Source organism: Bradyrhizobium sp. 159 (genome assembly GCF_023073795.1).
GTDB lineage: Bacteria > Pseudomonadota > Alphaproteobacteria > Rhizobiales > Xanthobacteraceae > Bradyrhizobium.
The window spans coordinates 1-50,496 of record NZ_JADPKE010000075.1; the positions used below are offsets into that span (position 1 = coordinate 1).

Below are 50,496 nucleotides of genomic sequence, written 5' to 3' on the forward strand. Positions count from 1 at the left end.
CGCCAGAGAAACAACAGACTTGGACTGATGTCGTGTCGCCGCGCCAGCGCGGACACGCTTGCACCCGGCGCAAAACTCTCCGCGACAATCGCCGCCTTCGCATCGGTCGACCAGCGCCGACGCCGGCCCGTCCCGGTGATGATCTCGACACGCTGCAGCGTGTCGGCGCCGTTTTCAAGGATAGGCGTATGCCTATCCTTATCGCTATCCTTACGACTATCCTTCGACATTGTGACCTCGCGACAAACTATTCCGCGAGATCTTCCTAGCCGACCAGATCAGCCCTCAGCGCGTGGTCCCTGCATGACGCTCACGTTCTTTCAACAAGCTTTTCGCATTATGAGTGGGGGCTCGACGCGAAAGAACCAGTAAAGGCTTGCGCAAATTGCCGGTCGAGACCTGCACAATACCAGCCTTCTTAAGGCTTGGCGCGTGCCACGCGACTGGTGGCGCTCATCGCGCTCACGCGGTATTCTGGCCGGGCGCGCCTTCGCTGCTTTTCATGAGGCCCTCCTCAATGGCTGAATGGGAGGTAATGGGTCAGTTTTAATATGACGCAGCCCTTACGAGGGCATGGCGTCGATTGCGTTTCTATACGTTCTTGATCCCATCGGACTCTCGATAAATTCGGCCTCCGTCCAAAAGGCGGCGGCCTTTTCATCGATGGCATGCACCAGAATAGCGCGGATGCCGATCGTTTCTGATGCGTGTACGATTTGATGTAGCGCGTGCAGCAGGTCTTGGCCAAGACCTTTACCCTTATAGGTAAGGTCGCGAGCCAACCGTCCTATGATGGCGACTGGCACTGGATTTGGCAGGCCATGTCTTTTCATCGGAGGCTTTGGGATCGCTGCCCGTTCAACGCTGCCAGATGCTATGCAGTATAGCCAATGATTACAACCACGTATGTGCGAGCAGTTTTGCCCTCGCTTTCGAGAGAGCGGTTTTTTGAGCCAATCGTTCAGCGCTTCATTGCCACAGCCAAAACGGCTGAAGTCGTGCGTAGGCTTGAGAAGCGTGGGGGCTGTCATGCCCGCACGCTTCCCCGGATGTTGGATTACTTCTGCCAAAGCGGCTTACGCTTCATCAGTGCCTTCAGCTTGGTTCCGGCCGGAGGCGGATTATCAAGCGCATTCAAGAAGGCGGCGTGCTTCTCTGGAGCGAGAATAAACAATCTTTGAGCCAAAAGCACATCAATGGCATGTTGCCGCGCGCTATCCAGCATAAATTCGCTAAGCGTCTTACCGACTGCAACGGCGGCCGTATCGATCAGATGCTTCACCTGTGCGGTAGCGCGAATGTGGATATTGGTTTCGCTCCGGACGCGGCGCGACCTTACCCGCGCCCTAGGGCGCTCCAGTACTGCTGCTTCCATTGCGGTTACTCCTCACTGTCTCTCTGGAGCTCTTATATTGCCGCCGCAGGACAAACAAAATGCACGTCTAAACGGGCGTTAATCTCCGAGGGGGAGCAATGTCCTGCACTTTGCGATGGCATCTTCCAGAATGCCCTCGGGGGCCCGGCACGCGTAGTCCGACTTTCTTTCAAGCCAAGACATACTTTTGAGCTGATCGGCCACAACGCAGCCGCCGCGCTCCGTGCCGCCAGGAATTTCAAATTCCTCCGGGAAAAGCGACTCGAACGGATAGCCCTTTACCTTGCTAGTGATCGGGAAAAAAAGGCAAAGGCGGGAGAATTGATTATATTTGCGGGGCGACACCACTAACGCGGAGTGTCGTCCCGCCATTTCACGACCAGCCTGCGGATCGAAGTTGAGCCAGATAATATCGCCCACGTCTGGGCAATACGGCTCTTTAGGAGCCGAACTCTTCGCCGACTGCAGCAGTCGTGTTATATTCCTCATGCAAGTTCTCGGGAGTCATGCCGGCTAGAAGCCCGTCTAACGTGTAAACGGGAGTCTTGCGCGGTCCTACGACTAATCTGCCGTTTTGAACCGTGATTTCGGCTTCCCGACCCGCGAACGCATGGATTTCCTTTGCGTAGGCGCTCGGAATGCGGAGAGCCAAGCTATTGCCCCACATTGCAAACTGAACGACCATCGCTACCTCAAAACGAGATACCCGGCAGGTATCAACAACGAAGATACACCAATAAAGTTGCTGCGCAACTAGATGGTGTAGATACGTTGTATCGACAGGAGGATCAAGGTTCGATGTAAATAAGACTATAACGAATAATTCAACTATGGAACCGACGAATGAAGGCCCAAAAGGCGAGGAGCGCCACGCCGACACCGTACATCGGCAGGATTGCGACCGGTGAGGTCGCGGACACGCCCAGCAAGGCGCCGGGACGGGCTGCCGGCGGCCGCGGGAGGTCCTAAGCGCGGCTTAGTTGGCTGGAAGGCTCCGGCCGCCAAAATGAGTGCTGCCGACCCGAAAACCCTCTGCGCTTAAGCTATTCGAGCGCGCTGGCCGGGCCAGGGGAGATAGGTTCGAGCCAGTCCTCGGCTTTGGGGCGTCCGACATCGCCTCCTTGTCCTCTTTCCAGTTCCGGCCCGATACCATTCCTTGAGCCCTGCAGACCATGCTTGGCCAGATTTGCCTGGGCGGCGAAGCCAGCCGGCGTATGTCCCGTAGCCGGCGCATAGCGCTTCTGGGCAGCGCAGATATATCGGGAATTCCAAACCTCTATTGCCTCAAATCGGGCTTACAGGATGATCTGTTTTAGCAAATCAAATGCCACTCGCGATCTGTTTTTACACATCGAGCACCTCTTATTTCGGATCTATGATATCTATCTATATCAATATATCGATTTGGATATGCGAAGACATATATATATGACTTACTCTACTGACGAACTTCTGCATACGCTCCGAACGGCCCGGGAGGCCATCGGCTTGAGTCAACGCGATCTGAGTGCCGGATCAGAGTACCGCAGAGCCACATTTCCAACATCGAGAGCGGCGGCGCCGATCTGAGGCTCTCCAGCCTCGTCGAGCTCGCGCGCGCGCTCGACCATGAAGTGGTTCTGGTGCCGGGCAAGCTTTTGCGGGCGGTCGAGGCTATCGTCCGGAACGCTTCGTCTGCACTTTCCGATGACGCGCGCTTGCGCTCCAGCGTGCTGAACGGCGCGCAGGCAGCCGTAACCAGGCTAAATCGACCGCATCAAAATGCGACGGGCCTAGAAGGCCTGAACCAAGCCTTACGCGAGCTCGCAAATTGGCAACTCGGAAGCTCAGAACTTGAAGCGATCCGGCGCATCACCGACCGGTTGATGAAGTTGCCGACGGGTCCGAACGCGCTACCTATGGTCCAGAGCGCCTCAAAACAACTGAGAGAGTTGCGCAACCGCATCGCCCACGCGTTGCCGGAAGCGCCGCGCCCGGCTTACGCACTCGACGAGGAGGAGGACGATGCCTGATGTTTCCGTCCTCGAGGTTCTGCTGTATGGAGAGCAAATCGGAACCCTGACACTCGTCCAAGGCAGTCAAACCCTATGCACCAATGAAGTCGATGGACATCATTGCAGCCCTAAAAGCCGACGGTTAGACGCAGGTAGCCCAGAAAGGCAGCCAGGTTCAGCTCAAGCATCCGACCAAACCGCGCGTGACGGTCCCTCACCCCTAAGAAGGACATTCCGATTGGAACGGTCCGGAGCATCGAAAAGCAGTCCGAACTGAAGTTGAGATAAGCGGGCGTTTGGATAGCGCCCGCGAGAGCCACTGGGGCTCACTGGAGAGCATCATGCGATACTACATCCCTAATTCACAAGGACGCAGATAGCGACTACGGCGTCTCGTTTCCTGATCTCCTGGGGTCATCAGCGCAGGAAGTACTTTGGACGAAGCTCGCGAGATGGCGGCGGAAGCTTCGGCCCTTCATCTTCGAGGATTGGCTGAGGATGGTGAAGCCGTTCCAGAGCCCTCGTCTCTCGAACAGATCATGGCCAATGCAATGAACAAGGATGGCGTTGCGGTCTCCAGCCCGAGCCGAAGAGGTAAAGAGCGTCTGCGTGAACATCACCCTGCCCGCGGACGTTCTGAGCGAGTTCGACCGACACGCGGAGCAGCAAGGCTTCACGCGTTCTCGCTTCCTTGCTGAGGCAGCGAAGATGTAAATAGGCGCCGAACTTTGACCCGCGTCAAACAGTGCGCCGAATGACACCCAATCAACGGAGATGGTCTTCACGAAGCGATTGTCGGCCGTGCTGCCGCCCGACGCATACCGGAAATGGTCCCACGCGAAGATTCTGCCCCTCAAGCCATGCCAATCCATGCGGACCACGACCTGGGCTACCCGGGCACTTCCCGCCCAACTAGGCGGACATGAGCTAGCAGCGAGTGAATGACGATCAAGATCCACCTAGGCGTCAGATGAGGCGGAATTGCCTCGCCGCCAGGCGGCCGCCAATCGTCTCGGAAAGACTCGACGCTGACTCCGATCCCGCATTCGTAGATTCGCCAGTAATCAAAAGCACTGCTAATCAGCCCGTGTTTTCGACCCGCATCCCCTCCAAATAGGTCATCTCCTGGCCCGCTAAAGTAGACGAGCGGATCTGCGGCGCCCGCTCGGGCACGTGCAACGGCAGGAATGAGCTCCAGCCGTAATATGCATAGCGATGCATTTCGATCGAGACGCGTTCGTTCACCGCGCGTGGATTTGAGATTTCAACGAGGTCGCCCCCACTGCCAACAAGCGCATAACCAAGAGCCGAATAGTTAGCTCCTGCGTGCAAGATGGTGTCACGGTATTGCGCTTCCACCTTGTCTGCCAGCAGTCGGGTCTGGCGGTAAAATCTTGTGCCGTGTCATCCACGGCGATCCGTAAGAGCTTGGTCGCGCGCTCATCAGGCTTCGATTGCCGGGCAAGCGATTGTCGCAAGACATTGCCTAGAAGGTCGCTTCTGTGACGCTTCCTCCGAGCGATCGGTCGTGGCGGCGCAGCCGGCAACGGCAGTCTCTCATCGCCCAGCTGTCCCCTCGGCCTGTCCCTGGGGCTGTCCTTTCGCCACAGATTCATCGAGCTTCTCAGCGGCGTCAAGGACCTCCAGCCTCTCGAGGATCTTTCGTCCGTGTGCAGTGATGATCCAATATCCTTCCTCCCGCTCGATCAGCCAGTTGTCCAAAGATATCGAGGTTCGGGTCGCGGCTCGCGATGCGCTTCATGCGCGCCGGCCACTCGGGCCCACTGGTGTAAAAGATCGCCAAGTGCTGTTTGATGAGTTCAAGACTGGCTCGGCCGCCCAGTTGCCCGGCAAGTATCTTCAGGATGGACAGCTGAAAGCTCATGTGGGCACGCAATGATTCAACGAAAGCGAGACAATGCCAGCGTTACCAGAGGCACGTAGCGCACATCATCGGTTTTCAAACGGAAACCTTGCCGGCTAGGCCAGAGTACCGCATTTCATGTGCAGCTTTCGAGCGTTCATGTACCCTTGCAGCTCGGAATCGTGCTGCTTGTCGGAGCCGAGCTGCGCGTCGCCTCACGAGACTGCCGATCGGAGACCTGACTCTTCGTTCATAATATGTTCTCGTGGCCTCGGCGGTCGATCCGCAAGCTGGCGCATGGCATCGCCGACCGGCGCGAGATCGTCGTGGCGCGATGGAGCATGCCGCCATTGCACCAATCGCTACTGGACGCCACTCGGAAATAGAAGATCGCGAACGGCAAGACAGTCGATCCCGAGCAACTGCTTCGCATAGGCCCGGACGGTGGCACCACCAATTTAGCCTCAACAGCGCGCATTGGAGGCGCTGACTTGGTCAGGAGCACCGGTGGCTCATGCCGTTCGCGAGCTTCAAGCCAATACGATGCGATTGACGACAGGAACGTGCCGGTCTGATTCGCCCAGACAAGACCCGTGCCGTGCTCGCCTTCGCCGGGCCGTCATCGAGGCCGCGCAGCTCATCGATATGACTGCATATCGATATCTGTGATCCGTCGAGCAAGCGCGAACATTCAGAGCTCGTGATGATCATCCCGGCAGGTCTTCATAACCGGTGAAAATCGCCACTCACTGTGGTCGCATTGGCGCCCACTCGGGCTGAACGTGCGATGCCGATCGTCTTATTCGCGACATGCTGTCGATCCCCCGACAGGTCGGTTTGGGATGAATGCAAGCATCCAGCTGTCGCAGTTGGCACGAGCTTTGAAGGATTGGGATCTCATCGATCGCTCAGGAATGCAGGAATGGCTTACGGGATGATGAGCCCTCAGTTCATCGGGTTGATCAGGTCCAAGTTCGGTCCTCCAACCTTTGGCATCAACTCAGGAGCTCGCGCATGAATTCGCCTCCCTGATCGAGCTCGCTCGACTCCGATGCGCGCCGTCACCATTGCGCGAGTGGTAATCGGCCAATCAGTTTGAGACGGCATCTGCAAGCTCTCCTCTACTTATCCCATGCGACAATCGCTGGCCGCGCTGGTCGAAGCCCAGCGCGAACGTATCGTCGACTGACCCACGAGTTCACGTCAGCAGGTGGATGCTTTCGAGAAAGAGGCAGTGCTTCGCTCGCCGAGCCAAGCGGCGCCATGATGACATGGACAAAATAGCCGAGACAAAGCCGACATCGAAATTGCGCCCGGAAGTGACGAGACGGGCGGCCATGCATTGTCTCGCTGTCGAGCTCGGCGAAATCGCGAAACTCGCGTGGCCAATGGTGCTGACGCAGGTTGGGCAGATCGCGATGATGTCGACTGATCTTGCCTTGATCGGTCGGATCAGCGCCGAGGCGCTTGCTGCGGCCGCGCTGGCAGGCCGGTTCTATCTCATTAGCTTCGCCTTCGGCGCGGGGCTACTAAGTGCCATCGCGCCCATGGCGGCGCGGGCGTTTGGGGCAAATAATCTAGCCGCAGTACGGGGTGCGCTGCGCATGGGGTTATGGGCCGCCATGATCCTGTCTTTCCCAATTATTGCTGTGGCGCTGCGAGCAGAGCAAATACTGCTTGCGTTGGGCCAAGCCCCAGATGTTGCGCGGCTCGCCCAGCAATACCTCTTTGGATTAGGATTCGGCGCCGCGCCGGCACTTTCGTTCTTGGCCATCCGCAGTTTCATGGGCGCGGTCAATCGGCCACAGCCGGTCTTGTGGATTACGCTATCAGCGACTCCCCTGAATGCTTTGCTGGTCTATATGCTGGCCTACGGAAAGCTTGGACTGCCTCGGCTGGAGCTGCTGGGGGCAGGTCTTGCGACCACGCTGGTGAACTGCAGCATGTTTTTAGCCGGCTTGTGGTTCGCTGCACTGCGTCGTCCGTTCCGTCACTACCATGTACTTGCACATCTCTGGCGTTTCGATTGGCGCACAATGCGACAGCTCATCGCAATCGGAGTGCCGATATCAATGGCTTCATGGATCGAGTCGGGACTATTTTGGGCCACATCGATTCTGGCGGGCTTGATCAGCACCAGTGCGCTGGCCGCTCATCAGATCGCTGTACAGATCGCCGCGATCCTGTTCATGATTTATGTGGGCGTTGGCACGGCCGCAGCCGTGCGCGTTGGCTATGCGGCCGGCCGCAACGACATTGCAGGCGCCAAGCAGGCATATCTGGCAGCGATGCTGATCGGTATTGTCATAGCTGCATCGTTAACGCTCGCACTGATCGCTGCGCGCTTTGAGATCGTCGAGCTGTTTCTGGGCAGATCGGCCGGTTCGGCGGCAACGATTAGCCTTGCTGCAGAACTCCTCGTGGTCGGCGCAACGCTGTTTATCACTGACGCTGTCCAGTGCATTGCGGCGGGCGGCCTGCGCGGACTAAAGGACTCGCGAATGCCGCTTCTGTTTGCGATCATTGGTTGGTGGCTGATCGGCTTTTCCCTCAGCTATTGGCTCGGCTTGAAGGTCTGTCTTGGCGCCACTGGTATATGGATCGGCTTGTCGACCGGAACGACAATCTATGCGGCGCTTCTCGTCCTGCGATTCCGCAACTTGACAAGCCGCGCTCACTGATGCGGGCGTATCGCTGATGCCAAGCGGCGACGATATGCCGGGATACCTGCACTGGCCGATACGAGCGGGTCGAAACTCGAGATTGGCTGAAAATTGGACGTTGCCCCTGATGGCGCGACTGCAAGCGTAAAGAGACGCCTAGCATCGCGTTATTCGATCATTCCGTTCCAAAAAAGCGATACGCAAAGTGGTTAGCTCGTTCGGGAGCTAGTAGGACTCCTCAAGGCGTCCTTCGCAATTCGCGAGCTTTCCAACTTGTCACCCCCGACAGAATGGCTCAACGGGTCCTCCCTTCGAAAGCGTTGCTGTGACAGGTAGCCACATGCAAAACGCGCTGACGCGATGACTCTCAATCAGGGCATATCGACTTTCCACACGCCGGCCGTTGACTGCGAGCTCCGCAGCCGCGGAATTCCTGCCAAGCACCCGCGATATATCGCAATCGCCGGAATCAAGCTGCCACACAATCCGCGGCAGCAGCAGTCACAACGCCAGGCTCAACCGCAATGTCGACCAGATCAGGATCGGCTACTGCGCCGAGCGAGCTTGATTCGACGAAGCATTTGTTATTTTTGTTTGCGAGGCAAGGCTGCCCTTGGCTTGTTGGATGTCTCACCTGACGTCCTCGCTCAGAAGCCGCTAGCGATGCAGTCGCTGTCCAATCTCACCCGGTGCAGTCTACGACTGAGGAGAGCTGCTGGCGCCCGCACGCCACTGATCCCGGCACGGTGCCGGTCGGCACGCCGGCCAGGCGTTGGTCGGCATGACTGGCAGCTCCATACCGGCATCACCCTCGCGCAAGCGATCAGCGTCCATCCCGAAGACAATGGCGCTAGGCTGCGTCAGGTCAGCCAAGCCCCGGCCGATCCGCTACGTCCCAGCTAGACGAAAGCTTACGATCATGTTCAACCGACCGGACCGGTATCGGGTTCTCATCGTGCTATTTGATGGGCTTCGGCCGGATCTCATCAAACCATCGCTGACGCCGAATCTGGTCAGGCTTCAGCGCCGCGGTGCGGTGCTGGCCCGGCAGCGCACCGTTTATCCCAGCGAAACACGGATAGCGCTCACGAGCCTCATCACGGGCGCAACGCCGGATCGCCACGGCATTGTTGGCAATCAGTATCTCGACCGGCACTTTCCGGCACCGCGCTTGGTCGACACAAGTAATGCGCGTCTGATCGAGGACCTCGATGCCGCGAGCGACGGCCATCTACTCGGTGTGGCGTCACTTGGCGAGATCCTCGCGGCGAACGGCAGGACATTGTCAGTCCTGGCATCCAACTCGGCGGGGGCAACCCGTCTGCTGAACCATAAGGCCCGAAAGTTCGGCCAGGTGACGCTCTCCGGCCACTTCCCTTCTATCGCGACCTCGGCCGAGATGCTCAGACGGGTGGAGAGCCTGCTTGGGCTGACGCCTGCGACGCCACCCCCCGGCACCCCGGATCTTGCGTCTCAAGCCTTTCTGACTTCAGCGTTCCTCGACGTCATCTGGCCTCAAATTCGGCCCGACGTCGCAATCCTCTCGTTCGGCGAACCCGATAGTTCCTCCCACGATTGTGGAACCGGCGCGCCAAGAACTCTGGAAGCGATCAGCTTTGTCGATCGGCAGTTTGGCCGCGTGCTCGATTGGTGGGAAGCTGAAGGCGTGTGCCAGGGCGTGCACCTGATCGCAGCCTCCGATCACGGGCACGTGACGGTGCATGCGCGGGCCGATCTCTTGCAGACGCTCGAGGCTGCGGGGCTGCGCTGCGGCCCGGCACCGGCGGCTGGGATCGACGCCATCGTCATACCTGGGCAGGTCGGAGCAATTTACCTCGCCGAGCCCTCGCAGACCGTTATCCGCCGCGCCGTCGGGGCAATGATCGAAAGGCCCTGGTGCGGTCCGGTGTTCACCGCTGGCGGCGCGGTCGATGGCATTGCACCCGGCAGCTTCGCCCGTCATCTCGTGTTCGCCGACCATGCCCGATCGGCAGATATCCTGTTCTCGTTTCGATCCGATGGCGGCCTTGATCGTTTTGGTCTTATCGGTCGCAGTTGGAGTGCGGATGGGCTAGTCGGCTTCGGAGTGCACGGCGGGTTGCATGACAAGGAGATGTCGTCTGTCGGCATGTTGGCAGGACCGCTGGTCAAAGGCGGCTTCGTCTCGAAAGTCCCCTCAAGTATTTGCGATTTTGCGCCCACAGTGCTCGGTCTTCTGGGCATCTCGCGGCCAGCAACGATGACCGGCCGCGGCCTCACTGAGGTCTTCATCGACGAGGGAGGGGACGTGCCTCGGACGATCGAAAAGGTCTACGAGACCAGCAGCGGCGCATACCACCAGCACCTCCGTCATGTGCGGGTCGGTGAGGCAGTCTATCTTGATTCTGCTGACGTGGTGGGTCGTCCCAACAATCTCACATAAACTGAGCGTCGATCCGCAGGCCTCATCAGGGCGATAACACGCAGAAATCTTTCTTTTTGCTGCGTAAGCGCATCGGTCGAACGTGATCGGCAGCGATGCGCAAGCGTGGCGCGTAGGTCTCTCCATGTCACAGACGCGCAAGAAAGTAGCGTCGGGGAAGGGCAGTTGCAAGCGGAGAGCCACGACGGATCATGCGCTGACAGTGTACGCAAGAAGACGGGCAGGAGTGCCAGTCGCGGCCGCCGTCTAGCGTAGAAAAGCTGTATGCAGCAGCTTGGCTGCCTCGATCAAGCCGCCGGTGAAGTCATCGCTGCCTTGGGACGCGGCGGAACGACACCGGGCCGGTGGCCGCCAACGGTACGCCCGGCGCTCAGGGCGCCAAGCCAGCGCTATGCAGCAATCTTCCGCGAGCGATCCAAGTTGTGTCAGAGCGCCGCAGGGTATTTGCCCGCCCCGTTGGCCTTCCTCTATTTCAAATCGATAAAATCAGTGGTTGTATACGGTCATTTCAGCGACCGCGGTCGCTCTATCGCTTTTTGGAGTTATCGATGAATTACACAGGCCTGAGGTGGATCAAGGACGACAAGCAGCGCCAGAGGATTGTTGCGGGGCTCAGCAAACTGCGCACCGGGCTTAAGAAGAAGGTGCCTGCCAAGAGTGACGGTACGCTGCTGCTGGCAACCTGGAATATCCGCGAGTTCGGCGGGACCAAGTATGGCGGCCGAACGACCGACGCAATGTACTACATCGCGGAGTGCATAAGCCGCTTCGACTTGATCGCGGTGCAGGAGGTACGGGCCGACCTCAAGGCGCTCAAGGAAATTCTACGCCTGCTTGGCCGGCAGTGGGACGTCATCTTCACAGACGTCAGTTTCGCCGACGGCGGCAATTTCGAGCGGCTCGCTTTTGTCTACAACACGGCCAAGGTCAGCTTCACCGGACTTGCCGGCGAACTGGTTCTGCCGAGCAAGACCGCCACCGAGCGAATGAGCCAGGTCGCCCGTACCCCCTTCGTCTGCGGTTTCCAGGTGGGCTGGGCCAAGTTCAACCTATGTACGGTCCACATCTACTACGGTACCGCCAAAGCGGAGGATCCGCGGCGTGTCGACGAGATCAACGCGCTTGCCAAGCTGCTTGCCACCAAGGCCAAGGATTACATCAACACAAGCGCCCCGGCCGACTACTCGCCCGAACACCTCGTACTGCTCGGCGACTTCAATATCTTTTCCCGCACGGATAAGACTTACGAGGCGATCACCAGAAACAGGTTCGAGGTCCCGGCCGAGCTGCAAAAGCTGCCAGGGAGTAACGTGGACCAGAACAAGTTCTACGACCAAATCGCATTTTTCAAGCAGAAGGTAGGTGTGAAAAGCACTAACGCAGGCGTTTTCAATTTCTTCGACTATGTCTTCGACGATCCAAAGGAATTCAGAGGCGGTAAAGGCGCGCCGACCGCTAACATGTTCAGGCAGTGGCGCACCTTCCAGATGTCGGACCACTTGATCATGTGGTGCGAGTTCAGCGTTGACCAAACAGATGCCTACCTGAAGGCGTTGGCCGCTTGGAACGGCAAGTAAGACGGCCGATCGCAGCTGGGTCTCTCGTTACGTTCGGCAGAAGAGGGCGTGCGTGTCCCGCTGAAAAGATGATCGCGAAAATAGCGTCTTACCTCGGACGCTGCTGATGGACGATGGTATTTCTAGTTTCAGATTTGCCGAGTCTGCTGTTGGAGGCTGTGAAGAGGTACCGTCCGGTTCCGTGCGCGATAGGCGTTGCAGGCGTCGGTGCCGCCGCAGCTATTGTCTATACTGCGTTAAAAGAGGACAGCAGAAGCGCCGCCAACAGCGCGGCTATCATGCTGGGCTTCATGGTCGTGCTGCTTGTGTTCGCGAGCCTGATGCGAACAAAGAGCACCACATACGTTATGCGGGCTTTCCTCATGATGTGGGTGATGGTGGCATGCTTCTGCCCCATCTTTGTGCAACTGAGTTCATTCATTTTTCGGTGGCCAACGGTTAAATTTGGCACCGGCGAGTCTTTGGAGTGCGAGGAAAGCAGAAGAAAAAGCTGCGGAGAGGGCTTGTCGGACAGTTCAACAGATCAATGCGTCCTCACGTATAGGAGTTCCTCTTTCCTCAAAAGCGGCTCGCCTAATGACTGGCAAAGGCTGACCGAAAAGGCGAGGACCTACGCAAGATCGGTTAGCCAGCTCCCAGTCAGATGGCCAGCGAGCCGAACCTGTATGCAGCGCTGGCGGGCGCGCGTTTCACGCACTTCAATCAACTGCTGGATCGGAAGAGTGGGCTGGCCGTCGATCCACTATTGTGGAATGCGGTACCGCCGCTTGAACTCCGACGCTTAGAGAGATAGCGGATGAGCTGAGGAATAAAGCCGCTGTCATTTGACGAGACCCTCGCGCGTATCCTCGCGGCGGTGAGCATTCACCACCTATCCGATCGGCCGGAGCCGGCGTGCAGCATGCGTTTCGTGTCCGACCTCAGACGCTCGGCCCGTTTCAAAATCCACCGATCTTGTTGCGAAGACAACATCGAGGTCGAAAACCGCAGCGAATGCGCATTGCGTCCGCTGGCCTAGATCCTGCAAACCGCAACCGCTGTGGAAGCGGCGCTAACAACGTCGGCCATTTGGCTGTCGTTGCAAGGTGGCGCGCGTCTGTGTTCGCGAGGTGAAATGCGGTCCCAACTTCTTTTTTACGCTGTCGCAACAGCTGCGCTCATTGCAGGCGGCGCTGTCAATTCGGCCGATCTCAAGCCGGCAGTAAAGGTCCCACTCGCCGTCTGGAGCTGGACCGGAGGATATATCGGCGGGCACGTCGGCGGGGGCTACGGGCGAACATCATTCAGCGACCCCTATGGCCAGTCACTCTATGGTGACGTTGTCGACACCCCTGTGTTCCTGGCCGGAGGTCAGATCGGCTACAACTGGCAGAGGGAACGCTGGGTTTTTGGCGTTGAACTGGACGCCAGTCGCGCTGTCTCAGACGGCAGAAACACCTGTCTTGCCGCCTCCAGCTCTGTCATCAGCGCAAACTGCAGCGCTGGTCCAAGCGTCTTTGCGACCGGGACGGGTCGCCTTGGGTATGCGTTCGGCCCGCATGGCCAAACACTTGTTTATCTCAAGGGGGGCGTGGCCTGGCAGCACAATAGCGGCGTTGTCGCCAACAATAACGAATTCCGTAGCAGAAGTCACCCATTTGGCTTGGCGCCACAGAATGCCACCGATTTCGATTATGGTCGAGTCGGTGGCACGATCGGCCTGGGCGTCGAGCAAGCACTCGCGAACGCATGGTCCGTGACGTTTGAGTACGATTATCTGGGATTCACCGGTCCAAGTGTCGCGACCCCTCCGACCCTACAGAGGCCGCCCTTGGCAACCATCCCCGCCAACACCACCAGCCTGTCCAGCAGCTATCACATCGGTAAGCTCGGTCTGAACTACCATTTTGACGCACACCCACGGACGCCAGGATGGTCAGATACGCCGCTATACGCAACGAAGCCGACCGTCAGCGCCTCGCCGATTGGCTTCGCTGATGGGTGGTCGCTGGAAAGCGGCACACGGCTGTGGTTAAGCCGCGGAAGCTTTCAATGGGACCACGGGAGTACTGATCTAGTATCAAAGCTCACCTACCATGGGCAGGATGGGATTTCCGGTGAGTTGTTCGAACGGCTGGACAGCCCCTGGGGAATCTTCCTGAAGGGCAATATCGGGTTTGGGCGCTTCAGCAATGGAAAGATGAACGATGAAGATTGGGGCGTGGACCCGCTCGCTTATCAAAACACACTATCGGGCCAGGGCAACGGAAGGTTCACGTACTTCACCGCGGATGCCGGTTACGATTTCCTGCATGGCAGCACCTACAAGGTTGGTGGGTTCATGGGCTGGAGCTACTACGGCCAGAAGTCTGACACGATCGGATGTGTGCAGACCGCCTCCCCCAACGTTGCACCTTGCCTTGTGCCGGGCGATAGAAGGATTGTCGGCAGCCAAGACACTGATTGGAATGCGCTGCGCATCGGCCTTAGCGCTGAGACCATGTTGTTCGATCGCTGGCGCGTAAGTGCCGACGTTGCTTACTTGCCGTGGACGGACTTCCGAGGGCGCGACAACCATCTGATGCGCCAATTCACGACCTTCCTTGATCAACGCGGGAGTGGTGGCGGTGGTGTGCAGGTTGAGGCAGCCCTATCCTACTTTATCACTAAGAACGTCAGCGTTGGCTTCGGTGGCCGCTATTCGGCTATGTGGACGCCAAACCAACGTAAGACGCTCGCTACCGGAGCCAACCAGGAGAACCGCCCTCCTGCTACCTCTGGGCCCCTTCCGGGGGACTATCGCATGGAACGATGGGGCACGTTCTTACAGGTCTCCTACAAGTTTGACTGAACTGCTTGCTCCTTGCTCTACTAAGCGTCGAACGGCATTATGGCGCGGATACTGGTTACGCCTCCGTATTCTTCGCGGATGCGGAGGGCGTGATCAGCACGAAGCCGATCTTGAATCCGAACGCGGGTCCAATTTTGTGAAGCGTCTCTGAGGTCGGATTGGCCACACGCGTTCGATCTCGGCTCGGATCCGACGCTCCAGTGTGCGACGGCTGCCGGCTCGGAGTTCGGCATGGCGCCGAAACATCTCCTCGAAGATCCCGACGGGCCGCAGCCCGGGAGCGGCCTTCAGCATCGGCACCATCTCTGTCTCAAACACGCTGGCCAACGGGCTCAGCCGGCGACGGCCGCGGGGAGCCTTCTCTGCGATGGAAGCCGGGGATCCTTCTCGATCCGGTAAGCGGTCGAGGTGCTCAACGACGCCTTGCCGCGGCCGCTGGCGGGCTATCGGTCTACGGTACTTCATGTGGAGCCTCAGCGCTGTCTCGCTGTTTTTGAGGGGCGAGCGCCGGAAGGCCACTAGCTTCGCTCCCTCGGAGCGGAGGCTGTGCCTTTCAATGCCGAAGGATGTCTCAAGTCTCGAATGCTCGGTGACTGAAGACAAGTTGCGCTAATCAGCAACTTCTTTCAATGCTTCCACCAAGAGTTTATTGTCTTCTTCAGTGCGGCATGCGATGCGCAAGAACCGCTTGCCATTTTGAAGCGTCTTTCCGCCACTGTGCCTGATCAATATGCGTCTATCTTTTAAAAGCGTTGAGGCGATCACGTCCCCATCCGGCCAGTGGGGCGGCAGTTCGCAGAACACGAAATTCGCGTCGGGCTTTAGAACTCTCATTCCGTCGATGCTGCGCAGGTCTGCGTATAGTTTGTCTCTGTCGCTGCCTACCCTCATCCAACTCTGCTGTGCCGCGTGCGCGAGGTGAGGGAGCCTGCTCAGAAAAAACTCGCCAACCGTATTGACATTCCACGTGGGGAGCGCCGCTCTAATTTCCTTCATCATCTGTTCATTTGCGGATGCCGCATACCCCATCCGCAAACCGCATGTCCCGTAAATCTTTCCGAGGCTTTTGAGAACGATCACATTGGGAAATTCGAGCAAGTGATTTTCCAGGCTAGCACTTCGTCCGAGCTCACTAAATTCTATAAATGACTCATCGATCAGTAGCAGTTGCTGTTGAGCTCGAAGCGCGGAAGCGAGATATAGTAAATCCGCATAGGGAACCATCCGCGAAGTGGGATTATTCGGCGATATCACGACTGCGCCGTTGACACCATTTGTACGCGCAAATGCTGCGTAGCGGTGCACATCGAGTTCAAAATCTGGCGGTGACAGAAAAAAGCGTGACAACCGCCCGGGCAAGGCGGTGGTTTCATAAGGATTGAAGGTTGGGACCGGGACAGCAATCCTCATTCCCAGTCGACCAAGGAAGATGGGAATGAGTTCAGCCACGCCATTGCAAATGACAAGTTTATTCGCTGGCGTCTTCACCGCATCCGCAAGAAGTTGGACCATCTGCGCATTAGGAGAGGGATAGCAGGTAATAAGCCGCGGTAGCGCGTTCTTAAGTTCGTCAAGGAACGCCTGCGGCGGAAAATAAGGGTTTACCAGAAGGACGAAGTCCTTGATGTCATATTTCCAATAGCCGCCGGGGAATCGGTTGATCAGGTCAGAGACCTCGTCCGACCTAAGGGGTGGGTCCATTTGTGCTGCCCTCTTCATGCGTGCGACTAGCTCAACATTTCAGGACAAACGAAAATTGCAAGATGCTCGCCATCTCTCGACAAGCTCACGGCGAACAAGCATCGAGCAGTGCCGATTGGTGCGGAAATGCTCTCGGCAACAAGTCTGGTGCACGCCGCGGTTGGCGAGACTACGCGTCATCATGTGACCTGCATGGAGGGAAGCCTGCAACACGAAGAAGGTAGTCGCTGGATCATACTTCCATCCGCAATCAAAAGGAGCGACTGGCTAAAACCACCGACGACACGACGGCGAAGATGCTTATTGCCGTATACATTGTTGCGCAGAGTGGTGGCACGCGAACAGGCGCGACATGCGCTGTAGCGAGCAGCAAGAAGCCAATGTTTACGACGTCAGGAAATGCTTCAGCAGGAATAAGAGGCTTAAAAAGAAATAGGAGCGCCAGGAGCGGCACGTCGTATGACAAGGGGACGCCCAAGAAGCGTCCATCGCGCGATCTGCCGAAGTTCGCAAAGTAGCTAAGCCTTATTGCTCCGGTCACCAGTAGAGCGGTTGCGGTCGCAAGCGCGAGTTGTGAAGCTTGGCTGACTTGTACCACAACTACCGCAGGCACGACGGCTCCATAGACGATATCTGCAAATCCATCGAGGCTCGCTCCCATTTTTGCGACATCTGGATCGCGACCTTTCGTGCGACCTGCCACAACCCCGTCGAGGTGGTCCGATAGAACGGCCCAAAGCGCTGCTGCCACGGATAGCTCAAGGCGGTCAGAGAGAGCTAAAAACAGGCTGGCGGAGGAAAAGAGAAGACCTGTGATCGTTATAGCGTTCGCTGGATCCCAAAGGTATTTTAGCATTGCACTCTCACCTCATTTGCAAATCACGTCTCGCCATGTAGGCCTTCGTTCGGTCCTTGAAAATGCGCTCGGCAATCTCCAAATCGTCAGCGTTATCAATTTCGTACCAGCTGAGGCCATCGCATCGCGCCGCGGCGAGCTGGAGGCCTCGCCTCTCTATCAGATAACCCAAAAGTTCTTCGGTGTAGGTCTGCCGAGCTCCAGCGGCGATGATATCGTCCAGTGTCGGAACTATCGTTGCCTTGAGTGTCGGCGACGAAAGCCGTAGGAGGTTCATTGTCTTGAAAACCTTTGGGCCATCCGCAACAAGATTTGCCGCGGTTTGCTTCAATCGAAAACCTGAGATGAAGCCGTTCTGCGACAACAGGACGGCCGACCCTTCCATTGAATCATCGAAGGGAACGACTGCAGCTACGTCAGTCCCCCGGCAGACCATCAAGTGTCGCAGCGCATCCTCTTCGAAAAAGACGTCGCCCTCGAGAAGAAAGCAGTCTCCGGAGAGAAGAGCGTCGCGCGCCAGCCACAAAGAATAGGCGCTTCCTGTGCGGTCGAAGACGGTCGACTCGACATATTTGATTTTGAGTTCGCCAAAGTGGCTACCGCAGGCATATTGAATGGCGTCTTTGCGGTAACCCACGACGATCGTGACCTCTTCCACGCCGACAGCTTCCAGATTGCGCAGAGCGTTATGAAGAATCGAAGTGCCGTTGACCTCGACCAGCGACTTCGGCCGCAGATCTGTCAGGGGACGCAGGCGAGAGCCGCAGCCAGCGGCGAGAATGACGGCGTTCTTGGGAGCATCGGTCACCGTTTAGTTCCTTTTTCGTCGCGCCTCTAAGGTGAAACACCGCCGGCTTCTTCGTCGCCAGCGTAGGCATGCTGAAGCGACATCAGGTCTGCGGGAGCCATCTGAAAATGGAGCCCAAGCGTCAAGACAGGCAAATGGTCCTCGTCGGTCCTTTCTCCAGAGAGAAGGAAGGCGCTGGATCCGGTGCCTCGAGCTGCCGAGATGGCAAAGTGCGCATTTCGGTTGAGTGAGGCGTGCTACGCCATCTAAGGACATCTCAGTGCAATGGTTAGGGATTTGAGATTGCAGTCGAACCTGGCCAGCTAGGAGGAAGTCCAGGACAGTAGGTCTTCGACCATGACTATGCGCTCCTATGTCGACGAAACCCTATTTGCGCAGTTCAGCGTCGGGCCGCAAATATCGCGTTTCCGCACGGGCCAGTTCGTCGTACTTGAACAGTTCGAAGACTTCCTCGAGAGTGGCAATATGCGGCTCAATGCTCGCGGTGCTTTCCTCAGCGATGATGCGACCGCAGACTTGACGCATTGCCGCCGTTGCCGCTCGCATGGAGTGGTTGGCCCAGATCACCGTAGAGATGTTGGCTTTGCGGTATGCAGAGATCGGTGTTCGATAGTATTTCGTCGGAACGATCACGACCGGCAATCTGTTCTGCCAAGCGCGCGCGAACGATAGGATTTCGTCCGCGGTGCTCTTTCGCGAATGAATAAGGATCGCATCGGCTCCCGCGTCGGCGTAGGCGTGAGCGCGCGAAAGTGCTTCGTCCATCTCATGCCCAGCGATCAATGCCTCGATCCTTGCCACCAAGATCAAGTCGTCCGCGACTGTATCCTTCACTGCCCGGAGGCGGCCAGAGAATTCGTCGATGTCGGCGAGGGGGTGCCGATCCCCAACAAACGAGTTCATCTTCGGAAAACAGCTGTCCTCGAGCGCGACGCCGGCTGCTCCACGCTGACGGAGCCTGCGTGTGACGAGGCGTGCATTGTTGAAATTCCCGAAGCCGCCATCTCCGTCAACGAGCACAGGCAGTTCGCTCGATTCCACGATCCGCTCGACTACGTCTACGAGTTGGCTCCACGACGCTTCGTTGGCATCGCGGTAGCCCAGGGAGCAGGCAATAGACAGGCCAGACGCCCAGAGGCCTTTGAACCCTGCGCGCTCAGCGATCGCGGCGGAGAGACCATCATGCGCTTCCATGAGGAACGATAGCTCTCTGCGGGAGCAGATTTCGGCGCGCAGGATTTCAGCACGTGAGGAACCGGCGGATTGATCAGGGCCGTTGGCGAGAACAGATGGTAATCGGTGTTGCATGCCAATTCCTTGTGATGACCGGCGTAACGTGGAGACCGGCCGATTTCATCAATCGATAGGTGACATGCTTCCGTCATCTAGATCAATTACGAGGGTTGGTAGTTGATCGGGCCCGCAAACCAGTTCCGTCTCGGAGTGCTCGAGGATCACTGCTAAGCTCCGCCGATCATTTGAGTGATGGCACAAATTGAAAGCACAGTTGTGCCCTGGTCGAGGCGCCGACCAGCGGCATCATCGCTCTTGCATTTGTCCACGCGGTTTTGAGACTGCACGATCTGCGCGAAGGCTTCTGAAGTCGATAGCATTCTAGAGAGTGCGGGCTCAAGCAGGTCAGGGCGCGAATTCATTGTGGACGCGCGCGCCTTTAAGGTTTGGGGAGGGCGCAGTGCGCCAAATTCTGATCCCCGCAGCGGCGGCATACCATGGCGACCGTCGCCTTCTAGGGGCGGGAGACGCCTCGGTGGCATACTGAGAAAATTGGTGGCTCAGTGCCCCGAAGTTGAAGAGAGCTCTTCAGCCAGCTTTAATTCGAGGATCGGGATGATGTTCGCGCTGAGGGTATTATGGAGTCGCTTCCTTCGGGGCATGGAAGCACGGCGCGGTTTACTTCAGCCGGAGATTCGGCGGTCGATCGGGCGGGCGAGGAAGGCCTTCACCTTGTCGTCGATCTCGCCACACAGCCGGCTGACCTGGCTTTGGAGATGCCAGTCATGCCCATCGCCTGCACCAGATCGCCCGCCGAACGGGTCGAGACGCCCTGCCATAAGCTTCCTGCACCACGGCGGTGAGCGCCTTCTCGGCCATGCGGCGCGGCTCCAGGAAACCCGGGAACTAGGAGCCTTTGCGCAACTTTGGAATGCGCAGTTCGACCGCACCGGCGCGGGTCTCCCAGATGCGTTCCCGGTAACCGTTGCGCCGGGCCAGGCGCTCGGGGGCTCTTCTCGCCGTAGCTCGCCCCGGTCTGGCCCTCGACTTCCAACTCCATAGACGCTGGGCGGCAAAGCCGATCATCTCGCGCAGCAGATCGGCACCAGGATCTTCTCTCCGAGTGCGCGCAGGTTCATCATGTCGTCGGTCATCGGTGGTTCCTCGGTTGCGTTGGCGTGTCGCAACCCGATCTTACCGGAGAACTGCCGGTGACCAGCGCAAGACCGCCCGCCCGCTACGGCGCTATTGGGGGCGCCTCCGGGCGGCTTTGCTCTACCGAGCTACACCACCACCGGGAACACGACCCGGTGTCGCCCTGCTGAAGGAATTAAAGTCAATACCGTGGCCGTGGTCGAACCGCAATTCGGAAGTGCCTTCAACTGGTCTCACATTGTCCAAGATTGCCGAGTTCGAGAAGGCGCATGCGGGCGGCGATTGAGCAATGGCATTCGCATCTTTCAGCGCCCGGAGCCAATTCCCGAAGGTATCTGTCTGGCAGACTCCAGCATGCGTCCTAATACACAGGGCAGCCGGGAAGTTGGCGGCTACAACACACAACCGAGAGGAGGGTCCTTCCATATTCCCAAATTTCTGAATCACCTTGGCGTTCCCGAACTCGACGCTCGATGGATCGGTCGTCCTTGAGAAGGCGAGGGTGCAGGCAGACCTAGCTTGCGCGAGAGAGCTGCGGCGTGCCTGACAGTCGCTTGGCGCTGAAACATTCCGTCGCCTTCCGGGCGCGTTGCCTTCGTCAGAAGGGGCGAAGGACAAAGCAAATAGTAAGTCACTTCAGACATCAGTCGTATCCGCGAGCTAAGCGCGCCTCTTTCAGGATACTCACTCGATAGTCCCTCCTCATGGAGTCTAGCCGATCTTATACGGATGTGTATTGAGCCAAATCGTAGATCCCCCGGTTCGCCCCGCCGTCAGTTTGCAAAGAAAGCGATGGGATACAGCAGCCTACACTACACGCGAATTCCAAAACCGTTGACGGCCCCTATGAGCTTCTGTTGATGATCGCGAGTTTCAAACCGTTTGATGAGTTGCGTCTCGAAATTGCCCACCAAAACAAGGGGGCGACAGCATACTTGGTGTGGGGCAAGTATGCTTTGCGAGCGTCGTCTGCTAGGCCGCTCGCAGAGAAGGACAGTCGGATGATTGCGCCGATTCGACGTAACTGGAATCCAAAAGACTTTTTCGATGAGTTGACGCCGGCGATGTTCACGGCCGGACCATCGACTATGCGCGCACGTCGGGACAAGTTGTGGCCTGAGTTGTATACTGAATACGACGCGAGGCACTTAAAACAAGAATTGTTCAACCGAAATCTGATCGCCACCAACGAAGCTGAGGCGTTCTTTAGTGTCTGGGCCGCGGATGAAGAGCGTCACACCGATGCTTTCATCCGGATCATGGAGCTTGTCGCTGGTGAATCCGAAAAAGATCTTCGAGACAGATTGGAAGCTCGATCGCATAGTTTTTCTGCAATCAATGAATACTTGAAGGACGAATTCTCTCTGATCGTTATGATCGCATTTGATGAGATGTGTACTTGCCGCGCCTATGCTGCGGATAGAGAGTTCTATGCCGGACTTGGCAGCAGCTTCCTTCGTTGCCTGAGAGAGGTGATTGCCGACGAGGCAGTTCACTCGATGAACGCTGTTAATGTTCTCCGTGCCCGTTACTGCGAGCGCATTCCCGAAATCGGCGAGATTCTCGACAGCATAATCCGCAGCGTGGGCGATGATCCGGATTATACCGGCACCTTCGTACTGGATTACTTCGGCGGGAATTACACGAAGCAGATGTTTGTCAACTGCCGCGCCGCTGTCCTGAGAAACGTTGCTAAGCCGCTAAAAGCCGCAGTGACGGATTGAAGCGTCGGCGCGGAAGTGGACCAACGAGTGTCTGCGCCTCATCTCCTGTCGGTGCCTCAGAATTGCATGTATTGGTCGGTCAGAGCGGATTCGGCTCATAGATGAGTCAGATAGCCTGCCTGCGCTGCCCTTGAACTTTTCCGCTTGTTTCAAGTTTCTTGGCAAGCCACAGGCAATAATGAGCGATCCAGCGGTGCCTTGCACAAGGGGTACCGATCAGACGTCAAGAGAAAATTCAGTCAGGCAATCATCACGAACAACCAAGCCAAATGGCGCTGTCGGCTTTCCTCCTGATGTCGCGAATACTTCAACGCACGCGCCCGCGGAATCTATCCCAATCCTCAAGTCCTTGTCGTTAAGTACGATTTTTTGGGCGGTGCAACTGGTACGACACTTGCTGTTCTCATCGCCAGGTTCTCGCCCTTCCGGAGATGCGTATGCAAAGTGCCCTCTGCACCAAGCAGAATTTTCATGCTCGCCGGCAAGCCGAACATCGGCGGTGACACCGGGCTCCTTGAGCTCGGGATCACGGAGCGGCTCGGCGACGGATTGGAACTTGCCTCCGCTCAAAACAAGCTCAATGGAGCGGCGCAATACCGACCTTTTGGGCCAGCCTGCTGAGGCGCCAAAAAATGGATCTTTTCAGCTTCACCGAATGCGCGACGCGAACACAATGCCTCAGATCGCTTTTCGAGCTTCTCGTGAGCTGTGCGAGCGACGAAGGCTTCAGCGAAGTCTCTTACGGAGCGCTCAATTTCGCGGAGCCACTTCGTCTACCGGAGTATCCGCCACCGGCGGTGGCCGTAAAGTGGCCGCCCGAATGGTGTGAACGATATTTTAAGCGAAAGTACCACAAAATCGATCCGGTAGTCCGGCGGACACCGACGCTTTCGCGGCCCTTTCTGTGGGATCAACTCGCCGAGCAATATCAACTACAGCCCGACGAACGGCGCGTACTTGATGAGGCCAGAGAGGCCGGTCTCAAGCACGGCATGAGTGTACCATTGTTTGGGCCATTGGGTCGGGTATCCGTCGTATCGTTTGCATCTCGGTTCGACGATGCCGATCCTCAACATTCCAAAGGCCATCTCAACGCACTAGCCTGGCACTTTCACACCGCTTGTGTGGAGATCACACGTCCGGCCGAAGATAACTGCAATATGAGAGTTGCGCTATCGCAGCGGGAACTAGATTGCCTACGGTGGGTGGCAGAGGGCAAATCGTCATGGGAAATCGGGAGGATATTACAAATCAGCGAGAATACGGTGAACTTTCATCTTAAGAACGCGATGCGAAAGCTGGGCGCGACCAGCCGGATCCAAGCCGCCATTGTGGCAATCCGCCTCAACCTTATCTTTGACGTCCATGTTGCGTGAGCATCTTGATGGGACGATGATTGTATCGGAGCCAGTTTGCGTATGAAAACTGCTGTGAAGACAAAAGCGATCCTATGGGCAATCGTTCGCCAAGGCATTGAGCAAGCTCGACCTGCCATGTGAGGAAGCCACTTGCTGCTAGCGCGCACGTTGTATACGGCAACTACGAGCTTAGTCTCGGGCATTCTTTGGAGCGGCAAGTTAGAATAGGTCTAGCTAGGGAGTCCAGCATTTGCAGGTGTTCGTAGGACGTGAGGGTTTCAGTCGATCGTAGCTAGGCGCCAATGAAGATCGGTAGTTTGATTCGAGCTGATCGGTTTGCTTCAGTTGATTTTTGTCATGAGTTTAAAACTGCTACTTCCTTGACTATCTTACAAGTATGAATCGATCAAAAGACCAGCTTCTAGACCTAGTCGACAAGCTCCTTCTGGAGGGCATTGCGCGCATCCGGTTTTTAGCCAAGCGCCGGGCAGCCGGCATCGGTGACGGCGGTACGAAATGAAGCAAGCAGCGTGCCGGTTGAAAACTGAAGGTTCTCTAGTCGCCTCATGTTGCGCGGGCGCGTCAGATTGGAAACATCGATATCTCGAACCTGACATCGCGTCATTAGCCTTGACCGTACACACCACGCCGTCAAAGGTCGAAGGCTGGGATCTGGCGCGTACACCCAGTGTGCCGCTGCCGACGGGGCGCATGTCGCCGGCGCCAGTGCAGAAGATCATGTTCCTTGCGTAACTTGGAAAGGCGGCGCTTCGGCAAAAGCGGCCAGTTAGCGCTGCGCGAAAGAGCACTCCGAAGAAAAAGCCCCGACCGAAGGTCGGGGCTCCTCGATCCGCCGCAAACGTGTTGAGATCGCCATTTTCCAACCACCGGAAACAGCTTGTAGTAAAGCCGAAGGGTCATCATATCGACATCCTGGTGAATGCGATCCGTCCCGACAGCGGGGAAGGTCACGTTGCTCTCCGGCATGAACAGGTGGTCATACTCGACGCCAACTGACCAGCTGGGCGCGAAGTTAACTTTCCAGGCCAGCCCCTACGGCGCGCCCCCAACGGACATTATCGCTTTTAGCAAGCTCCGCCCCAGTGACCGTCGGAGTTGGTCTGGTCTGTTTTGCTGGTCATCACAGGACCGCCTGGCCTAAAGCAGCACGGTTTTGAATGCGTAGCCGAGCTAGCCGGTGAGCAAGCCGAACGCATCCGTCTTGGTTCGATTGATGTTCGACGGGAAAGCGGTGCTGATATTTGGAGCCGCTGAAGTTTGCCCAGTTGCCCTGGCCTTCAACGCCGTAGACCACATTGAAGATCTGCCAGCGATAGCCAATCTGGCCACCGATAGTGCCGGCGGTCGTACCATGGCAGCCTTCGGGAGTAACGCCTGCGAAATCCTAGCAGCTATGGCTCGAACCCAGCCGCCGTTAATGCCCATATAGTAACCGGTCAAGTCACAGATCGCGGGAGCGACCGACAGCTGCGGCGCGTTGGTTTGGACAGGCTGTGGAGCGAGATCCGCGCCAAGTGCGGGACCGCCGCGTTGATTGCGACGATGCTTGCAGTCAGAAGCAGAAAATTCTTCATTGGAGTGCTATTCCACACTTGAGCCCGGCTCTGCGCGTCTTGGCACATCATCGTGAATTGCTGTAACTTCAGCACAACATTCCTCAGAAACGAAATCGCCCTAATCTCACGTTGGGTTAGGTACTGGAGCTAGAATCCCGCCATTTCCAGAATTTTAGCGTTGATGCGCGTGTTTGTTCAGGCACGTGGGAGTTAGCTGCCCACTTGGGAAGGCGGCTCGCATCAAAAGAGCGCAGTTAGTGCAGATCTCGGCAAAGCGCCCGAGAACGAAATGCGCGTCCACGGTCCGTGAGCAGCGGGTTCCGATCTTGGGCATCGTCGACTAACTTCGGAAAGCGTTGAAGGCATCGACCCTTCCGAAGGTTGCCTGTCGGAACGACCACCGAGCTGCGCAATCATGGTCTTGACGCATCGATGATGGGCCATCAGTGATCATCGAATGCTGCCGCGCACAATGTCTGACGTCAAACAACCCTCAACTCCTTAAAGCTTTGCGGTATGTTGAGGAGATGTCTGATGCTCAGCTCCTTGAGCATCCGGCTAAACATGTCCATCGACATATTCCAAACGCCCGCTCAACAACCTCATCAGCCAGGACACGTTCGCGGTGCCATTCCGCTCCGGCGTCGTCAGAAAGTTATGCAACCGCTTTGTGGCCGGTGACGTCCTCGAGCTCTTTCACTTCCGTATGTGGCTGTTGCGCCAAATCGCGGTCTCTCGTGATCGCCTGGTATTCTTCAAAGAGCTTGGAGAAAGCGGGAACGATGGCCGGGCCTGCGTGCTCAAAACAGCAGCCCGGGATCGAGCATCGCTTTGAAGTACAAAAGCATCTAGCCGATGCTTTCGCCATCCGTGTGAAGGCGACGCTGGAGAACAGGAAGACATGGATTGTAGAGATTTGTTTTGGGTGCGTCGCTGCTAATTCTGCCGTGATTCGTCATCCCTTGACGAAAGCGCAAGATGAGGCAAGGTCAATTCACCTTTGCCTTCGGCGAGACAGGTTTGGAACTTTTGCGCGGCGGCAGTCAGAACTGGCACCTTCAACGCGGTTTCGTTCGCTAATCGCACGCCGCAGTCAATATCCTTTTTGGAGTTTCTGATCGATATTGCCAAAGCATCCGGCTTTTCGTCCAACAAAAAGGCTGCAAATTTTTGGAATATCCCGCTGTTGGTCGCGCCGCGACTGACCAAGGAGCGTAAGATTGCAAGGTCGACGTCAATGGCATCGGCAAGTTGGCAAGCTTCCGCTACCACCGCCGCCATGCCCATCGTCATGCTATTATAGACAAGTTTGAGCTTATGGCCCTGTCCAATATCACCCACATGGACGATGTTCTCGCAGAATGCGGTAAGAACACGAGCCGCCATAGGAAACGTGTTCTGATCAGATCCAACGATGGCGTTGAGACGCCCTTGCTCTGCTTGTTCAGGGCTTCGTGTTACGGGGGCATCTATGAAGTGCAATGCATGCTTTTTGGCCTGTTCGGCTAGAGTGAGGGTTGAAGCAGGATAGGACGTGGTGCAGTCAAGTATCAAACTCTGTCGGGGCAAATGTGCAAATAGCCCATGTTGCCCAAGGCAGACTTCCTCGACCTCGCAACTTGAGGGCAGGGATAAAACGACGGCACTTACATGCCGGGCCAATTCGGAAATTGCGGTGTGCTCATGAGCACCCATGCCAGTCAAGCGTTCCGCGCCAACACGGGTCCTGTTGACTTTGATATGCAGTTCAGTGCCATGACGCAAAAGACTGATTCCTATGCCTGTTCCCATGCGCCCTGCGCCGATTAGGCCGATTCGTTGTCCGACTTTCCCAGGCGTTTCAGTTGACGGAGTTTCAGTCATGCTCTGCGTCGTTATGAGTTGTGAAAAAGGCCACGCTCCTGCAGAATGGGCAGCAGCTTATGATGGTCCTCGATGAGATAATCCGGCTTCGCCGCTCGCAGACGCGTCTCGGAAACAAATCCGCCCGTAATGGCTACGCTGATCAAGCCAAGTTCGCGTGCAATATCCGTTTCGACCGGCATGTCCCCGACGATGAAAGTTGAGCTGGGGTCCAGATTGTATGCACGCATATACAGACGAAGCCGCTCGCCTTTGCTTATGCCTTTATATTGAGTAGCGCGGCTTTCAAACGCCAGAACCTCCGCGACACAATCTTCGATTCCATGTCTTCGCAATTGGGTAATAAGGGGGTCGACTATATGGTTACTGACAATAATGCTGGAAACGTGTTGTTGACGTGCCGTTTCCAAAATGCAACGCGCGCCTTCGCGCAGATCGGCTTTGCTCGCCAGTGGTTCGTAGGTGTCGTGAAAAATAGCACTGTCATGGCTATCCACCGTTTCTATTTCACTCTGCGACATTCCTAGATTGCGGAAAAAAACCGAAAGTGGAACATCGAAATGATCCCGAAAGGTTTGCATATCAATGTTAGTCCGGCCTAAGCGACCCAAAATGGTGTTCGTCGTTTGTAGCAAGGCGTCGGCGTCGTCGAGGAGGGTGCCGTTCCAGTCGAATACAAGAGCAGGTTTCATCATGGCCTCATGTTGCAGACGTTTTCGTTGAGGTGAGATCGGCGATCAATCTATTCAAATTCTCGTCTGCGCGTTTTTGCCCGCCAGGGGTCGGCATCTCGAACGTAAACGCAGAAAGATCGATTCCCTCATGTCCCCGCGGCAGCAAGGAAAGCAGATCTTCAAAGGGCAAATACGTAATGGTAGCAGCGTTGATCGATAGAGCAATTTTGCGTTCGATCACCCGAAGCGTTTGCGGCGCGACCCTATGAAAGCGCAGGCTATCCTGCCGCGTTTCGGGTGCCAGGCTTTTCCATATTTTCCAAAACGCTAGCTCATCTATGGTCTCGATACCCATGCCGTAGTAATTTGGTGCAACGATAGGCGGCGAACCGATTGCCCAATGCACAGCCTTTGCCCCAGCGGCAAGGAGCATCTCCGTCACTGCGCGGCTTGTATCGCCACGAATAAGAGCTTCATCGGCTACGACGATGATTCTATCCGTGACGTCGTTCGTTGCGACGCGGTACTTTTGCCAGATGAGCGAGTTGCGCTCGCCAAGAGACCCGATAAGTGTGCGCTGAGAGCGGTTTACTGCGATCACCTCGTGCCGTTGGACGAGTGCACTTTGCTGCTTGGCCAGCGATGCAAATAGACCGTCGGCATACGGTGTCCCGGTGCGCGGCATGGAAGAAACGATTATGGGAGCGGAGCTTGCTTCGACCGCTAATCGCGGCCAGACAATTCGGCCCAAGGTCATGCCTATATCATGACGAGTTGATAGATGAGATTGCCCTTGCACCAACGTTCTTGCATTTCCCAGATAAAGCGTTTCGTAGGCGCAAAGCTTGGGACTGTGCCGAGCCTGGCCCACAAAGTGATCAAGGCAGTCTCCCGTTCTGCCGTTCACATGCTTGATGTGACTTGGCCGAATTTCGTCGACTCGGCCTTGTAGACCAGAGAAAGCACTGTTTTCTGAGGCAAAAAGTAGAAAACCATCTTCGGTTTGCATGAATTCCAAAGGCCGCAAACCCGTGCGATTGCGGAAGGCGGTCAGATTTCCTAGGCCATCCAACAAGAGTGCACTGACGGCTCCGTCAACACCCTTGTCAATGTCTTGGAAGACCTTCTCGTAGTTGACCGGCAGACCGTGCTGCCAATAATCTCTTTGACAAATGCTCTCGATAAGCTTGAGCAAGAGCTCCGCATCGGTGTTGCCGCTGATGGAATGACCTTCGGCGTGCAGTTCTTTCCTAAGTTCATCAGCGTTGACCAGAGCCCCGTTCAAACAAACCGTCAAACGGCGGCAGGAGGTTTTATGATTGTCAAAGGGCTGGAAGTCGGCGTCACTCTTCTCTCTGTGAGAGGGAGTGCGAACGTGTGCTATAGCTACATGCGGTCTGAAATGCGCGTCCTGCTCAGTGAAATCAACACCTGCTAGTTTGCCTGCTGGCCGGCATGACTTTGTATGTTGAAACCGTTCTTCATGCATAAACGCGGCAACGCCGAACCCCTCCTGTCCACGGTTCTCAAGCTTCGGCACCATGTGCTTGAGCTGATCGTAAACCGTCCTTTGTGAGCGGCTTGAAGGCAGCAGAAATGCGCCTGCAACACCGGACATGCTATGTCTCCTTGATCGACGATTATGGATATCGCCCGTTGCGCGTTGTTGTTTTCCACCCTGTTCGGTTGCAGACATCCAATGTCTGAAACCGACACCGAGCGGAGGTAATCCGTCGGCTCGCGAAGCACATGGTTTCGCGCCTCAGCAAGCAAGGCTCGTACCAAGCCCTCTTTCGCGCGCATGAGGCTTCGCCGAGATTGGCAAACGAAGTGTGTGATTCGAAAAAGGCGCCCTGATCCGGCTGCCGGACTTCCGAGATGGCGGCCACCAAAAGTCAGCTTTGGTGGGCACGGTGCCTGATGGGGGCTATCCCGCGATGCTCCGCCTAGAAGCCGCAGCAAAGAGGGTTACGCGACTGTTGCCGCGGCGGGAATGTCTTTGTCCAATCCTCAAGCGGCCAGTCCCAACCGTACGCTGAAGAACGAAGACGTTCAGTGAACTGGACGCCCCACCGAGGGACCATCGGGCCCTGTTTGCTGTTTGAATTAGTGCGCGCTGCGATCTCCTTGATGTCACGGAGCGAACAGCGCTGTCCGCCGTTGTTGCCGCTTTGAAGGGGTAGACGCTCCGTGACGGCATCGATGCGCAAAGTGAAGGCTATTGAAGCGTCACATAAATGAGGAGGCGTTTATGAACGAAGCTCGCACGATTGGGCTAGACTTCACAGAATGTAGTTTCAGGCACATGGCGCAGACGCGAGCGAGGTCGGCAAGGGGACCGTATCATGTTTTGACTCCCCTATGTTTGTTTTCAGCCGTGTCGTCTTGAAGACGTTCATGTCCGGCCCCTGACATCAGGGCGTAAAATGTTTCCGCGCGCGCTCGCAACGCACATGGTGTTGTTGTCTTGCAGCAAGACTAGCATAACGGTTTTCGGCATGTTGATTGCAGCGACGGTGAAGGACGCATTTCAAGAACAGCGGTCTCTCGCCGTCACGACCCAAGAGTTCAGATGAAAGCTATCTATTCTATCGAGCAACTCCGTCATTCTTCGAACGTTGGCGGCGCTACGCAGCACAATGGATGGCATCGCGCGACCGGCCATATTGCCGACACGGTGGAAATCTCGAAATCATCCAGGATCTCAAGGCCAGCGCGGCAGGTAATCGCAGATCAGGTGGCGACAAGCGGCCGTTCCGACGGCCAGGGGCATCATGTGGATTGCCGAAATGCAGAAGCGCCCGCAGATCAACTTGTTCGCGCAAGAGCCAAGCAAAGCGCCCGGCTAGGATATTTGATGAGCTCAACGCAAGCAATTCGTAAACGCCACGCCTGTATCGGGCAACCAGGCGCGCTGTGGATCTGGAAACGCGGAGCGTTCGCGGCGAGGCGAGACGACATGATTCGCAAGGCTGGAAGATCGCCGTTGCAAACCGCCGCGGATCGGAAGTCCTACGGGCTGTTCCGGCCGTGCACAAATGGCCCGTTGGCTCGATACCGGCACTGAGGCTGTCGTCGGAGTGCTCAGGCTGTTTCATTTCTATAGGAGAGATGGCCACCTTCTACACGTTGCCCTGCGAAGTCATCGCGCGTCCGGGCCCTTCATCAAACGAATCCAGATATCAAGGACGTGCCATGGCATTTAAAATTGCGTCCTATCTCGATCGGATCGGCCTTGCTCAAGTCCCGACAACGCTTGGTGACCTTCTTGCGCTACAGCAGCCTCAAATGCGTGCGATCCCCTATGAGAACTTTGATGTTTTGCTAGGCGATAACCCGATCTGACTGAAAAGTCGATCTGGGCCAAACTGATCGATGCCCGGCGAGGCGGCTATTTTGAACAAGTTGTTTGGCTTGGCGCTCGAAGCACTCGATTTCACGGTCCGGCCCTTCTTTGCAGGGTGCGCATTGGGGGCTCCGTCGGCCTGCGCGATCTGCGCCCATCGCGCGATGAGCTCCGCCGCTCGATCCCCGCGATGTTGCGCGGCACCATCATCGGGAGCCTTTGCTCGCTCATTCCCGGAACGGGACCAACGATCGCGTCCTTTATCTCCTACACGGCTGAGAAAAAGGTTTCGAAAACGCCAGAAAAGTTCGGCACCGGCATGATTGAAGGCGTCGCCTGCCCGGAGGCATCAAACGCATTCGTCCGTGCAGGGTGACTTCATCCCGACTATGAGCCTTGGCATTCCCGGGGACGCAGTCATGGCTCTGATTCTGGGTGCGCTGATGATCCAGGGCATCGTGCCCGGTCCCCAACTGATCAAAGAGCACCCCACATCTTCTGGGGCCTGATCGCGAGCTTCTGGATCGGCAACACCATGCTGGTCCTGCTCAATGTCCCGCTGATCGGGCTCTGGGTGAAGCTCCTGATGATTCCCTACAAATATCTCTATCGAAGTGCGGTGTTCTTCGTCGCGATCGGCGTTTACTCGACCGACAAAGACATGTTCCAGTCGGCAAGACCGTCGTCGTCGGGTTGACCGGCTATCTGCTGCTGTTGCTCGATTTCCACCCGGCCTCCATCCTGCTCGGCTTCGTCCTGGGGCCACGCCTCGAAGAGAACTTCCGCCGTTCGCTGCTGGTCTCGCGCGGTGACGCCATGATTTTCGTCGAGCGGCCGATCAGCGCATTCTTTCTGTTCCTTTGCTTGACGCTTTTGGCGGCACAGGTCTACGTGCGCTTGCGCAAGCCGAAGGCCAGTTGCGGCGCTCGACGTCGCGGAGGAACGGCGTCGCGACCGCGCGATCCGCGGAGTGAGCTTTTAGTCGTTCAAGGGCCGGTCGCTTCGCGGCCCAGTAAAGACGAGAGACGGTCCAGGCAACAAGAGCTCCAAGCCAAGAAGTATTTCGACGAACGCGCTACCCGCGAGATGGCGCAGAATCGGCACGCCAGCAAACGCACGGTGCAGGGTAGCCTCGCCCACCCTGGGCGGATACTGGCCATGCGTGCGCGTTCGGCTGGCTTTCTGGCGGAGCGACGATCTGCGGGCTTGTCGGTGACGCCGCCGTACGATCTAGTCGGGTGTCACGCCATGGGGCTCGCTGGGATCGAATTGTCGGATTGCCCCGTAGACGAGGCCAGTGCTCTTTCCTCCGGGCGACGGCTTCAAACGTGCCATGGCCGGTGTCGACGTCGCCCGAACGCTCGTCGCAGCCCTGTGCTGTGGAATGATGGAGGCCTTGCTCGATCGCGCGCTGGCGGCCACGAACGACCGACGACATGGGTCACCGCCTTTGGTTCGAAAACCATCGATTTTCAGGGCTGCAATGGCTGCTGGCGGACGTCGCGACGGATCTTCACGCCGCGCGGCTGTTGTTCTCTGCTGTGGCATCCAAGCTCGATCGCGGTGAACGCTCTAGCGTTCACGCCGCCCACGCAAAAAGTTCGCCACGAGAGCCGCAATGAACGGCATCATACAGTGTATGCAATCGATTGGTGTGTTTCGGCATGGAATAAGGGCTCTGACTCACTTTTGATGCAGTTTTGGGAACGTCTGGCGCTTTGATTGCGAGGAGAATCAGCGCCATGCAGCAGGCACTCCAGCGCTCCAGTCTGGTGCCGAGTGGGTTTGTTGTAGAGAGTGCGTACTTTGAAGGTGATAAGGCCGTTATTGCGGTTCGGGCGTCGGGAAGCGTTGGTCTGTGCCCATCTTGCGGAACGGTTTCCCGGCGCGTCCACAGCCGGTACCGGCGCCGTGTAACCGATCTTCCCCTTTCGGGACGGATCGTACAGCTTCTGGTCATTGCTCGTCGCTTCCGTTGCGACGCCGTCCTATGCGGGCGCCAAATCTTCACCGAGCGCTTCGCCGAAGGGGTACTGGCACCATCGGCGCGACGCACAGCAAGGCTGGATTCTATCGTCCATCACCTCGGCCTGGCGCTCGGCGGTCGACCGGCAGCAGGCTTCGCAAAACGGCTGATGCTGCCGGTGAGCAAGGACACGCTCCTTCGCGTAGTTCGGCGCCGTAGCCGTCCGCCGGCTGATCGGCTCAGGATTATCGGCATTGATGATTGGGCCTGGCGGCGCAATCATCGATACGCCAGCATCGTCTGCAACTTAGAGCGGCGCCGGGTAGTCACCCTGCTCCCGGATCGGGAGCCGGCAACTGCCCAAGCCTGGCTCGCTGCTCATCCCACGATCGCGATCGTTGCCCGTGACCGCGGCGGAGGATATGGCGAAGCGACAGCAAAAGCCTTGCCGCACGCGGTACAGGTCGCAGATCGCTGGCATCTGATGGAGAACGCCAGTCGCGCCTTCCTCGATGCCGTTCGCAAATCGATGCGCCAGATACGCACAGTGATCGGTGCGACGACGATTGATCCCAAGCTGCTAACAGCCGCAGAGCGGATCCAGTATGAGGGTTATCTGCACCGCGAGGAGACCAATGCGGCTATCCTGGCTCTGTCGAAGAACGGCATACCCATCAAGCAGATCGTGCGCCAGACTGGTCACAGCAGGAAGCTGGTACGACAGGTGATCCGGGGCGAAAGAAACGATGTCTTCCGGACCCGGCAAAGTTCGTTGGACTTGCATTTGCCATGGCTCGACGATCAGTGGGCATCCGGCTGCCGCAACGGAGCTGAACTTTGGCGCCGGTTAACGGGGCGCGGCTTCCGAGGCTCGCTCCGCGTCATCAGCGAGTGGGCGACCCGCAGGCGACGGGCCGAAAAAGCCGACGCACAAAATCTTGCGCGGATCCCGTCAGCCAGAACAATTGCGCGCCTCATGACAATCGGGCGGGATTTGCTTACGAAAGCGGAGTCCGTCACGGTCGCGGCAATCGAAGCTGGCGTACCAACGCTGGTCGAGGCACGCGAGATCATCGCGGAGTTCCACAGGATGATCCGGCGCAAGGCCGAAGCAGGGCTCACGCTGTGGATCGAACGCGCCCGTGCCAGTCTTGTTGCCTCGTTCGCCAGCGGCGTCGCAAAGGATGAAGCGGCGGTTCGGGCGGCAATCACTTCGCCTTGGTCCAACGGGCAGACTGAAGGTCAGATCACCCGCCTCAAGCTCGTGAGACGACAGATGTACGGTCGCGGAAAAATCGATCTGCTTCAGGCCAGATTAATCGGGGCAGAATAATCGGAGCTGCACCAAAATTGCGTCAGAGCCCCTTTTGGATGCCGATAGGGGGTCCCAGTCGAACGCCGATTGACAGATTGGCGCGAGAGCACTTTTGACCCAGATGCCGATAGCGGGTCATATATGACCGCGGCAAAGACGGCCCAATATCTGGACGGAACGATCGAAATTCAGTATGTCGTGATCTCTCGCTCACTGAAGAGTCGAGTGAGGGACCAGGGGCGGACGATGTCAGAAATAGAGAACGAGAGGTTGAGGAATGATCCGCGCTCGCTTTTTCGCTCCAATCTCGATGAACTTGAACAACGGATAAAGACGGCTTGCGTGCGGGCGGGCCGTCGCCGCTCGGAAGTTCGTCTGTTGCCCGTTAGCAAGACGGTGCCAACCGCCGTCATCCGTATCGCGTCCGAACTCGGCCTCTCTAACTTCGGGGAAAACAAGGTTCAGGAAGCCGAGGGCAAGGCTCGAGATCTCGCCGATCTGTCGCTGAACTGGAGTATCATCGGCCACCTCCAGACAAACAAAGTGAATTCGATGATCAAATTCGCGAGCGAGTTTCACGCGCTGGACAGCATACGATTGGCCGATGCGCTCCAGGCCCGGCTCGGCGCCGAAGGTAGACGTCTCGACGTATTCGTCCAGGTCAACACCTCTGGTGAGGTGAGCAAATACGGTCTCTCGCCAAACGAAGTGGGCGACTTTGTGCGTCGGCTTCCCGACTATCCGGCCCTGATTCCTCGCGGCTTTATGACTCTCGCAATCTTCAGTCGCGACGCCGACAAGGTTCGCGGGTGTTTCAAGTTGCTGCGGCAGTTGCGAGACGCGCTACGCGACAGGATATCGCCGCGACTTGACCTGCTCTCTATGGGTATGACAAGCGACTTCGAGATGGCAATCGAAGAGGGGGCTGACGTCATTAGAGTTGGCCAGGCCATTTTTGGGCCGCGACCGACGAAGGACGGACACTACTGGCCCGGGCTCCTTAGAGGGAACGAAGGATCGTCTTAATGCATAGTGCTTTGCGCGGCGCTAAAACGCGAGCGCGACCTCCCTTGAAGCGGTCCGCCGCTCCATGAGCAGAATCCGAGCCACAATGGGTGCGACGACTATCAATCCGGAGATGGCAGCCCGGTAAGGGGAAGCCCGCTTGCGGGGCTTCAGCGCAGCCGCAAGCTGAGTCCCACAGGGGCGACGCCAATTCTCGCTCTTTGAGCGGCTGGAAAATAGCTCAGAAATGTCCTGAAATTCGGTGAACGCGCCGCATTCGTTTGCTCGCTGGCATGAAATTTTTGAATCGTTCGTCCTGATCGATTCAGTAGTTTATTTGGACGGCCGTTTCGGTAGCATGCGATTCTGGCACATGTCCGAACTCACGGTGCAATACCTCGTGCTTGAACCTTGCGATCCGGCCCGGAACATGGCCCGTTTCTATGTGCTCCCGATCGAGCCACCCCTGTTTGGCGACACTGCATTGTTGCGGGAATGGGGTCGTCTCGGCCAGCGGCCGCCGGCGCCTCGATGTGTTCGTTGGGCCCGGGTGCAGGGCCGCCGAGGCGCTCGAGGCTTGGCTCGTGCGTAAAGCCCGTCGTGGCGACTTCCGGCGAAGCCCCACAGCTGCAGTGAGCGGTTCCGTCCACCGCAACACCAAAGTCGCCAGCAAAGCTGCAGCTTATGCGAATCAAGTCATACGCGGACGCTCGAGCCTGCGTTTCAAGCTACCGATAGACAATTTGCTTCTCAGAGGATTTTGAGCGGTAACACCGTCGTTTGCGTGCAGTACAGCCACGGACATTTCCGCCGACCTTCACGTCGATGCCGGCGTCCTTGGCGGTCTTCTCGACCGGTGCGGTGCCGCCGGGCGAGACCTTCTTCACGCCGGACGAGGCATTGAACTCGTTCTGGCCACTCCCATATCTGGGAGGTGTGGCGTCTCCAATCGTTGTTCATTCCCGAATAACACATGGTGATCCCAGGCGGCGCTCTTCAAAGGCAGACGCGTCCGCGGATCACGCGGGTGAACTCGCTCCAGCACTTGAGCATGTTGTCCATCGCCTTAGCCTCCATCACCTTCGCCGCTGGCGCCAACGTCTTCTCGATGATCCGCGCCTTATCATCTTGCCACCAGCGCCGCCGCCACTCCAACCCTTCCAACAGCTCGACCCGGCCGCCTGACGAGCTCAATGCGAGACCTAAGGTCAGCAGCTTCACGGTATAGGTTGCAAACAGGCTTGCCTTCTTCGGCCGCTATTGATCAACGCTCTGCCCTCTTGCCTAACCACCCGAATGCTTCCTCATTGAGAAATGGCAAGGCTTTCTCATCAGAGTAGGTAGGTGCTCGCTTCAGGTTGTTGCCGCATGCTTTCACCATCTCGCCAGACACCATTCATAACGATAGGACGCGTGCAGCAATGAAAGACTTTGCTCAATTCCTCGCACGTCTCGCGCTGCCGTCAAGTGTATGAGGACGCTGCCGCCCAAACGGTATTAATGTTTCGATCGGATGATACGACTTCAACGAGTACGTCTCGATTCTGTCAGCATCTTCACCAATCAGGGCTTCATCATTCGCCTAGTCGGTGTGCTCATGCTGAGCGATGGATGGGCCGTCCAGCGGGCACGCAACATACCTGGAAACCGTCGCCCCGTTCAGCGAGGATCCGACGATCAGCCTCCCTGCTATCGCCAGGCAACCGGCCGGCTCTTTCCGATGAATCGCGGTCCGCCAGTTACATTACGGGGTGCGATACCAATTTGCAGTCAATCAGCTGTGCTACCCTCCACTCCTTGGCGGCAGTGGCAATCATCTTCCGCGAGATCACGCTCATCTCGATTTCTTCAATTCGGCAACGCGTCCTGATGCATGAAGATCAGGCGCGCCGGATGCTGCTTTGCCGCGAACAGCTGATCATTAGTGATGAGCCCGGTCTCGACGAGGGTGTCCAGAACCAGGTTTGCACGCGCACGCGCAATTCGGAAGAGCAACATGCGAAGGTAGATCTAGTGGCGCATTTATCAGGCCGGCAAGCAGGGCTGATCCGCCAAGTTCGATATCCTGAACCTGCTTGTGGAAATAACTCTGCGCAGCTTCATTGACGCCGAAGATGCCGCGTCCGATCTGCACAGGGTTTAGGTAGACCTTCAGGATTTCATCCCTTGCTGAGCCGCCATTCGAGCCAAATTGCGACAAGCGCCTCCTGAATCCTGACCTCCAAATTGCGTTCATCTGAGGGGAATAGAATCTTCAACCTGCTGGGTAATGGACGAGCGCACCGCCTTCGTGCCCGGGCCGGCATGCAATGAGAGCGCGATCGCGGTAAGGTCAATGCCGAAATGGCTATAGAAGCGGCGATCCCCCAGTTGCCAGCGTCGCCTTGACTAGGACGTCCGGGCTCCTTCACTGAAATCCTGTACGTCGCGCAAGCGCTGGTCAGACCCGTGCGGCATTCCGGCAGGCAGAGTGTGGGATCGGCGCACTCGCTGCATTCCTGATCACCTGCTTTTCTGAAAAAGCGGGGTTTGCCACGATCATTGATAGTATGAGGCTGATGAGCCCGAATGTTAAGGCCTCCGAGAGCGGATCGACGATCGTACAGCGCAAAGATCGGCGAACAAGCCTCGCACCGCGCATAAGCTTCGTTAGCATGCAGGCAATCGAATAGACACGCCTGGGTACAGCCATCATACGATCTTGGATTGGGGTTCTTCTTCGCGGTATAGTCTGACTCGCTTGCGTTCAAATCATTTGAACTTAGCGCGTCGAAACGCGTGCCGCTTACGGACGTCGCTCCGTTCGGACGTCCCCGCCGAAGAAACGCATCTGTCGTAGTTCTGGAGCCGCGACACGCCGCAGCACAACGTAAGAACTCGCGCATCAGCGCACCTTGCCGAGGGGGCCGGCAGCGAATTCTGCAGATGAGAAGAGATCCCAGGCGCGTGAATTGTTTAGCCCTCGCGGGCTATTGTCGAGCGCTTCTGCTCCGCAAGATGTGGTTCTGGTTGCCAGCAGGCGGGTTGCTCGAGCGAGTTGCGCGACGGCGCGTGACTGCTGCAGCTCTCTGCGGAGCGGGCCGTAGCCATATGCAGCCGCGCGCGCTCTCGTCGGCTGCGAAAACGCCGAGTGCGGACGCCGTAGCTGGCCCCACCGGCGGCGACAATCGAAAGGACAATAAGAGCTGCCACCATCATCTCAAGCGCGCCTCGCAGATCCTCAATGTGCCGCGCCGGCACCTTGAGCCCGGAATGTGTCTCGGTTCGAAGAATCGAACCGCTAGTTGGTACAACTTGACGCTAGGTACGAGTCAAGTCTGCTAAGGGCCAGCTCTCGATTCAGTCAGGTGTCGGTTCTTGTTAGTTGTGATCATTCAGCGTAGTGGCGCTGCGAAATTCTCTTGCACCACGAACTTGCATGACGGCGGCGTAACGATCGCAACCGTGACTTAAATGGCGCAAATCATGCTGCGCGCTTCGCTATAAGCAGTGCAGCAACTAGGCCTTCATTGGGAAGCTGCAAAAACAAACGCCAACGCGCGAGTTCATAGAAGTGCAATTGTCAACCCACATCAAGATCGTCCCGATTTAGCCGATTTGGCGAGGAGCCCACATGCAGCGTCTTTTGTCCGACAAGAAATCCGCCTGGTGGCCGAGGCATCCGACCAGTCCGGCTTAATCCGCCTGCAGCGCGCAGCCGGCGCGTCTGGCCCGCCCTTTGCTGTAGTGATGGACCCACTGTAGAGCTGAATGAAGCTGACCACCGATTTTCGGGGAGCTCGGTCCGGCGCGGTCTCACTGTGCGGTCGACAGCGCTTTCGATCTGGGAAGAGAGCTGCTCCAAGGTTGGGATACGATACAGAGTTCTCGAGTTGTCGCGCCTGAGACGAGTTGCAGATTATAGTAGTGGGCATTCGCCGCGCATTTAAGCGCCGCGATCCCAGATAGGAGAGGTATGGATCGCATCGCTTGGGATAAACTCTTGCCAGAGCCCAACACGCAATTGTCTCATCTCGGTCGCGCGCCCGCTAAACACGCCGGGATGGTCAATGTTCCTGTCTATCGAGGTTCCACGATCGTTTCGGAAACCCTCGAAGAGTGGGATAGGCGCAAGCAGAATCCAGTGACGAACTACGGACGATTCGGCTCACCGTTGTCTCGTGCTCTCGAGGCTGCCATTTGTGAACTGGAGGGCGGGTATCGTTCGATCTTGTTCCCTTCGGGGCTCTCTGCGTGCTCCCACGCACTTCTCGGGATCCTGAAGGTCGGGGATCATGTTTTGATCTGCGATAACGTCTATGAACCGGTGAGGATGTTCGCGAACCAGGTTCTAACTCGATTTGAGGTCAAGGTGGAGTACTTCCATCCCACTCAGCCTTCGGATCTACTCGCGAAGATTGGGAGAAAAACGCGAGCTGTGTACCTGGAATCCCCGGGGTCCATGACGTTTGAGGTACAGGATCTGCCCGCGCTGTGCGCGATCGCACATCAATCGGGTGCGCTCGTGCTCATGGACAATACTTGGGCGACGCCGCTCTATTTCAAACCCTTTCTCCATGGCGTCGACATCTCGATCCATGCCGCGACCAAGTATATCGTTGGTCATTCCGACGCCCTTCTGGGCATTGCTACCGCTAACAGGGAAGCGTGGCCGCTCCTGCAGCAAAGCGCTCATCATTTCGGGGAGATTGCTGGGCCAGATGACATCTATTTAGCTCTTCGTGGACTACGCACACTAGCCGTTCGCATGAGGCAGCATTACGAAAATGGCCTCAAGCTGGCTCAAAGCCTGGAAGACCACCCGGCAGTGGGGCGGGTTCTACACCCTGCGCTCCAAAACCATCCTGGCTACAATATTTGGAAGCGGGATTTCTTGGGTGCAAGTGGCCTATTCGGCGTCGTTCTGAAGCCTATCTCCAAGGCCCAGCTTTCGGTCTTCTTCCAGAAACTGCGCCTTTTTGGAATCGGATTGTCGTGGGGTGGGTACGAAAGCCTTGTGCTGCCTGTCGATGGTCCCCAACGAACGGAAGCAACGGTTTCATTTGATGGACCATTGATTCGTATTCACGCCGGCCTCGAGGGGCCGAGTGATCTCATTGCGGACATGCATCAGGCGCTGCAAGCCGCCTGCGAACACTGCGTGAGCGACGCTGCTTACCAGGATGAGAGCAGAGACGGGTGATTTCAAGGGCAGTATTGATGGTGCGGAGGAGACCGATAAAAGCGACGCTTGGGGGCGCTATGCTTACCGCATAACGTGCCACTATCGTCGCGAGATCACGCCCGAACTCGTCTCCGCCCGAAACGCGGCAACTGGAATCCGAGCAGAGGTCAGTAGTGCAGCGAGTTCTTGGGCAATGTCGGCCGAGCGGACCGATGATCTACCATTCGTAAAGCGGATTTATGGCCGTGCATCTCCGAGATGGAGCACCAGACCCGTGCAGGAAGACCATGCGCACGGCTTCTGTCTGTCAATCTGCGTGAGCAGAACGCCCATGATGTGCTGTCAGTTGAATGTCATTTAAGCCGCAGGTGCCATTGCCGTATTCGGATGATTCGCTCGCCCAAACATGTCCGGGTGCTTTTGAACACGAGCGCTTGGCAATACGCGATCGCGCAACCGGGGATCTCCAGGGTTGCGTTCGGTACGGCGCGACCGCCATGGCAGACCGGTATCGCAGGGGATGCATGCCATTTCTGCGTCTAATTGCCTCTGCGCCCTATGACGCGGGCGCTCGGCCTAGCTAGCTCGGCTGGCCCCCGGGGCAGAGGCGGGAGGCTGACCAACGCGTAAACGATGGTTCGCGTACTTGCCGATGCAACATATATTCTTCAGCTAGCGCGAACAAGGTTGTCTCTCTTACGACGAATGTCCGAATTCTAACAGTGAACGTCGCGTCCCCAGTTCTCCAGCACTCGTGCTTTTGCGGCACTGCTCCTGGCGCCTCAGCTGGTACGACATTTGCTGGACGCTTCAGGTCCGCCTCCTCCCGAAGAAGCGCATGCACAATGTTCTTTATCGAGCAACTATCCGATCTCAGCCAAGTCGATTGCAGCTCATGACGAGAAGTATGATTGTCGCGTTCGGTCGAGCACTTCGCAGAGAGGAGGCTGAAGTGGCGCAGGGCCCCTGCCCAAATCGATCCACTCAAAAGACGCAGCACCGGTTGCCTAAGTCGGTGGCGGAGGCACCAAATGGACCTATTTTGCTTCATCGAATGCGCAAAACAGAGTCGATCTCCCGAGGTGTTGTTCAATCTGCTTGTGAGCTGTTCGAGCGAACAGAGCTTCAGTCAAGTCGCTTACGGGGCGCTGACGGACGCGGAGCCGACCCGCCGGCCAGAGTATCTGCCAGCCGCCGTAACAGTGAACTTTCCTTCCGCGTGGTGCGAGCGCTATGCTGAACGCCGATACAATGCCATCGATCCCGTGGTTCGGCGTACGACGATGCAGTCGGCTCCGTTTCTATGGGATCAACTCGCTCACAAATATCAATTGCAACCGGCGAAATGCGTGTGTTGAACGAGGCCAAAGAGGCCGGTCTGAAGCACGGCGTAACCGTACCACTGTTCGGACCATTTGGACAACTATCTGTCGCATCCTTTGCATCCAGGTTCGACGATGTCGACCCTGAGTATCGCCTCAGTCGTCTCAACGCATTGGCTTGGCAGTTTCATCATGCATTTGCAGAAATTCGCGCCGTCATCGGAGGGTAGATGCCATATGCAAGTGGCCCTATCCGAACGAGAAAAGGATTGCCTCCGCTGGGTGGAAGAGGGGAAATCATCCTGGGAAATCGGAGTCATCCTGAGAGTCAGCGAGAATACCGTGAACTTTCACCTGAAGAACGCGATGCGAAAGCTAGAGACGAACAGCCGTACCCATTGCGTTGCCAAGGCGATTCGCCTCGGTCTTATCTGACGTTTCGGCGCCGCTGCCCCGTATCGACCTATGCCGGAGTCACGAGCGAGCGATCTGACCAGCGTGACAATATGACAATAGCAGCGAGGACGTTCAGCCCAAGGTGCAGAAGATGCTGTTGCCGCGAATAGCTGACAAGCCTGTCATCTCGATCGTCTTCGGGAGCCTCGATGCGCATCCCGCCGAGGGTTGGTCGTGTCTTCGATGCGTGAGAGGTTCGCACGATTGGCTAAATCCGACGTGGACTGGCCATGACGGGAGACCATTCGCCGCATCGATGACGCGCGTGCGACAGTGATCTTCGCAAGCTGGTTGGTTGTGGATGCCGCCACTCGTCCAATATGGGAGCAGTTTTTGGGCTTGAATTGCGACAACCTAGTCGCCTGGGACCTGCCCTCGCAAAAAACAAGCCCCGGCCATGGGCCGGGGCTTTCGATCCGCCGTTCGTACTGCGGATCAATATTTCAGAAGAAACGGGCCGCCGAACTTATAGTTGAGCCGTGCAGTCAGAAGATCGAAATCCTGGCGGATGCGATCGGTTCCGCCTGCGGGCGCGGGGAAGTGCACCGCTCCGGGCTGCATGAATAGGTGGTCGTACTCGAGGCTGACCGACCAGTTCGGCGCGAAACCGTACTCAATCCCAGCTCCCAATGCACCACCCCAAAAAATGTGGTCGCTCTTCCCAAGCTGCGCGCCCGTGAGGGTCGGGCTAATCTGATAGGTATTGCTCGTCACTGCGGCACCAGCTTTGGCGTAAAATAATACGTTGTCCACGGCATAACCGATCTGCCCCGTTAGCACGCCAAACGCATCAATCTTGGTCTTGTTGATATCCGCAAACGCGACGCTGTCATTCGAGCCAGTCAAATCAGCCCAGTTCCCCTGGCCTTCAACACCAAGCACGATCTGGCCCATCTGCCTTCGATAGCCGATCTGGCCACCCACAGTAGCGCCGGTCGCATCATGGCAGCCCTCAGGCGTGCCGCCATTGAAGTCCCAGCAATTCGAGCTTGAGCCCAAGCCGCCGTTCATACCGACGTAGTAGCCGCTCCAGTCGTAGATCGTAGCCGCAACAGGCTGCGGAGCTTTGCTATAGAGAGGCTGGACGGGCTGCGCAGCCAGATCCGCGCCGAATGCGGGCGCCACCGCGCCAAGCGCCACAATGCTTACAGTCGCAAGCAACAAGTTCTTCATTTCTACTCTCATGTCTTGAGTGCCCCGAGCCTCGCGCGTCTTAACAACATCCGCGCGAATAGCTGTAGCTGCATCGCAACATTTGGGCCGAAAGGAATGCTTGAACCGAACCCTGCGTCAGGTTGCGGCGTTGCGGATCATCTTCAACTGCCTCGCTATGCTCCTTCGCGTGCGAACGTAGATTGCGTAGGCGTGGGCGAAAAGCGGGTTTCTGATCTCAGCGGATGAAGCGCACCGCAAGCCACATGACGCCCAGCCACACCGCAACCGAAAAGAGCAAAGCGCTTTGCAACGCCCTTGCTCTGATCCTGTGACGCCATCGAAGGAGCTGCGATGAGCAACCGGTGAAGCGCCGACCCCGTACAACAGCTGTCACTTCATCGTAATCTGCGAACCGGAAGTGAGAGCGATGCTTGCGAATATACGCCAGCCGCTCAGTGGGTGAGAGGCACTGTGCCCACACCTCCCCTGCCTCATCATCAAAACACGCGCTATTCTCAAGGACCTCGGCTAGGCGCTCGTCAGGTTTCATGATGCATCCGCTGTACTGACTATCGCGGATCGAGTTCTAGGAGGGAAGCCTCACCTTCGAAACCTCTCAGTTTAGGTAGGCGAGTTCAGGGGAATCGAACTCGGCCAGGAAGCATTTGTCACGGTCAATGCGGTGCTGATCCTACGCGAGATGAAAGTCGAAGTCGTTCGATAACTCTGGATCTCTCTTCTCGCCCAGTGCAGATAGCCACGGGCATCGAAGCGGCGTAGATGCCGCGGGAGAGTGAAAGGTGCTCCTTGTCGATGCTGTCGCAATCGTGCTCGCCGTCGCATTCAGTTCAAGCGCTAACTCGCGTGCCAGACATGTCTTCTCCGCGGTGTGCACCAGCGCTGATTGGAATTCGTTCCGGCAATGGCTTCCGCGCATGCTCAGATCACACAAATGTACCTTGCAAGGTCCAGGGCCGGTTGCGAATGCACCGCCGCCGACCCGATCATCCGTGAACGGCCGACCCGCAGTCTTCACCGTCAATGTCTCGGGTCACATCGGCCATCAGTCACACGCTACACCGCGCTCTTGGGAGTACGTCATGCCAAGCTGATGATTGCTTGTGGGTGCAAGTCCCATCCGGCCAAAGCCGCAGCAGGCAAGCCGGGACCGAGTCTTGCGGGCGTCGCGGCAACGCGGGGTTCGAAGTGTAGACAGGAGCCATGCGGGGTGCGGGAATGAGCCTCGAAAGGTGGATGTTCGCGGAGGCCGAGTGTGTTCCCTAGACACGAAGGCAGCATGAGCATTGTCGTTATGCAAGACGATGCCGCTCCGACGGGGTCGATGGCCGCATCACGCATGGAAGGCAATCATCGGAACATGAGAGGCCCGACCGGGTCCATTGGATTGGTCTCCAGTGGGGGACAGCGGCAAGGCACTGCCAGAGCCACGGTCCGAGCTGAGGTCGGGAGTCGGACTGGTCCATAGTGTGCGCTGGGCAGCGCATGAGTCAGGAGGGTTCAAGTCCCTCCGGCGCTCGAATGAGGAGCGCCGTATCCAAAGGCGGGGGTAATGCCTCGTCGGCCAGCGGGTTTACTCGCTGGAGGACAGGGTGTCCGGAGCGATCCGGAATCCGAAGGGTTTGAGGAGAAGTATCGGGCTGCAATCAATGGGGGCTACCCCGACGATGAACAGGTCGGCCAAAGATGGGGCAAGGTCGAGCCCGCACTATGGGGGCGAAGGCGTTACTCATTCACCCATCGAACCAAGGTGTTTGCTGACGGCACGATACGGAAGACTGATGCGTGACCCCAGGAGACCTGTCGGTGTCCAAGGTTTTAAACCAGGTAAGCGACCCTATAAGCGAACGCGAAATGGGAAGCGATGCACCGCCAGGAGTCGGAGAACGTAATAGTACCTGAAGCGCGAGACGAATAACTCGCGTGACCGGAAACGGCGGATCGAGAGTGGTCCGGGGAAGGACGTTCGTGAACGGATCGAGCCAGGATACGTCGAGATGGATGAGAAAGGAGCGTGAAGATGGAAAGTTCCCTTTGTGAAAAACCCGAACGTCACGCTTCCAGGAGACTGTCCGATCATCTGGTGCTCGAAGGTCAGAAGCAGAAGGTCCACTCTCTGGTGGACAAAGTCTACTCACGCAAGAACTTGAAGCTTGCGTGGGAGCGCGTTCGCGCCAATCAGGGTGCAGGCGGCACAGATGGGGTGACGATCGGAGAATTTGAGGCCGACCTGGATGCGAATCTGGAGCGGCTCCATCGCGAGCTCCGAGAGAAGACCTATCGGCCGCAAGCCGTGCGACGATTGGAGATCCCGAAAAGAGGGGCTCCGGGCAAGACACGACCTCTCGGCATACCTTCGGTCTACGACCGGGTCTGCCAGCAGGCGCTGGTCAATCGCCTGGAGCCGATCTTTGAGAAGGTCTTTGATCCGAGCAGCTTTGGGTATCGCAAGGGTCGCAAGACCGCCGATGCCCTGGCCAAAATCTGGCGCGAAGTGGAGGCTGGAAACGAGTGGATCGTGGATGCGGACCTGAAAGACTACTTTGGGTCCGTGGATCACGAGAAACTCATGGCTCTCCTCGGAAAGCAAATCGCCGACAGCGGCGTGTTGACGCTCATTCAACAGATGCTGAAGGCGGGCTACGAGGCAAAGGGTCAGCGGTTCGAGACTCCACGGGGGACCCCGCAAGGGGGAGTCATCTCACCTTTGTTGAGCAATATCCTGCTGACTCCCTTTGACAAGGAGATGAGGCAGAAAGGGTACCGGCTCACACGCTGGGCGGATGACTGGGTTGTGACCTGTCGGACTCGAGCGGAGGCGGAACACGCCTTGGCGCGAGCAGGAAGGATTCTCGAAACGCTTGGTGTGACGCTCAACCGGGAGAAAACCCGGATCGTTCACATCGCGCATGGCTTCGAGTTCCTAGGATTTAAAATCCAGCGTGGGAAAGCTCGATATAAGCTGACCCGCGACCGGATCAAATCCAAACTGAACCGGCAGAACCTCTATGCCATTCCCACACAGAAGTCGGTGGACCGATTCAAGGATCAGATCAGGGCCTTGACCAGGAGGCGTATACCTCTGCGTCTGGGCGAATTGATCAAGACGATCAACCCGATCATCCGAGGATGGGGAAACTACTACTGTCGCTCCCATGTCAGAAAGCGCTTCCATCAGCTGGATGGGTGGATCATCCGAAGGCTCTGGTCGCACCGCGCCAAGCGGTGGCGAAACGCAGCCTGGAAGGAATATCCGACCAGACGGCTGCGCACAGAGTTCAAGCTGGTAGGGCTGGTCTCACTGATACCTTCGCTTCAGGCCGCGAGAGCCCGTTCATGAAAGCTGGATGCGGGAAAACTGCACGTCCAATTTGTGCGGCGGACGGAGGCCAGCGCAAGAGCAATCGAGCGCGCCTCCTCCGACCCGACACCTGTGAAGTCGTCGAAGGAAACGAGACGTATGGAGGGAAGGGGTCAGCCCGAGGGGAGCCCGCGCGAGAAGGCCAGGGTCCGGACACAGAGCCGGGTTGCCTTGCCGCCGAACCTCGAGCGGGTGAACGCGGCGGCCAAGCAGGCTGCCCAAACCCGGTTCACGGCCTTGCTGCACCACATCGACGAGGACGCTCTGCTTCGGGCGTTTCGACGACAAAAGCGGCAGGCCAGCGCGGGGGTCGACGGGGCAACGGTGACGAAGTACGAAGAGGGGCTCACGGATAACATCCGCGACCTCTGCGGACGGGTCCACACTGGTCGCTACCGGCCACAGCCGGTGCGGCGAGTCTACATCCCCAAAGCCGATGGCGGTAAGCGACCTCTCGGTGTGCCGGCGCTAGAGGACAAGATCGTCCAAAGCGCGGTGGCCGAGGTGTTGAGCGCCGTCTACGAGGCCGACTTCCTCGGATTCTCCTACGGCTTCCGGCCGGGGCGGAATCCTCATATGGCGCTTGATGCCCTGCATACGGCGATCATGAGCCAGCGTGTCAACTGGGTGCTCGATGCCGACATACGCAGCTTCTTCGACTCGGTCGACCACGAGTGGTTGTTGCGGATGGTGGCGCACAGGATCGCCGATCCTCGTATCTTGCGGCTCATAGAGCTGTGGCTGCGGGCCGGCGTTCTTGAGAGCGGCGAGAAGCAAGAAACGGACAGGGGTACCCCGCAAGGGGCGGGCATCAGCCCGCTTCTCGCCAACGTCTTCCTGCACTACGTCCTCGATCTCTGGGCCCACCAATGGCGCCGTCGCCATGCACGCGGTCGCGTTGTGACCGTGCGCTATGCCGACGACTTCGTCATGGGCTTCGAGAGCAAGGCGGATGCGCAGGAGATGCTCTTGGCCCTCAAGGTGCGGCTGGCCAGCTTTGGCCTGATGCTTCATGAGGGTAAGACGCGGCTCATCGAGTTCGGCCGGTTCGCGGCCCTCTCGCGTCAGCGGCGCGGCGAGCGGCGACCCGAGACCTTCGCCTTCCTCGGCTTCACCCACTACTGCGGGCGGACCCGGGACGGCCGGTTTATCGTGAAGCACAAGACGGAAGGGAAACGCCTGACGCGCAAGCTGACGGCGTTGCGCCAGGACGCCTGGCGGCTCATGCACGAGTCACTGGCCACGCAGCACGAGTGGTTCGCCGCTGTTCTGCGTGGACACTACGGCTACTACGGCAGGCCGCACAATTATCCAGCGCTCAACGGCTTCTACCGCGAAGTGCGTCGGACGTGGATGCGCTGTCTGAGACGGCGCAGCCAGAAAAGTCGGCGCATGGGCTGGTCGGAGTTCGAGACCCTGACGGCACGCTTCCGTCTGCCCGTTCCACGCATCACTCGCACATGGGCGCAGGCGCGGATATGACGCGGGTTACCCTCGGGAAGAGCCGGGTGCGGGAAATCCGCCTGCCCGGATCTGTGAGGGCGAAAGCCAAATGGCTGAGCTACTCGACCTGACTCCACGCGAGCACGCGCGTGCCCTCCACGCCGCCTTGCGGTTCTGTGCTCGACGAACTGACGGCGGTCGGCGTTCGCCCTCCTGTGGCAGATCGGCCATTTCCTTGCTTGAGCAAGGCCGAATGCAGCATTAGGAACCACGGCGTGCGGGAACTCGGTGCCGCGGCGGAGCAGAACTGCCGGAATGAAAGTAAGCGCCATAGAGCCGGGCGTGCTCACGTCGCTTGCGGGAACGCCAGCTGCGCATAGCGTATCCTAATCCAAAGCCGCGAAAAAAGTTCATAGTGAGAAAAAGAAGAAGTGTCGTCATCTCGATGTCTAATCCGGAGGATTGCTTTGATGTGTTACGTCACACTCCCGCCATGGGTGGTTGACTAGTTGGTCGGCGCGAGGCGGCGGATGCCTGGTTCCTACGACGTGACGCTACGTACGATTCAAATCCCTTCGGGTACTGTCGCGCGACAATCTAGATGGGACGCACTTCCTTCCTGATTGCCGCGCCGCAAGCTACTCCCTGCCACTTGAGGTGGCCTGCAGCAGCAGTGTGCGTGGAGCCAGACATAGTATGCAGATCCGCGGAGTGGCCCACGCCGTGATTGTTTCAGGAAAACGACATTCGTGATGGCTGGGTGGTTTGGTCAGAGTGCTGCGCTTCTCTGGGCGGCATTGCCCCTGACCTTGCCCCACAGGCTTGATCCAGTTTGAAGTTTGCTCTGGCCCAAGACGAGGACCAGAGCATGAAGCGCAATCGTTTTACGGAAGAGCAGATCATCGGGATCTTGAAGGAGCACGAGGCCGGCGTTTCGGTGGCCGATCTGTGCCGCAAGCACGGTGTCAGCGACGCCAGCATCTACAAATGGAAGGCCAAGTTCGGCGGGATGGACGTCTCCGAGGCCAAGCGGCTGAGAATGCTGGAGGACGAGAACACGAAGCTGAAGCGGCTCCTGGCCGACGCCATGCTGGACAATGCGGCGCTAAAGGACCTCTTGGGAAAGAAGTGGTGACGCCCGCTGGGAAACGGAAAGCTGTCGCTCATCTGGTGGATGCCCACGGAATGAGCGAACGGCGGGCGTGTAAAGCCATCGGCTGCTGCCGCATGACCATGACCGGGGGCAACGGAGAAGACTTTCGGTCGCAGCTGAAACGTGGACGAGACTAGCCGTCTCGCGGCGCACTCGAAGTGCCGTTAGGACCTGGACCATTTGCGCGCCGCGGCGGCCGGCAGGCGGTCGCATTGCAGTGCAAGGGTACCGTACTCATCCTCTGAGACCGAGGTCTTGAATACACGGTTCTTGCCTTGACGATGCCTGAGAGTGGTCCTGCCACCTGTCCCGCGGCCTGCCTGCTGACGAGACGAAACTGTTAGCAAGAGCAGGCTGCCTGTATACCAATCGCTGGGCGATCTCGAAAGGACCGCCGGTTTTCAAAACCAGGACGATGTCTTCTTATTACCCGATCGAGTGATCTAACCTACGCCTTATGCAGAATTCCGCCAGGTGTAGGCGGAACCTCGATTTGATTAGAGGAGTAAGAGTTGAACGTCCGATCGAGCAAATCGCCAAGAACGCAGGCGCCATGAGTCGGGTCGGACTTGGCTTCACGTGTCGTTCCCTGAGCTAGAACAAGTTTGGTGATTTGCGTACGATTGGCGATAGTACGGCGAGCTGGCGGTAAAGCTGCGACTGCCTGGTCGAAAATGTTAGCTAAGATGCGGAGGTCTTCTGGATAGAAGAGGTCACCGTATTGTTTCGCCGGCACTGTTCGCCTGCTGGGTCTGCTGGCGCTCGCCTCGCCTATTGCGCCGAGTTCCAGCTTGGCCGCGACTAGTGCGCTTGTGAGTTCGTCGAGCAGCTTGACTGCTCGGAGCGCGAATTTGTCTTGGCAGATCAGTTGAGCAACGGCCTCCAATGTAGAGCAATGCGGTGCTCAAGGTGCTCAATGCGCGACGTGCAAACAATCTCCTTCGGCTTCTCGGTTGTCGGGCTCGGGCACAAAAGCTTGCCATGCGTTCCATTTCCGTCCGGCAAATCGGCTGGACTGTGCGAGAGCCAGTCGCTGTTGCTCAAGGTACAGAGCGCATAGGCTTTCATCGGGAGCAGGAGGAAGATGTTGATCGGGGTGTGGAGCGAGAAGCCGATAA

At 57.5% G+C, this 50,496-nt stretch carries 36 protein-coding genes and 7 pseudogenes; 26 read left to right on the forward strand and 17 right to left on the reverse strand.

Annotated elements, in window-relative coordinates; translation table 11 throughout:
- The 4 genes from IVA96_RS20840 to IVA96_RS20855 all read right to left on the reverse strand — a co-directional run.
- On the reverse strand, nucleotides 1-158 hold a 158-nt coding region (locus IVA96_RS20840; RefSeq protein WP_247419003.1), incomplete at its 3' end, for a transposase.
- Between the two features lie 405 nt (nucleotides 159-563).
- On the reverse strand, nucleotides 564-1,031 hold the full coding sequence (locus IVA96_RS20845; RefSeq protein ID WP_247418951.1) for a GNAT family N-acetyltransferase: 468 nt from the start codon (nucleotides 1,029-1,031) through the stop codon (nucleotides 564-566).
- Nucleotides 1,032-1,057: 26 nt separating this feature from the next.
- Entirely contained in the window at nucleotides 1,058-1,375 is a 318-nt protein-coding gene (locus tag IVA96_RS20850) for a DUF1778 domain-containing protein (RefSeq protein WP_247418953.1), read from the reverse strand.
- 78 nt (nucleotides 1,376-1,453) lie between these two features.
- A complete protein-coding gene (locus IVA96_RS20855; RefSeq protein WP_247418955.1) occupies nucleotides 1,454-1,795 on the reverse strand; it encodes a type II toxin-antitoxin system PemK/MazF family toxin in 342 nt (113 codons plus the stop codon).
- 1,193 nt (nucleotides 1,796-2,988) lie between these two features.
- Here IVA96_RS20855 and IVA96_RS20860 point away from each other — a divergent pair.
- From IVA96_RS20860 to IVA96_RS20870, 3 genes and pseudogenes are all read left to right on the forward strand, one after another.
- Complete coding sequence (locus IVA96_RS20860) at nucleotides 2,989-3,387, forward strand: hypothetical protein (protein WP_247418957.1); 399 nt, start codon at nucleotides 2,989-2,991, stop codon at nucleotides 3,385-3,387.
- Between the two features lie 83 nt (nucleotides 3,388-3,470).
- Nucleotides 3,471-3,657 (forward strand): annotated as a pseudogene (locus IVA96_RS20865) (type II toxin-antitoxin system HicA family toxin).
- Nucleotides 3,658-3,669: 12 nt separating this feature from the next.
- Nucleotides 3,670-4,083, forward strand: a pseudogene (locus IVA96_RS20870) (type II toxin-antitoxin system HicB family antitoxin).
- Between the two features lie 366 nt (nucleotides 4,084-4,449).
- Here the strand turns inward: IVA96_RS20870 and IVA96_RS20875 are convergent.
- On the reverse strand, nucleotides 4,450-4,728 hold the full coding sequence (locus tag IVA96_RS20875) for a hypothetical protein (protein ID WP_247418959.1): 279 nt from the start codon (nucleotides 4,726-4,728) through the stop codon (nucleotides 4,450-4,452).
- A 319-nt stretch (nucleotides 4,729-5,047) separates the two neighbouring features.
- On the opposite strand from IVA96_RS20875, the gene IVA96_RS20880 reads away from it, so the two are divergent.
- The 5 genes from IVA96_RS20880 to IVA96_RS20900 all read left to right on the forward strand — a co-directional run bounded on the left by IVA96_RS20880 (nucleotide 5,048) and on the right by IVA96_RS20900 (nucleotide 14,725).
- Entirely contained in the window at nucleotides 5,048-5,269 is a 222-nt protein-coding gene (locus tag IVA96_RS20880) for a hypothetical protein (RefSeq protein ID WP_247418961.1), read from the forward strand.
- A 1,235-nt stretch (nucleotides 5,270-6,504) separates the two neighbouring features.
- Nucleotides 6,505-7,914, forward strand: coding sequence for an MATE family efflux transporter (locus IVA96_RS20885; protein WP_247418963.1), 1,410 nt, complete (start codon nucleotides 6,505-6,507; stop codon nucleotides 7,912-7,914).
- A gap of 901 nt (nucleotides 7,915-8,815) precedes the next feature.
- Entirely contained in the window at nucleotides 8,816-10,318 is a 1,503-nt protein-coding gene (locus IVA96_RS20890) for an alkaline phosphatase family protein (protein ID WP_247418972.1), read from the forward strand.
- A 548-nt stretch (nucleotides 10,319-10,866) separates the two neighbouring features.
- On the forward strand, nucleotides 10,867-11,895 hold the full coding sequence (locus IVA96_RS20895) for an endonuclease/exonuclease/phosphatase family protein (RefSeq protein ID WP_247296178.1): 1,029 nt from the start codon (nucleotides 10,867-10,869) through the stop codon (nucleotides 11,893-11,895).
- A 1,114-nt stretch (nucleotides 11,896-13,009) separates the two neighbouring features.
- Nucleotides 13,010-14,725, forward strand: coding sequence for an outer membrane beta-barrel protein (locus tag IVA96_RS20900; RefSeq protein WP_247418977.1), 1,716 nt, complete (start codon nucleotides 13,010-13,012; stop codon nucleotides 14,723-14,725).
- A 180-nt stretch (nucleotides 14,726-14,905) separates the two neighbouring features.
- Here the strand turns inward: IVA96_RS20900 and IVA96_RS20905 are convergent.
- The 6 genes and pseudogenes from IVA96_RS20905 to IVA96_RS20930 form a co-directional block, all read right to left on the reverse strand.
- Nucleotides 14,906-15,190 (reverse strand): annotated as a pseudogene (locus IVA96_RS20905) (IS21 family transposase); the annotation flags it as partial.
- Between the two features lie 144 nt (nucleotides 15,191-15,334).
- Nucleotides 15,335-16,426 (reverse strand): histidinol-phosphate transaminase, encoded by a 1,092-nt coding sequence (locus IVA96_RS20910; protein ID WP_247281289.1) that lies wholly within the window; start codon nucleotides 16,424-16,426, stop codon nucleotides 15,335-15,337.
- Between the two features lie 250 nt (nucleotides 16,427-16,676).
- Nucleotides 16,677-17,282 carry a CDP-alcohol phosphatidyltransferase family protein gene (locus tag IVA96_RS20915; protein ID WP_247418978.1) on the reverse strand — a complete coding sequence of 202 codons (606 nt, stop codon included), beginning with the start codon at nucleotides 17,280-17,282 and terminating at the stop codon, nucleotides 16,677-16,679.
- Nucleotides 17,283-17,289: 7 nt separating this feature from the next.
- A complete protein-coding gene (locus tag IVA96_RS20920; protein ID WP_247418979.1) occupies nucleotides 17,290-18,090 on the reverse strand; it encodes a phosphocholine cytidylyltransferase family protein in 801 nt (266 codons plus the stop codon).
- Nucleotides 18,091-18,456: 366 nt separating this feature from the next.
- The gene (gene aepX, locus IVA96_RS20925) at nucleotides 18,457-19,329 is read right to left on the reverse strand and encodes a phosphoenolpyruvate mutase (protein ID WP_247281334.1); all 873 of its coding nucleotides are present in this window, start codon (nucleotides 19,327-19,329) and stop codon (nucleotides 18,457-18,459) included.
- Between the two features lie 695 nt (nucleotides 19,330-20,024).
- Nucleotides 20,025-20,477: pseudogene (locus tag IVA96_RS20930) on the reverse strand (transposase); the annotation flags it as partial.
- Nucleotides 20,478-21,338: 861 nt separating this feature from the next.
- On the opposite strand from IVA96_RS20930, the gene IVA96_RS20935 reads away from it, so the two are divergent.
- The 3 genes from IVA96_RS20935 (at nucleotide 21,339) to IVA96_RS20945 (ending at nucleotide 23,578) form a co-directional block, all read left to right on the forward strand.
- Nucleotides 21,339-22,202, forward strand: a complete 864-nt coding sequence (locus IVA96_RS20935; RefSeq protein WP_247418980.1) for a hypothetical protein — start codon at nucleotides 21,339-21,341, stop codon at nucleotides 22,200-22,202.
- A gap of 471 nt (nucleotides 22,203-22,673) precedes the next feature.
- Nucleotides 22,674-22,823 carry a hypothetical protein gene (locus IVA96_RS20940; RefSeq protein ID WP_247418982.1) on the forward strand — a complete coding sequence of 50 codons (150 nt, stop codon included), beginning with the start codon at nucleotides 22,674-22,676 and terminating at the stop codon, nucleotides 22,821-22,823.
- A gap of 11 nt (nucleotides 22,824-22,834) precedes the next feature.
- The gene (locus IVA96_RS20945) at nucleotides 22,835-23,578 is read left to right on the forward strand and encodes a LuxR family transcriptional regulator (protein WP_247418983.1); all 744 of its coding nucleotides are present in this window, start codon (nucleotides 22,835-22,837) and stop codon (nucleotides 23,576-23,578) included.
- Nucleotides 23,579-26,073: 2,495 nt separating this feature from the next.
- On the opposite strand, the gene IVA96_RS20955 is transcribed toward IVA96_RS20945, so the two are convergent.
- Genes IVA96_RS20955 through IVA96_RS20965 form a run of 3 tightly spaced genes read right to left on the reverse strand, consistent with a single transcriptional unit; the run spans nucleotide 26,074 to nucleotide 29,292 of the window.
- Nucleotides 26,074-27,000, reverse strand: coding sequence for an NAD(P)-dependent oxidoreductase (locus tag IVA96_RS20955; RefSeq protein WP_247418984.1), 927 nt, complete (start codon nucleotides 26,998-27,000; stop codon nucleotides 26,074-26,076).
- An 11-nt stretch (nucleotides 27,001-27,011) separates the two neighbouring features.
- Nucleotides 27,012-27,695: an HAD hydrolase-like protein gene (locus IVA96_RS20960; RefSeq protein WP_247418985.1), complete on the reverse strand. Its 684-nt coding sequence runs from the start codon at nucleotides 27,693-27,695 to the stop codon at nucleotides 27,012-27,014.
- A 4-nt stretch (nucleotides 27,696-27,699) separates the two neighbouring features.
- Nucleotides 27,700-29,292, reverse strand: coding sequence for a class II glutamine amidotransferase (locus tag IVA96_RS20965; RefSeq protein ID WP_247418987.1), 1,593 nt, complete (start codon nucleotides 29,290-29,292; stop codon nucleotides 27,700-27,702).
- 1,493 nt (nucleotides 29,293-30,785) lie between these two features.
- On the opposite strand from IVA96_RS20965, the gene IVA96_RS20970 reads away from it, so the two are divergent.
- The 7 genes and pseudogenes from IVA96_RS20970 (at nucleotide 30,786) to IVA96_RS20995 (ending at nucleotide 35,898) form a co-directional block, all read left to right on the forward strand.
- A complete protein-coding gene (locus IVA96_RS20970) occupies nucleotides 30,786-31,019 on the forward strand; it encodes a hypothetical protein (protein WP_247418989.1) in 234 nt (77 codons plus the stop codon).
- Nucleotides 31,020-31,210: 191 nt separating this feature from the next.
- The gene (locus IVA96_RS35480; RefSeq protein WP_253075134.1) at nucleotides 31,211-31,396 is read left to right on the forward strand and encodes a tripartite tricarboxylate transporter permease; all 186 of its coding nucleotides are present in this window, start codon (nucleotides 31,211-31,213) and stop codon (nucleotides 31,394-31,396) included.
- Nucleotides 31,397-31,409: 13 nt separating this feature from the next.
- Nucleotides 31,410-31,717: pseudogene (locus IVA96_RS35485) on the forward strand (tripartite tricarboxylate transporter permease).
- Entirely contained in the window at nucleotides 31,714-32,742 is a 1,029-nt protein-coding gene (locus tag IVA96_RS20980; RefSeq protein WP_247418991.1) for a hypothetical protein, read from the forward strand. Before IVA96_RS35485 ends, IVA96_RS20980 begins: the two are co-directional and overlap by 4 nt.
- Before the next feature lie 20 nt (nucleotides 32,743-32,762).
- The gene (locus IVA96_RS20985; protein WP_247418993.1) at nucleotides 32,763-34,319 is read left to right on the forward strand and encodes an ISL3 family transposase; all 1,557 of its coding nucleotides are present in this window, start codon (nucleotides 32,763-32,765) and stop codon (nucleotides 34,317-34,319) included.
- Nucleotides 34,320-34,547: 228 nt separating this feature from the next.
- Nucleotides 34,548-35,327: a YggS family pyridoxal phosphate-dependent enzyme gene (locus tag IVA96_RS20990; RefSeq protein ID WP_247419005.1), complete on the forward strand. Its 780-nt coding sequence runs from the start codon at nucleotides 34,548-34,550 to the stop codon at nucleotides 35,325-35,327.
- A gap of 409 nt (nucleotides 35,328-35,736) precedes the next feature.
- Nucleotides 35,737-35,898 carry a WGR domain-containing protein gene (locus IVA96_RS20995; protein ID WP_247419007.1) on the forward strand — a complete coding sequence of 54 codons (162 nt, stop codon included), beginning with the start codon at nucleotides 35,737-35,739 and terminating at the stop codon, nucleotides 35,896-35,898.
- 404 nt (nucleotides 35,899-36,302) lie between these two features.
- Here IVA96_RS20995 and IVA96_RS21000 read toward each other — a convergent pair whose 3' ends face one another.
- Entirely contained in the window at nucleotides 36,303-36,527 is a 225-nt protein-coding gene (locus IVA96_RS21000; RefSeq protein ID WP_247418995.1) for a hypothetical protein, read from the reverse strand.
- Nucleotides 36,528-37,112: 585 nt separating this feature from the next.
- Here IVA96_RS21000 and IVA96_RS21005 point away from each other — a divergent pair.
- The 5 genes from IVA96_RS21005 (at nucleotide 37,113) to IVA96_RS21020 (ending at nucleotide 42,227) form a co-directional block, all read left to right on the forward strand.
- A complete protein-coding gene (locus IVA96_RS21005; RefSeq protein ID WP_247418997.1) occupies nucleotides 37,113-37,412 on the forward strand; it encodes a hypothetical protein in 300 nt (99 codons plus the stop codon).
- 1,849 nt (nucleotides 37,413-39,261) lie between these two features.
- Nucleotides 39,262-40,488, forward strand: coding sequence for a cystathionine beta-lyase (gene metC, locus IVA96_RS21010; protein WP_247418998.1), 1,227 nt, complete (start codon nucleotides 39,262-39,264; stop codon nucleotides 40,486-40,488).
- Between the two features lie 1,013 nt (nucleotides 40,489-41,501).
- Nucleotides 41,502-41,828, forward strand: a complete 327-nt coding sequence (locus IVA96_RS35490) for an autoinducer binding domain-containing protein (RefSeq protein ID WP_253075135.1) — start codon at nucleotides 41,502-41,504, stop codon at nucleotides 41,826-41,828.
- Complete coding sequence (locus IVA96_RS35495) at nucleotides 41,825-42,022, forward strand: autoinducer binding domain-containing protein (RefSeq protein ID WP_253075136.1); 198 nt, start codon at nucleotides 41,825-41,827, stop codon at nucleotides 42,020-42,022. The genes IVA96_RS35490 and IVA96_RS35495 overlap by 4 nt, the downstream gene beginning before the upstream one ends.
- A 7-nt stretch (nucleotides 42,023-42,029) precedes the next feature.
- Nucleotides 42,030-42,227 (forward strand): helix-turn-helix domain-containing protein, encoded by a 198-nt coding sequence (locus tag IVA96_RS21020; RefSeq protein ID WP_247419000.1) that lies wholly within the window; start codon nucleotides 42,030-42,032, stop codon nucleotides 42,225-42,227.
- A gap of 456 nt (nucleotides 42,228-42,683) precedes the next feature.
- On the opposite strand, the gene IVA96_RS21025 is transcribed toward IVA96_RS21020, so the two are convergent.
- Nucleotides 42,684-43,421: an outer membrane beta-barrel protein gene (locus tag IVA96_RS21025; RefSeq protein ID WP_247419001.1), complete on the reverse strand. Its 738-nt coding sequence runs from the start codon at nucleotides 43,419-43,421 to the stop codon at nucleotides 42,684-42,686.
- A 2,020-nt stretch (nucleotides 43,422-45,441) separates the two neighbouring features.
- Here IVA96_RS21025 and ltrA (IVA96_RS21030) point away from each other — a divergent pair.
- From ltrA (IVA96_RS21030) to IVA96_RS21040, 3 genes and pseudogenes are all read left to right on the forward strand, one after another.
- Nucleotides 45,442-46,761 (forward strand): group II intron reverse transcriptase/maturase, encoded by a 1,320-nt coding sequence (gene ltrA, locus IVA96_RS21030; protein ID WP_247387733.1) that lies wholly within the window; start codon nucleotides 45,442-45,444, stop codon nucleotides 46,759-46,761.
- 93 nt (nucleotides 46,762-46,854) lie between these two features.
- The gene (ltrA, locus tag IVA96_RS21035; protein WP_346347905.1) at nucleotides 46,855-48,264 is read left to right on the forward strand and encodes a group II intron reverse transcriptase/maturase; all 1,410 of its coding nucleotides are present in this window, start codon (nucleotides 46,855-46,857) and stop codon (nucleotides 48,262-48,264) included.
- Between the two features lie 829 nt (nucleotides 48,265-49,093).
- Nucleotides 49,094-49,461, forward strand: a pseudogene (locus IVA96_RS21040) (transposase); the annotation flags it as partial.
- A 781-nt stretch (nucleotides 49,462-50,242) separates the two neighbouring features.
- On the opposite strand, the pseudogene IVA96_RS21045 reads toward IVA96_RS21040, so the two are convergent.
- Nucleotides 50,243-50,496: pseudogene (locus IVA96_RS21045) on the reverse strand (hypothetical protein); the annotation flags it as partial.

Excerpts from the sequence above, each read along its gene's own strand:
- IVA96_RS20960 (WP_247418985.1), bottom strand. The coding sequence starts at position 27,695 with ATGATGAAACCTGCTCTTGTATTCGACTGGAACGGCACCCTCCTCGAC.
- IVA96_RS20995 (WP_247419007.1), top strand. The coding sequence starts at position 35,737 with ATGGCCCGTTTCTATGTGCTCCCGATCGAGCCACCCCTGTTTGGCGAC.
- IVA96_RS20895 (WP_247296178.1), top strand. The coding sequence starts at position 10,867 with ATGAATTACACAGGCCTGAGGTGGATCAAGGACGACAAGCAGCGCCAG.
- IVA96_RS20850 (WP_247418953.1), bottom strand. The coding sequence starts at position 1,375 with ATGGAAGCAGCAGTACTGGAGCGCCCTAGGGCGCGGGTAAGGTCGCGC.
- IVA96_RS21025 (WP_247419001.1), bottom strand. The coding sequence starts at position 43,421 with ATGAAGAACTTGTTGCTTGCGACTGTAAGCATTGTGGCGCTTGGCGCG.
- IVA96_RS20965 (WP_247418987.1), bottom strand. The coding sequence starts at position 29,292 with ATGTCCGGTGTTGCAGGCGCATTTCTGCTGCCTTCAAGCCGCTCACAA.
- IVA96_RS35480 (WP_253075134.1), top strand. The coding sequence starts at position 31,211 with ATGTTGCGCGGCACCATCATCGGGAGCCTTTGCTCGCTCATTCCCGGA.
- IVA96_RS20940 (WP_247418982.1), top strand. The coding sequence starts at position 22,674 with ATGCTCGCCGGCAAGCCGAACATCGGCGGTGACACCGGGCTCCTTGAG.
- IVA96_RS20880 (WP_247418961.1), top strand. The coding sequence starts at position 5,048 with ATGATCCAATATCCTTCCTCCCGCTCGATCAGCCAGTTGTCCAAAGAT.
- IVA96_RS20915 (WP_247418978.1), bottom strand. The coding sequence starts at position 17,282 with ATGCTAAAATACCTTTGGGATCCAGCGAACGCTATAACGATCACAGGT.
- IVA96_RS20885 (WP_247418963.1), top strand. The coding sequence starts at position 6,505 with ATGGACAAAATAGCCGAGACAAAGCCGACATCGAAATTGCGCCCGGAA.
- IVA96_RS20945 (WP_247418983.1), top strand. The coding sequence starts at position 22,835 with ATGGATCTTTTCAGCTTCACCGAATGCGCGACGCGAACACAATGCCTC.
- IVA96_RS20910 (WP_247281289.1), bottom strand. The coding sequence starts at position 16,426 with ATGGACCCACCCCTTAGGTCGGACGAGGTCTCTGACCTGATCAACCGA.
- ltrA (WP_247387733.1), top strand. The coding sequence starts at position 45,442 with ATGGAAAGTTCCCTTTGTGAAAAACCCGAACGTCACGCTTCCAGGAGA.
- IVA96_RS20845 (WP_247418951.1), bottom strand. The coding sequence starts at position 1,031 with ATGACAGCCCCCACGCTTCTCAAGCCTACGCACGACTTCAGCCGTTTT.
- IVA96_RS20890 (WP_247418972.1), top strand. The coding sequence starts at position 8,816 with ATGTTCAACCGACCGGACCGGTATCGGGTTCTCATCGTGCTATTTGAT.
- IVA96_RS20935 (WP_247418980.1), top strand. The coding sequence starts at position 21,339 with ATGATCGCGAGTTTCAAACCGTTTGATGAGTTGCGTCTCGAAATTGCC.
- IVA96_RS21020 (WP_247419000.1), top strand. The coding sequence starts at position 42,030 with ATGCAAGTGGCCCTATCCGAACGAGAAAAGGATTGCCTCCGCTGGGTG.
- IVA96_RS35490 (WP_253075135.1), top strand. The coding sequence starts at position 41,502 with ATGGACCTATTTTGCTTCATCGAATGCGCAAAACAGAGTCGATCTCCC.
- IVA96_RS20955 (WP_247418984.1), bottom strand. The coding sequence starts at position 27,000 with ATGACTGAAACTCCGTCAACTGAAACGCCTGGGAAAGTCGGACAACGA.
- IVA96_RS20990 (WP_247419005.1), top strand. The coding sequence starts at position 34,548 with ATGTCAGAAATAGAGAACGAGAGGTTGAGGAATGATCCGCGCTCGCTT.
- IVA96_RS20970 (WP_247418989.1), top strand. The coding sequence starts at position 30,786 with ATGGCCACCTTCTACACGTTGCCCTGCGAAGTCATCGCGCGTCCGGGC.
- IVA96_RS20900 (WP_247418977.1), top strand. The coding sequence starts at position 13,010 with ATGCGGTCCCAACTTCTTTTTTACGCTGTCGCAACAGCTGCGCTCATT.
- metC (WP_247418998.1), top strand. The coding sequence starts at position 39,262 with ATGGATCGCATCGCTTGGGATAAACTCTTGCCAGAGCCCAACACGCAA.
- IVA96_RS20985 (WP_247418993.1), top strand. The coding sequence starts at position 32,763 with ATGCAGCAGGCACTCCAGCGCTCCAGTCTGGTGCCGAGTGGGTTTGTT.